Raw genomic sequence first — 44,880 nt, 5'->3', positions numbered from 1 at the left:
ATTCATAGGCGCATAATCTCTCCTTAGTTTATTTGGTAGGACATTTAAATTATAGAGATTTTTGCGCTTTTTTGGTATCAAAAAACAGGACTGATATAAAAATCAGTCCTGTTTAGTATAGAGCTATATAAATGGCTATAAGGTTGTATTGTCTATCTCTATGACAAACACCCTTTTTATTTTGAAAATAAGGAAATTGAAAGGAACATATAGTTTTTACTTTTAAGGGGAATAAAACGTGACAGAGCAAAGATTAAATGAAATACAATTAACACGCGTTAAAAAGGATGAATTCGAAGCTTTCAAAAAACAATCTTCATTGTCATTTTTGGATAGCCTTAAAGAAACTTTCCTTGAACAAGAACATCCAGAAAATTTTGCACCAGTTCCATCAGAACAAGATTATAATAAATCTTTTTATTCAGATAATCCCCATATTTATTATTTTTATTTAAATGGTGAAAATATTGGTGGTGCTATCTTTGAAATTGATAAAGAAAATAAAAGAAACCATGTCGATACATTATATATTAATGACAATGCTCATGGACAAGGGATTGGGGCTAAAGTTTGGAAAGCGATTGAAAATCATTTTCCAGAAACTAAAGTTTGGGAATTACATACACCTTATTTTGAAAAGCGTAATATCCATTTCTACATAAATAAATGCAATTTTCATATTACAGGATTTTATAAAGAAATGTTTGATGTGAATGGAGTTGAAAAAGAATTTGAGTTCTTTAAATTTGAAAAAGTTATGATCTGAATTGTTTAGATTTTGCAATTGTGTGTTATCAAATCTAAGGTTGATAGCAAATGAATCATTTTAGTAACAATGGTGACTGTATTTGTTTGAAGCTGAACGATAGCTCTCTATTCTGATAGGTATTTTTTATCTATAGACATTCTATAACTTTGTTGCTGTGTTACTTTAGTTATATGGTTGTTATTCTACTATATTATTATCCTTAGAATAATTTATTTATCTGAGTTGAATAGCTCTCAATATACCTGCTTTTAACATAAAACGATTTAAAATATTACTAGAATAGCGCGTTTATAAAGTAACTAAAGTGGGAAAAAATATGAAAGTGAATTTATTAATCTAGCTTATTAAAGGAGTCATGAATTATGGTTATTGGTATAATCATACTTTTGTTTGTTTCATTTTTCTTTTCGGGAAGTGAAACCGCATTAACTGCTGCAAACAGGATGAAAATACAAACAGATGCTCAAGAGGGAAATAAAAAAGCGGGAAAATTATCAAAATTATTAACAAAACCGAGTGAATTTATCACAGCAATACTGATTGGAAATAATATTGCGAATATTATTTTACCTACATTAGTTACAATATTAGCAGTAGATATGGGTTTAAATGTTGGTATTGCAACGGCAGTAACAACAGTAGTAATCATCGTTATTTCAGAAGTTATTCCTAAGTCAATTGCAGCTACATATCCAGATAGAATTTCACGTTTAGTGTATACACCTATATCGTTTTTCGTCTTAATATTTAAACCAATCACTAAAATTCTTAATGGTATCACAGATGCAATTAACCGATTTTTATCTAGAGGACAGGAAGAGCAACAACGTTATTCAAAAGAAGAGATTAGACAGATGGTTACTATTGCAGGTAGCGAAGGGGCTTTTAATGAAATGGAACGTAATCGTATTCAAGGGGTTATGGATTTCGAACAGTTAAAAATCACTGATATTGATACTACGCCTCGCATAAATGTTACTGCCTTTTCTTCAGATATTTCATATAAAGAAGCTTATGAGACTGTGGTTTCTAATCCATATACACGTTATCCTGTGTATGGTAAAGATATCGATCAAATTATAGGTATCTTTCACTCAAAATATTTATTAGCTTGGAGCCGTGAACCTGAGAATGATATTTTAAAATATACTTCCGAGCCTTTATTTGTAAATGAGCATAATCGTGCTGAATGGGTGTTGAGAAAAATGACAGTTTCACGTAAACATCTAGCTATTGTTCTAGATGAATATGGTGGTACGGAAGCTATTGTTTCTCATGAAGACCTTATTGAAGAAATGTTAGGCATGGAAATAGAAGATGAGATGGATGAAGAAGAAAATGAAAAATTAGAAGAACAAATGAAAGCGTTCAATAAAAATAATATATGATTATTAGCGCAATTTAATGGTGTTATTTTGTTAAAAAGGCAAAGGGGCAGATAAAATGGAATTATCGTCTAGAGTTACTAAATTATTAAATATTAAATATCCAATTATACAAGCTGGCATGGCAGGATTGACCACGCCTGAATTAGTCGCGACAGTGAGTAATAGTGGTGGATTAGGAACGATTGGCGCAGGATATTTTAGTGCAGAGCGACTGGAAAAAGAAATAACTTATGTTCAACAATTAACTGATTTACCATATTCAGTGAATTTGTTTGTGCCTAGTGATAAGTTATTTATTCCTGAAAAAGTAGAGCACATGAATGCTTGGTTAAAACCATATCGCAGAGCATTAAATATAGATGAACCTATTGTTAATATAAGTGAGAAACAGCAGTTTGAGGATACGATTGATATGGTAATTGAAAAGGGTGTGCCTGTAGTTTCGTTTACATTCGGCATCCCTAATCAATCAATACTTACTAGATTAAAAGAAAGAAATATTAAAGTCATAGGTACGGCTACCAGTGTGGAGGAAGCAATTGCTAATGAAAGTGCCGGCATGGATGCCATCATAGCCCAAGGTAGTGAAGCAGGAGGACATAGAGGTGCGTTTACAGAAACATCTAGCAATCTTACGCCACTCATAGGCACGATGTCACTCGTACCTCAAATTGTTGATCAAGTGAATATACCTGTCGTTGCAGCAGGTGGTATTATGGATGGCAGAGGTATGGTCGCTAGTATGATTTTAGGCGCTGAAGGCATACAAATGGGTACGGCATTTTTAACATCCGAGGAAAGTGGTGCAAGCCATCTTTATAAAAATGCAATACAACATAGTAAGGAAACGGATACTGTAGTTACAAATGTCTTTACCGGAAAACCTGCGAGAGGTATAGACAATGAATTTATTCATAAGATGAATGAGTACAATGAAGATATCCCAGACTATCCTATACAAAACCAATTGACTAGCGCAATTCGCAAAGAAGCGGCTCGAGAAGGTAATGCGCAGTGGACACATTTATGGAGTGGTCAAAGTCCTAGATTGGCACAATGTTCATCGGCATCAACATTGATGGAACGTCTTGTACAACAAGCAAATCAATTATTGAATCAGTAAGTATCTATAAATATAATGGGAAAATTACTTATTAACTAATACTTTAGTTTAAAATATTTTTTGAAAAATAGTAATTATAAGAAATGAGAAGTAGTATTGAAATCAACTTTAATTTTTTGATTTCAATACTACTTCTTATTTTTTGAAATTTATCGTCCTCTATAAATAGCATGTCTTTATTTATTTAAACACTTCGAATAAGAGATGGAGCATCAACGGTTATTTTTTAAGTTATAGTAAATTGAATTTAATCAAGTGAATCCACTAAAACATATATGGTATCATTAACTTGGTGATACTATGATAAATATAGGTTTAACGGGTTGGGGTGACCATGATTCGTTATATGAAGACTTGCAGCGTAAGACAGATAAATTAGTTACATATGCAAGTCATTTTCCAATCGTAGAATTGGATGCAACGTATTATGCAATTCAGCCTGAGAGGAATATTAGAAAATGGATTAAAGAAACACCTGAAAGGTTTAAATTTATAGTTAAAATACATCAAGCATTAACTTTACATGCAGATTATCATGACTTTGCAGAGACAAGGCAAATCTTAGTAGATCAATTTAAAACAATGTTGCAACCATTAAAAGATGAAAATAAACTCGCAATGGTATTGGTACAATTTCCTCCCTGGTTTGATTGTACTGTTCAAAATATAAAGTATATTCGTTATATTCGAGCACAATTAGAAGCCTTTCCTGTATGTGTAGAATTTAGACATCAGTCTTGGTTTAATAAGTCTTTTAAAGAAGAAACTTTGGCGTTTTTAACACAGCAAAATATTATTCACGCAGTTTGTGATGAACCTCAAGTTGGTCAAGGTTCTGTGCCGATGGTTAATCGCATTACGAATGAAACAGCATTTGTACGGTATCATGGGAGAAATGTACATGGGTGGACTAAAAAAGATATGACGGATGAAGCATGGAGAGAAGTAAGGTATTTGTATGATTATAGTGAACAAGAATTAAAAACATTAATTGATAAAGTGAAAGTACTAGAACATAAAGCTAAAAATATTTACGTCGTTTTTAATAATAATTCTGGTGGACATGCGGCCCAAAATGCTAAAACTTATCAACGGTTATTGGGCATAGACTATCAGGGGTTGGCACCACAACAATTAAAATTATTTTAGGAGCGATTGGATGTTAACAATAATAGTATTGATTTTAATTGGTAGTTTATCAGCAATTTTAGGTTCATTAGTTGGTATTGGTGGCGGGATAATAATCGTACCTACACTCGTTTATTTGGGTGTTGATCATGATTTGCTTGAAGGTATAACGCCTCAAATCGCTATAGGTACTTCATCAGTTATATTAATAGTAACTGGACTATCATCGACGTTGGGGTATTTGAAAACTAAACAAGTTGATGTGAAAAATGGTTCGACATTTTTATTTGGTTTGCTACCTGGGGCGCTCATTGGTTCTGTAATAAGTCGTTACTTAACATTAACATCTTTTAACCTGTATTTTGGTTTATTTTTAATTTTAGTAGCAAGTTTGCTTGTAATACGAAAGAAAATAAAACCATTAAAAATATTTGCTAAAGCAAAATATGAACGGAGCTATATTGATGGTTATGGTAAGCAATATTTTTATCATGTGCCACCTTTGATTTCGTTTATCGCAACATTATTTATTGGCATATTAACAGGGTTATTAGGCATAGGTGGTGGCGCTTTGATGACGCCATTAATGTTAATTGTATTTAGATTTCCACCACATGTGGCTGTCGGTACAAGCATGATGATGATATTCTTTTCTAGTGTTATGAGTTCAATAGGCCATATTGCACAAGGACATGTGGCCTGGTTATATGCAATTGTCCTAGTGTTTGCAAGTTATTTTGGTGCAAAGATTGGCGTGAAAATTAATCGCTCGGTAAAATCAGAGACCGTTGTAATATTATTGCGTACAGTAATGTTAATTATGGGTATATATTTAATAATTAAATCATTTTTATAAAACAAAGGAGGGGAACTACAGATGAAATTAACAATTTATCATACAAATGACATACATAGTCACTTACATGAATATGCACGAATTACAGAGTATTTGATTCAAGAGAGACCAAAGTTACAGCATCATTCACTTTATTTAGATATTGGCGACCATGTAGATCTTTCGGCACCCGTCACAGAAGCAACCATGGGTATCAAAAATGTCGAATTATTAAATGCGGCGCATTGTGATATCGCTACGATTGGAAATAATGAAGGTATGACAATCTCTCATGATGCATTAAACACTTTATATGACAATGCTACATTCGATGTCACTTGTGCGAATGTCTTTGACGAACAAGGGCGTTTACCACGTAATATGTCATCATCATTCATAAAAGTTATAGACGGGGTACGCATACTATTTATTGCGGCTACCGCTCCATTCACTCCTTTTTATCGAGCTTTAGATTGGATTGTTACAAATCCTTTAGCAGCAATTAAAGATGAAATAAAAGCTAATGAAGGTGCCTATGATTTACTTGTGATTATGAGCCATGTTGGTGTATTCTTTGACGAAAAATTATGTCAAGAAATCCCAGAAATTGATTTGATTTTAGGTAGTCATACACACCACTATTTTGAAAATGGTGAAATTAACAATGGTGTATTAATGGCTGCAGCAGGAAAATACGGGCATTTTTTAGGGGAAGTCACTCTAGAAATTGAAAATAATAGCATAATTAAAAAAGAAGCAACACTTCATCCAGTCGATGGATTGCCAGAAGTTGAGACTCATTTTGATGAAGAAGGAAAAATGTTGTTAAATGATTCAGTGATTGATCAACCAATTTCATTGCCTAGAAGAACAGATACCATTACTCAAACGGCTCATATTTTAGCAGAAAGTATTTTTGAATTTACAAATGCGGATTGTACAATTATTAACGCAGGACTTATCGTAAATGGCATAGATGCAGAGCGTTTAACCGAGTATGATATACATCAAATGTTACCTCATCCAATAAACGCAGTTCGCATTAGATTAAGTGGTCTAGAGTTAAAAAATATAATAATCAAAAGTCAAAAACAAGAATATCTTAATGAACACGCCCAAGGTTTAGGCTTTAGAGGTAATATTTTTGGCGGTTATATATTATATAATTTAGGATTTATTGAGTCTGAGTCACGTTACTTTATCAATGGTGAATTAATACATGATGATGAGACATACATTTTAGGAACGATAGATATGTATACGTTTGGACGTTATTTTCCTACTTTAAAAGATCAGCCCACAGATTACTTAATGCCGGAGTTTTTAAGAGATATCTTCAAAGAAAAATTATTGGAATATTAAAATATGACTTTATACGTTTTAATTTACCTGAATTTTCGTTATAATGATTAAAGATTTCAAATCAGGAGGATTGTGCGGTTATGGCTACTAAAAATGAAGAGATTTTACGTAAACCAGATTGGTTGAAAATAAAGCTAAATACTAACGAAAACTACACTGGTCTTAAGAAAATGATGCGCGAAAAGAATTTACATACAGTTTGCGAAGAGGCAAAGTGTCCAAATATACATGAATGTTGGGGAGAACGTCGTACAGCTACGTTTATGATTTTAGGTGCAGTATGTACACGTGCTTGCCGCTTCTGTGCAGTTAAAACAGGACTTCCAAATGAATTAGATTTAGATGAACCAGAGCGCGTGGCAGAATCTGTTGAATTAATGAATTTAAAGCACGTTGTTATTACTGCAGTGGCTCGTGATGACTTAAGAGATGCAGGATCAAATGTATACGCTGAAACTGTACGTAAAGTACGTGAGCGTAATCCTTTCACATCAATAGAAATCTTGCCTTCAGATATGGGCGGAGACTATGATGCATTAGAAACTTTAATGGCGTCAAAACCAGACATTTTAAACCATAACATCGAAACAGTCCGCCGTTTGACACCAAGAGTTCGTGCTAGAGCAACTTATGATCGTACGTTAGAGTTCTTAAGACGTTCTAAAGAATTACAACCTGATATCCCAACAAAATCAAGTCTTATGGTTGGATTAGGCGAAACACACGAGGAAATCTATGAAACAATGGACGACCTACGTGCTAATGATGTTGATATTTTAACAATTGGTCAATATTTGCAACCTTCACGTAAACATTTAAAAGTTGAAAAATATTATACACCATTAGAATTTGGTAAATTAAGAAAAGTTGCAATGGACAAAGGATTTAAACATTGCCAAGCAGGACCACTTGTGAGAAGCTCATACCATGCCGACGAGCAAGTAAACGAAGCGGCTAAAGAAAAACATCGTATTGGTGAAGAACAACTTGGTACAGAAATAGGTAAGCATTTAAATAAATAAGTTAATTAAAGACTTAGTTCATTTGTTTCAGTTGCGCTTATGCGTAATATTAATGAGCTAAGTCTTTCTTAGAAATCAAATATAATTATATACAAATCAAAAAACTATTAATTAACGAATTAACTAGTGATTAATAGTATTTGATGCGTTTAGATTAGGTGAATAACATGATAAAGTTAAATGGACAATATTTTGAAGTTTTAGAAGATTATAGAGAATGTTTTGATGAAGAAACATTTGTAAATCGCTATTCAGATATATTGGATAAATATGATTTTATTGTTGGAGATTTTGGTTATGACCAACTAAGATTAAAAGGGTTTTATAAAGATTCTAATAAGAAAGCAGAATTAAGTAAACGTTTTTCAACAATTCAAGATTATTTATTGGAATATTGTAATTTTGGTTGCCCGTACTTTATATTAAGACGTATTCCAGAAACAGAAATGAAAAATTATATAGAGACAAATGACATTAATGAAGCGGATTTAGAAGAAGATAAGTTACATGATGTTAAAATCAAGCCTAGTATTCAAGATACTGAAAAATAATAATTTTTGTTAAGTGGTATCGTAATTAATATTTACAATTTACTTGAGTATTGGATGAAATTGTAAAGTATATAAAGTGTGTGTTGAAAATAAATTTAGTATATAAACAGAATAGTCACTATTAAAAAAGCAACTCCATTCCAAAAATGAATGAAGTTGCTTTTTTGATTTACATTATACATGCGTATATTTACAGAGAATGGAATTAGAAGAGATAAATACGAGCGCTTTAACTTAAATAATTATTCTCGATATTAGCTAAGTATATAAAAGTAGTGTTTAATTATTGAATAACTTCATTAAGATATTCGGAAATTTCATTGCCTTCATCTTCACTAACACCTAATATATGAGCAATATAACCTTCTTCTTCTAAATCATCGGTACCAATTATACCGAATTGATTTGTTTGCATATTTAATACAATCGTTTTACCGAAATGACGATTTGTTTGGACTAACATTAAGTCGTAGCGACTATGTTCACCTACAAAACCAACAAATTGCACCTGAGCTGATTCATCATCATCATAAAGATACATATCAATCACTTTCAAACACTCCTTACTTCTTCTATTTTACAATTCTAGTTTTTTAGATATTTAATTTAGTTAAAAAGTCTTAATTTACAGTATAACCATAAATGAATTTGACTGCAAAGGTATGGTATGATGACATTGATAGGGGTGAAAAGATGTATTTCGTGAATAAAGATCAATTAAATACAAAATTAAATTACTTGCAACAACTTATTCAAGATTATCCGCAAAACAAAGATAATATTTATGCGTTCGAACGCATAGCTCAAATGTTTATTGAATCAGCAGTAGACATTGGCAACATGATTATTGATGGTTTTATCTTAAGAGACCCAGGAAATTATAAAGACGTAATAGATATTTTAGCTTTAGAAAAAGTAATTTCAAAAGATACTCAAAATCAAATTAATAAAACTGTTGATGTTAGAAAGCAATTTGTTCATTACTATGATGAACTTGATACCGCTGAATTAGTACCACTTTTTGATGAATCGGTGTCTTATTATCAAACATATGTAGATGAAGTTATACAATTTTTAAAGAGTGAAGATGTGCCTGTAACTGCATTTGGCAAAAAAGGAGAATAAGTAATATGAAAAATTATCAAGCTTACCTAATTGATTTAGATGGTACTTTATATAAAGGCGATGAACATATAGATGGTGCATCTCAATTTATATCATATTTAAATCAACACAAAATTCCGCATTTATACGTAACTAATAATTCGACTAAAGACCCGGAAGAAGTAGCTACAAAGCTAAATAAAATGGGCTTAGTTGCACGAGCTGATGAAGTTGTTACATCTGCGTTAGCTACTGCAGAATATATTGCTGAAGAATCCCCAGGAGCAAGTGTCTATATGTTAGGTGGTAGTGGGTTGAAACATGCGTTAACAGACAAAGGGTTAGTAGTTAAAGAAGATGAATTTGTAGATTATGTAGTTATTGGTTTAGATGAAGCCGTTACTTATGAAAAACTATCAACAGCTACTTTAGGAGTGCGTAATGGCGCGAAGTTTATTTCAACGAATCAAGATGTATCGATACCGAAAGAACGTGGCTTTTTACCTGGAAACGGCGCTATTACAAGCGTAGTGACAGTGTCAACTGGCGTTCAACCTATATTCATTGGTAAACCTGAACCAATTATTATGAGAAAAGCACTAGAAATTTTAGGTTTAGAGCGCTCAGAAGTTGCCATGGTTGGAGATTTATATGATACAGATATTATGTCAGGGATCAATGTGAACATTGATACAATTCATGTACAAACAGGTGTGACAACCAAAGAAGAACTTGAACTTAAACCAGTACCTCCGACATACACATTTAAAGATTTAAATGATGTTATCAAAGAACTTCAAAGTTAGGAGTGATTGAATGGAAAAAATTATCGTAAGTAGAAGTATCCCACAACCATTTAAAGATCAATTAGAAGCTATTGGACAAGTTGAAATGTGGGACGAGTCTTTAATACCAATGCCAAGAAATCAATTTTTGGAGGCTATTAAAGATGCAACAGCTTGTTTGATTACTTTAAGTGAAAAAATAGATAGTGAAGTTATCAAAGCTGCGCCAAAGTTGAAAGTGATTGCTAATATGGCAGTTGGTTTTGATAATATAGATGTGCCTCTTGTAAATAGTAAAGGGATAACTGTTACTAATACACCTGATGTATTAACTGAAACGACCGCAGAACTTGGATTTACGTTAATGTTAACAGTAGCTAGACGTATTGTAGAAGCTGAAAAGTATGTTCAAAATGGAGAATGGCAAAGTTGGGGACCATACCTATTTGCAGGGAAAGATTTGTCTAATGCCAATGTAGGTATATATGGCATGGGAGAGATTGGTAAGGCATTTGCAAGAAGGTTAAAAGGTTTTGACACTAAGATAATGTATCATAATAGATCCAGAAATAAAGATACTGAAAAAGCACTTGGTGCATTGTATGTTCCTTTTGACACATTACTTGAACATAGTGATTTTATTATTTGTACTGCACCACTTACAGAAGAAACTAGAAATAAATTTAATGCCCAAGCGTTTGAAAAAATGAAAAATGATGCCATTTTTATTAATATAGGGCGAGGTGCTGTCGTAGATGAAGAAGCACTAGTTTTTGCATTACAAGAAGGGCAAATTGCTGCTTGTGGACTAGATGTTTTACGTGAAGAACCTATCGATATGGCACATCCTCTATTGTCGATGGACAATGCAGTTATTGTGCCACATATTGGAAGTGCATCCGTTACAACTAGAAACCGTATGATTCAATTATGTGTTGATAATATAACATTGGTATTAAACAATCAGTATGCTAAAACACCGGTCAATTTAAAATAAACTTTGTATTTAGATAATGATATACGTGATAAAAATCATTATATACTAATATTAGACAAATAAGGTAAGAACATTATACTTACTTGTAATATTGAAATACACCTCTACTTTGGAAGGAGGTGTATTTTTTATATGAAATTTTAAACCATACTGTTCTTAAAAAATTGTATAAGTGTCAATTTTATTACAAGTCGAGCTCAATTAAACAAATATATAGTAAGTAAAAAATCCTGCCTTTAATGAATAATTTTCAAAAAAACTTATTGTTTTTACGCACTGTTCTGTTTATTTCCAATAATAATATAATCACTCTATTACGCACTTAAAATCCTACAGATGCTAATAACACCATGAAGTTATCACAATGACTGAGCAAGTAATTTTAACATTATTATTTAACAAATCATTACATTATTGTAATGATAATAAATTATGATATTGAATTGTGTTATGCAAAACAAACTAACAATTAACAAAATTTTAGTTTTATAAAACTCTATAAAATATACAATCTAACATTTTTGTTATATATAAAACTGTTAATTCGATTGTCACAACATCATAAAAAATGTATAATAAGTTGGTAAAATGTTAAAGTAGTGTAAATAGCATTACAACAAAAAAACTACTTATGTAATAAAAAGATAATAGTATAAAAAAACAATGGAAATGAAGAGGTGAAAAATGCGTAAAGAAATGGAGAACACGACAAAATATCAAAAAATTAAACCATGGTTATTAACTCTTTTATATTTTGCAATATTTATAGGGCTGTATTTAATTTACGGTTCTGGAGATACGCATAATAACTTTATTTATAATGAATTTTAGTCGAGGAGAATAGTATGAAGGATATTATATATTCATTAAATGAAAATGAAAAAATGTACCCTGAGCAAATAGCGGTTAAGCATAACACTGACGTATTGACGTATCGTGAATTAAATCAGTATGCAAATAGGCTTGCGTATTTAATTAATGATACTAAAAGTCCACTAATTGTATATGGCCATATGTCACCATTTATGATAGTAGGAATGATTGCCAGTATGAAGGCGGGATGTGGTTACGTACCACTCGATATTTCAATGCCTGAAGAGCGTATTAATACTATTATTGAAAAAATTAATCCTGATTATATCTTTAATACAGGTGAAAATTCACTGGATAGTAATGGTAGAGACATCATTAATACAAAATCACTTGAGATAGATAAACGAACGGTTGAATTTGAATCTAAAATTAAAGATCAAGATATTGCGTATACCATTTTTACATCAGGTTCTACAGGAGAGCCTAAAGGTGTGCAAATTAGATATGAAAGTCTTAACGAATTTACGAACTGGATGGTAGATTTGAATAAAATAGGTGAGAATCAACAATGGCTAAATCAAGCGCCATTTTCATTTGATTTATCTGTAATGGCAATTTATCCATGTTTAGCTACTGCAGGAACATTAAATTTAGTAGATAAGACAATGATTAATAAGCCTAAATTATTAAATGATATGTTAGAGCAATCCAAAATAAACGTTTGGGTGTCTACACCATCATTTATGGAAATGTGCTTAATGTTACCTAATTTAACTGAAGAACGTTATGAAAGCTTAAAAGAATTCTTCTTTTGTGGTGAAATTTTACCGCATAAAACTGCTAAGATGTTGTTACAACGTTTTCCATCTGCATATGTTTATAATACATACGGGCCTACAGAAGCGACAGTTGCAGTTACAAGTATCTTAATTACTGAAGCAGTTATTAATCAATATAATCCATTACCAGTAGGGAAAGTGAGACCGGGAACGCAATTATCATTAGCTGAAAATGAAGAATTAATCATTTCCGGACAATGCGTAAGTGAAGGTTATGTGAAAGATGAGCAACGTTCTAACGCAGTGTTTAAAGATATAAATGATCGCAGATCTTATTTTACTGGTGATAAAGCAACCGTTCAAGATGACTTATGGTTTATCACTGGACGTATAGATTTTCAAGTGAAACTAAATGGATACCGTATGGAGCTAGAAGAAATAGAATTTCATTTAAGACAGGTAGATATAGTTAAAGAAGCAATTGTTGTACCAGTATACAGAAATAATAAAGTAACGCAATTACAAGGTGTTGTAGTGTTAAATGACTTAAACAATGTTAAAGATGAACAAACATTGATACACGATATTAAACAAGAACTTAAACAAGCGATGCCAGAATATATGATCCCAAGAAAGATTATATTTAAAGAACAATTTCCTTTAACAATAAATGGGAAATTAGATCGTAAGCAGATTGCCGAGGATGTATTAGCATGATTCCATATGGCACATTTACGTTCTTTCTTATAGCATTTATAGTCTTAATTCCGGTAATTATATTAGGTTTAGCCGGAAAGAGAAGCCGTATTTATAATGGTATAAGTACAGCTATTATGATTGTGCTCATTTTTTCTTCAGATAAACATAATTTATTTGGCCAAGCATATTTAAGTGTTCAACTTATAAACTTTGTTTTATATCTATTATGGCAAGTAGTAATTATTATGTTTTATTGGAAATCACGTTCAAAAAACAACTCATTTATAAAGTTTTTCACAGTAATTGCTTTATCGATATTGCCACTTGTAGTGGTGAAAGTAATGCAAAGTTCGTGGTTTGGTGCTGCACAATTAAAGCTCCATGAAAATAAGGTAATTGAATTTATAGGCTTCTTAGGTATTTCTTATGTTACTTTCAAAAGTGTTCAATTATTAATGGAAATTCGTGATGGTTCAATAAAAGAAGTGAAAGCTACTAAAGTATTTCAATTCATTTCGTTTTTCCCGACAATTTCATCTGGTCCAATTGACCGCTACAAACGTTTTGTTAAGGATGAAAGCAAAATACAAAGTAGTGAAAATTATCAAATATCATTAAATAAAGCAATACATTTCATCATGCTAGGTTTTTTGTATAAATACATTATTGCTTATTTAATACAAGTTTATGCGATTAATCCATTAATGTTAGATTTTTCAAATTTCACTGCTAAATGGTTATATATGTATGCATATAGTTTGTATCTCTTCTTTGATTTCGCTGGTTATTCATTATTTGCGATGGCATTTAGCTATATATATGGCATACAGACGCCACAAAACTTTAAACAACCGTTTAAAGCAAAGAATATCAAAGATTTTTGGAATAGATGGCATATGTCTTTATCTTTCTGGTTCAGAGATTGTATCTATATGAGATCTTTATTTTTTATGTCGAAAAAACGCTTATTAAAAAATCAATTTACAATGTCTAATATTGCTTTCTCATTAAACTTCTTAATTATGGGTATTTGGCATGGCATTGAAGTTCATTATATTTTGTATGGTTTATATCACGCAGTTTTATTTATTGGTTATGGTTATTATGAAAAATGGCGAAAAAATCATCCGCCAAGATTGTCTAACAAATACACATCAATGTTAAGTATTATCGTTACATTCCATTTTGTAACGTTTGGTTTTCTTATCTTTTCTGGGAAACTGTTTTAATTATGAGGAGGAATTATTATGGAATTTAGAGAACAAGTATTAGATTTATTAACTGAAGTTGCTGAAAATAATGTCGTTAAGGAGAATCCAGATGTAGAACTTTTTGAAGAGGGGATTATTGATTCTTTTCAAACGGTAGGTCTTTTGCTAGAGATTCAAAATAAATTAGATATTGAAGTATCGATTATGGATTTTGATAGAGATGAATGGGCGACACCTAACAAGATTGTAGCGGTATTAGAAGAATTACGATGAAATTAAAACCGTTTATACCTATTATTTTAAGTCTTGTATTGTTTGGAATTTTCTTAGTGTTGCCAGCAAGTTGGTTCACTGGGTTAATTAATTCTAAGACAATAGCTACGCAAAGTGTTGCTCTAACAGATCAAGTATTAAAAGGAACTTTAGTGCAGGATAAAATGTATCAGTCTGATGCGTATTATCCGATATATGGATCTAGTGAATTAGAAAAAGACGACCCATTTAATCCAGCAATTTTATTGAATAACCGAAATCAAGTTAGTAAGAAACCCTTCTTAATAGGTACTGGTGGTTCAACAGATTTAGTAAACGCTGTGGAATTAGGTTCACAATATGGGAATTTAAAAGGTAAAAAAATGGCATTTATCGTTTCACCACAGTGGTTTACTAAAAATGGCTTAACGCAAGATAATTTTAAGGCGCGTATTTCAAAAGTACAACTCAATCAGTTGTTTAATCAAGAACAATTAAGTCCAGAACTTAAACAACGCTATGCCAAACGATTATTACAATTTAAAGATGTGGAGAACCGCTCATATTTAGAAAAAGTTGCACAAGGGAAAACACAAGAAGATAAAAGTTATCTTTCAAATTTTAAAGATGAGCAATTGAAGAAAATTGAAGCTATTAAAGCTGTGTACCCATTGAGAAAATCACCTGTGTCACATGTCGATCCTGTTACTTCAAAAAATGATTCCTGGGATGATGTTATGAAGGAAGCGGAAATCTATGGCGCGAAACATACAAAAACAAATGAATTTGGTATTCGAGATGAATATTGGGATTTAATAAAGAAGCATAAACGAAAAATTAATAGAAATCATGAATTTAGGGAAAATTCACCTGAATTCAAAGATTTAGAGTTACTTGTAGATACATTACGAGAAGCTGGCGCGGATGTTGACTATATTATTATACCTTCTAACGGTAAGTGGTATGATCACATTGGTATTGATAAAGATAGACGTCAGAATATATATAAAAAAATTGATAAAACAATAGTGGATCATGGTGGACAGACATATGATATGTCAGATAAAGATTATGAACCGTATGTAGTAAGTGATGCAGTACATATTGGCTGGAAAGGCTGGGTATACATCACTAAAAATATCAATGAGCATATGCATCAAAAATAAAATACAAAAATAAAATTCCTTTCATCAACTACACGTGTTAGTGAGGTGTTGAAAGGATTTTTTGCATAAAAAATAGGAACAGTACAATGAAAACAATTATATTGAAAGATCATTGTACTGTTCCTTATGAAAGTGTTCGAAAGGAACTAAATTTTCTGATGTTATATTATATAAAGCTTCTATCACTTAGAATACTTGTTCTACTTCGATTACTCCTGGTACTTCTTCGTGTAAAGCACGTTCGATACCTGCTTTTAATGTGATTGTTGAACTTGGGCATGTACCACAAGCACCATGTAATTGTAATTTAACAATTCCGTCTTCTACGTCAACAAGGGAACAGTCACCACCATCACGCAGTAAGAAGGGACGTAATTTTTCGATGACTTCCGCTACTTGATCAAACATTGTTACGTTTTCAGTTGGCATGGAAATGCCTCCTTTCAAGTATATTATTTCATTTTCTACTTATCTTTTTATTATAATAGAAATGTAACGAAAAATCTATAATTCAAGATAAAAGGGGAAAGATATATGGACAAAATAAGTGTTGTTGTTTATGGGGCTGATGTTGTTTGTGCAAGTTGTGTCAATGCACCGACATCTCGTAATACGTTTGACTGGTTGCAGCCATTATTGCATAGAAAGTATCCAGATAAACAATTTGAATTTACGTATATTGATATTGAAAAAGATACCGAAAATTTATCAGATCATGATCAACAATTTATTGAGCGTATTCAAGATGACGAACTCTTTTATCCACTCGTAACTATGAATGACGAGTATGTATCTGATGGATATGTACAATTAAAGGATATAACTCGCTTTTTAGATAATCATTAAATCAAGTTATTCAATCAAAAAGATATTTAAGTTATGACTATTAATCATATAATAATCACGGTTCTAAAATTTTGTTGTTAAAATAAACCCAGGCGACACCATTAACAAATGATGGTGCCGCCTGGGTTTATAAGTATGAAAACAGACTTTCAATAAACTTAACTTATTTAGTTTATATTTACTAAAGTCATTAATTAACCGTTATGATATTTATACATCCAAAGTACACCGGATTTTAAAATGGAAGCTAAGCGACCTGTAACGGTACGATCCATAATATAAGCAAATCCTTTTTTATCTCCTAGAGAACCGAGGAAACCTTGTATTTTGATTTCTGGCATTTTTTCAGGTAGTGGTTTACCTTGCCATTGTAATTTCATAACATCCGCAATTTGATCGCCTTGGGCTTCAGCTAGTTGAGCACTTGGCGCATGTGGCAAGTCTGCACAGTCACCTACGACATAAACGTTTTTGTAAGTTGGGACTTGGTGATATTGGTTTAAAATCACACGACCGCTTTTACTAATGTCTATAGGTAAATTTCTTACTAATTCTACTGGTTGAATTCCAGCAGTCCAGACAATTAAATCCACATCTTCAGGTACGTCATTATTATAAATACGACCTGGTTCCACGCGATTAATATCAGAATTAGGAACAACTGTTACATCATGTTCGTTGAACCATTTTTCAATATACTTACTAAGTTTTTCAGGGAAACGACATAAAATACGTTCGCCTCTATCATAAAGGAAGATTTGAAGGTCTTTACGACTTTCTCTTAATTCACTAGCTAATTCAATACCACTTAAACCGGCACCGACAATACCTACTTTGGCACCATTTGGTAGTTCGCTTAAATGGTGGAAAGTTTCACGTGATTTAGAAAGTGTTTGAATACTATGCGTGTATTCTTCTGCACCAGGAACATTATGATACTTATCTTCACAGCCTAAACCAATAACTAATTCATCATAGTCTACTTTTGTGTTACCAACAGAAACAATTTGATCTTCTAAATTAATATCATTGATTTCTCCATAGACATTATTGATTCTATCTGAATCAGGAAAATTCATACGAATATCTTTATCTGATTTTGTACCAGCTGCTAATTCATAAAATTCTGGTTTTAAACCATGATAAGGCATACGATCTATTAATGTAATCGTATAGTTTTCAGGCAATGCAGATGGTAAGATATGTGACATAATACGCATATTTCCATAACCGCCACCTAATAATACTAAGTTTTTCATTTGTGATACCCCTCTAGTAAAAATTGTATTGAGCATAAACATACAATTACTTACTTTTATAGTAGGTAATTGAACTTGTTATCTCGTCAATGTAAGTTATTAAATATAATGTGGTTAAATCATATTTCGTCCTGCATCGATATACCAATTTTCTATAATCAGCTTACTTATATTTATTATATGCTTTTTTATTTGTTACTACAAATAAAGAAGACAAATTGTAATTATTAAAAATATATGTTTTATTTTAATGGACATTATTGCCTACAACTCTATTGTATTCTGAAAGTGAAGTGCATATTATTTCTATTATTTATCAAGTGATAATTTATAAGCTAGTATGTAGAAATAACAATAACCTTTTTGTTATAATTGCTTAACTGATATTTTATGAGAGGGTGTATTATGAATCCAATAATCGAGTTCTGCATTTCGAATTTAGCGAAGGGTGGAGATTATGTATATAATCAGCTTGAAAATGACCCAGATGTAGACGTCTTAGAATACGGTTGTTTACAAAATTGTGGCATATGTTCTAGTGGGTTGTATGCATTAGTGAATGGTGATATCGTTGAAGGTGATTCGCCAGATGATTTATTACAAAAAATTTACGCACATATAGAAGAAACATGGATTTTTTAGGGAGGTAAAAATAATGGCTATTATTGAAATGACTGAAGCTGCTGCATACGAAGTTAAAGATATGTTACAGCAAAATGATATGGCAGATGGTTATTTAAAAGTTAAGGTAAACGGCGGTGGTTGTACTGGTTTAACTTATGGTATGTCTGCTGAAGCTGAACCTGCTGAAAATGATGAAATCTTTGAGTTTCATGGTTTAAAAGTTTTAATAGATAAATACGATAAACCAGTTTTAGATGGCACAACGATTGATTTTAAACAATCATTAATGGGCGGTGGCTTCCAAATAGACAACCCTAATGCAATTGCTTCATGCGGTTGTGGTAGTTCATTTAGAACTGCAAAAGTTGCTGGATCACCAGAAGATTGCTAAATTATAATATTTAAATGTAAAGGCTATAGTTCACTTAAAATAAGTGTAAACTATAGTCTTTTAATCGTTTATGTGAAATAATAAACAATATGGTCGTTGGTGCTTGAAAATCAGCAGTAAAAACTATAAAATTAGTATTGGATGAAAAATGTCTTTTTTGTGAATTACTATATTGTGAATGGGGTATAGAAAAAGACTATAGCAACAAAAAAATTAAGAAAGCTTAGGTGAATGAAATGGCTCAAGATCGTAAGAAAGTATTAGTTCTAGGCGCTGGTTATGCCGGTTTACAAACTATTACAAAATTACAAAAGCAAATTTCAGCAGATGAAGCTGAAATTACATTAATTAATAAAAATGATTACCACTACGAAGCAACGTGGTTACACGAGGCTTCAGCGGGTACTCTTAGCTATGAAGATTTACTATATCCAGTTGAAAGTGTTGTAGACAAAAACAAAGTTAACTTTGTTAAGGCAGAAGTTACTAAAATTGATCGCAACGCGAAAAAAGTTGAAACAGATGCTGGAATCTTTGACTTTGATATCTTAGTTGTAGGTTTAGGTTTTGAAAGTGAAACATTTGGTATCAAAGGTATGAAAGATCATGCTTTCCAAATTGAAAACATATTAACTGCTCGTCAATTATCTCGTCATATCGAAGATAAATTTGCTAACTATGCGTCTTCAAAACAAAAAAATGATAAAGATTTAGCAATCATTGTTGGTGGCGCTGGATTTACAGGTGTTGAATTCTTAGGTGAATTAACTGATAGAATTCCAGAATTATGTAATAAATATGGTGTTGAGCAAAGCAAAGTGAAAATCACTTGCGTTGAAGCTGCACCTAAAATGTTACCAATGTTCTCTGACGAATTAGTTAACTACGCGGTAAGTTACTTAGAAGATAAAGGGGTAGAATTCAAAATTGGTACACCAATTGTTGCAGCTAACGAAAAAGGTTTTGTGGTAAAAGTTAACGATAAAGAAGAACAATTAGAAGCTAATACAGTTGTATGGGCGGCTGGTGTTCGTGGTAGTAAATTGATGGAAGAATCATTCGAAGGCGTAAAACGTGGACGTATTGTAACTAAACAAGATTTAACTATCGAAGGTTATGACGATATCTTTGTTATTGGTGACTGTTCTGCATTTATCCCTTCTGGAGAAGAACGTCCATTACCAACAACAGCACAAATCGCTATGCAACAAGGTGAACACACTGCTAAAAACATTAAAAATGTTTTAGAAGGTCAACCAACTCAAGAATTTGATTACGTTGATCGTGGTACTGTATGTTCATTAGGTGCACATGATGGTGTTGGTGTTGTTTATGGTAAAGATATCCAAGGTAAAAAAGCAGCATTCATGAAGAAAGTTATTGATACACGTGCAGTATTTAAACTTGGCGGTATCGGTTTAGCATTCAAAAAAGGTAAATTTTAATATATAATTTAATTATGTAATTCATACACTTAACAGTGATGAAAAATTTTAAAGGAGCGGGATAGAAAAACATATTCTATAATGATTTCACTGTCCCGCCAATACTTAGATGATAAGGGGACAAGGAGTAAGATATTTTATTCCGGTCACTATTGTCTAAACATACCTGAGGCCGAGACATGGTTTATGTCCGGCCTTTTTTGTTAAACTTTTCGAGGGTATCATATTAAAATGTATTAAAAGCACTTAAAACTAATAAAGGAGAGATGTTCTATGTTAGTTAAGCATAAAAATAGCAATGAAATAGCAACAAACACGTTAATTATTGGTTTGCCTGAACATTTAAATCAACTAGGGGACATCATTATTAACGGAGACAATATCAATGAGCAATTAAAGCTATTAAAACAAAATCAAATTGTCAGTACAAATGTTGGTACAGTTTCTAGTACAATGCTTACAATTCGTGACGAATACACAAAACTAATCACTGTCGGTATAGGTAATGTTAAAATAGCGACATATAGTGATTATTTGAAAGCGTTTGGCAACCTGTTTCAATATTTACAACAATATCGTATTACACAAGCCTCATTCATATTAGAAACATTTAACACACAAGCTTTATCTAGGAAGATGGTTGCAGAGATATTAGGGCAACAAAGTAATCGTGCGATTTATCAATTTGATAATTATAAAACAGATAAACTTGCGCCTTATGAACTAACATTAGATATACATACAAACGATGATGACATACTGAAATCTATTGATGAAGGTCAAATCATTGGTAGTTCAATAAACTTAGCACGTGATTATAGCAATATTCCACCAAACATTTTGACGCCTGAGTATTATGCACACTCTATTTACGATCATTTTAAAGAGACAGAAGTAGATGTTGATATTAAAGATCATGAGACGTTACAAAATGAAGGATTTGGTCTAATCCATGCAGTAGGTAAAGGTTCTAAACATGGGGCAAGAGTCATTACATTAACATATAATGGTGGGGAAACAGATGAAGCGCCTATTGCCTTAGTAGGTAAAGGTATTACTTATGATTCAGGTGGTTATTCTATAAAAGGAAAAGTAGGCATGCAAACGATGAAATACGATATGTGTGGCTCTGCTAACGTCGTAGGAATGATAGAAGTTGCTCGCAAACTTAAATTGAAAATAAATATTGTCGGTGTTATTGCTGCAGCAGAAAATATGATAAATGAAGCTGCAATGAAACCTGATGATGTATATACCGCTTTAAGTGGTGAATCGGTTGAAGTATTAAATACAGATGCAGAAGGCCGCTTAGTACTAGGTGATGCAGTATTCTACGCAAATCAATTCCAACCACAAGTGATTTTAGATTTTGCAACATTAACAGGTGCAGCCATTGTAGCTTTAGGAGATGACAAGGCTGCTGTATTTAGTCAAAATGCAACAAAGCACTTACAAACAATACTTAAGTATGCACAGACTAAAGATGAATTTGTATTTGAATTACCTATGACAACGACTGAACGTAACTTAATTAAAAATAGTGATGTTGCAGACTTAGTTAATCATACTAATGGCCAAGGGAAAGCTTTATTTGCAGCAACTTTTATTAATCATTTTGCAGGAGAAACACCTCATATGCATTTTGACATAGCTGGCCCCGCAACTACCAATAAAAATACGTATAAAGGCCCAAAAGGTCCAACAGGATACTTAATTCCAACTATAGTAGAATGGTTACGTAATTTAAAATAATTATGAAAATGTTAACACAAATATTTTTTAGAGTGGAAGTAAGAAATCAATATTACAAAGTTGATTTCTTACTTCCGCTTTTTTGAGTTTTCAAGTCACAAATAGTGATAAAATGAAAGTGCTATAAATCGTGCGTTTATTAGTGTTTAGAGTTATAAAAATTAAATATCTACAATTTTAAAAAGAAAAATATGAGATGCATGGACAAATTATTTGTGGTGTTTGACAAGTGCTCATGTTATTGATATTATAGTTCTCATAATGCTTTAGTTCGATAACGTGGTAAAGGAGTTGTGCTTTGTGATAAATGCAGTAGTAATAGCAGTGGTACTGATGATTATTTTATGTTTATGTAGATTAAATGTAGTGATCAGTTTGTTTATCAGTGCCTTAGTAGGTGGATTAATTGCAGGTATGAGTGTTTCAGATATCGTGTCTGTTTTTGGTAAGAATATTGTAGATGGTGCAGAAGTAGCACTAAGTTATGCATTGCTTGGTGGTTTTGCAGCGCTTATTTCTTATAGTGGAATTACCGATTATTTAGTGAATAAAATTATAAATGGTATCCATGCTGAAAATAGCAAGATGTCACCTATTAAAGTGAAAGTAATAATCATATTAGCTTTATTAGTGATGAGTATTATGAGTCAGAACTTAATACCAGTCCATATTGCGTTTATTCCTATTGTAATACCACCGTTAATTAGTTTGTTTAATGAACTAAATATAGACAGAAGACAGATAGCAATTATTATAGGATTTGGTTTATGTTGGCCTTATGTCTTATTACCTTTTGGTTTTGGTCAAATATTTCACCAAATTATTCAGAATGGTTTTACCAAAGCAAATCACCCAATTGAAATGGACATGATTTGGAAAGCGATGATTATACCTTCATTAGGTTATGTATTTGGATTGATTGCTGGTATTTTTTATTATAGAAAGCCAAGAAAATACATACAGCATGAAGAAGCGAAAGATAATAGTCAAATAGAAATTAAACCATACGTGCTTGTAGTTACTATTATTTCAATTATAGCTACATTCTTAGTGCAATTACTAACGGATTCTATGATTTTTGGTGCGTTAGCAGGTGTGCTTGTATTCTTTATTTCAAGAGCTTATAAATGGACAGAATTAGATAAACAATTTGTTGAAGGTATAAAAATTATGTCTTTTATTGGTGTAGTTATTTTATCTGCTAACGGCTTTGCGGGAGTAATGAATGAAACAGGTGACATTAATAGACTTGTAGAGGGGTTAAGTGGAGTTATAGGTAATAATAAACTAGTAAGCATTATAGTGATGTACATTATTGGTTTAGTAGTTACATTAGGTATTGGTTCATCGTTTGCTACAATTCCAATCATCGCCACGTTATTTGTGCCATTAGGAGAATCGTTAGGATTAAGCACAATGGCATTAATTGCTTTAATAGGTACAGCCAGTGCATTAGGGGATTCAGGTTCGCCAGCAAGTGATTCTACTCTTGGTCCTACTGCAGGCTTGGATGTTGATGGACAACATGACCACATTAGAGATACTTGTATACCTAACTTCCTATTTTACAATATTCCATTAATTATTTTTGGAACAATTGCTGCTATGGTACTATAAAAGGTATATAAAGAAAATGAGGTGACACAATGGCTAATATGTTAGACGCGTTAGATATTAAAGTTGTGAAACAAGAACGTGGTTTAATGGTGATGTCAATGCCTGTGACTGATAAAGTAAAACAGCCATTTGGCTATCTGCATGGAGGTGCGAGTCTAGCACTTGGTGAAACGGCATGTTCGATGGGAGCTGCTTATTTAATTGATACTGAACAGTATGTACCACTTGGTTTAGAAATGAATGGTAACCATATAGGTTCAACTACAGAAGGAACTATATATGCAACTGCTACAATTATTCATGAAGGAAAAACAACACAGGTATGGTCTATTGATATTAAAGATGATAAAGATAGATTAATTTGTGTAATGCGAGGAACTATTGCTATAAAACCATTAAAACGTTAATCCATAACAATAAAGGCAAGAATCATCTGTTGAGACGATTCTTGCCTTTATTTTTGTCTTATTAGCAGTGACATCTTTAATTATAATGAAATGCTTTATCTAGAATAGAAAGATAAAAAATTCGTTATTGTGTTTATACTTTATTGTCCTATGCTTTGTTTGGTATTTAAGGACTCACAATTATAATAATACTGCTGTGATTTGTTGTACTGTTTGTATTCAAAAGCTTCACCAATTCTTAATGAGGCTTCACGTCCTCCCATAATATTGCGTGCAAATGGCCCAAGCTCCAAATCAGCCAATCCACCGCTTACATAAAGATTAGGGAGCCATTCTAAAGATGGAGTGATAGAAGGCAGTCCACAAGCGCTTACTGGCGCTTGGTTTTCTATTATTAATTGCTGGATTAAAGGTTGTTGCATAATCGATTCTTTAAAGCCTGTAGCTAATAATATACGGTCGTAATGTATACAACACGTGTCAGTGCAAATATGGTGATTAACTATATCTGTTATTTCGTTGATATGTACTTTAAGACGACCGTCTTTAATATACTTTTTAAGTCTTAATTCTAGTTCTTTTGGCATAGATCCTTTATGTCTCTCATTTTTAATAGTGTTTAAACGATCAATAGAGGATTGCATAGCACTAAATTTTTTCATATTTTTAGGCCCTAACCATCAAGGATCTGCATCAAAGTCATGGACATCTATAGTTTTATTCATCCATAAATGAATCTGGTTATTACTGTTTTCCTTTAAAAGCCTTAAAGTGAGATGGGCTGCAGAAATACCGCTACCAACGACATGCGATGTACTTGTATAACTATTTTGTTCATTTTCAAAAATGTGAGAAATGTCAGGTTGATTTTGAAATAGTTTAGGAACATATATTTCATGATTACAACCAAATGCAACTACTACATGGTCTGAACTAATCCAGCTTTGATTGTTCAATTGCATGTGCCATTGTTGTTTACTTTTCTTAATGTCATTGACATATCCTTGAATATGACATGAATTTAAATGATATAAGTGAATTAAATCATGTGTATGGTTCATAAACATATTTCGGTTAGGTCGTTTGTATTGTCCATATGCAGCGTTAGTATAATGCATTTTTTTAGCATATTGATTTAAATGAAAAGGGTTAGGGTGCACATGGTGTACACATGGTGAACGTAAATAGGGCATATCAATACGTTGTGAAAAATTATCAAATTGAGCACATAAATTAGGGTTTGGGTCAATAATTGATAATTGTGATGCCTTTAAACCTAAAGATCTTAATTTAATAGCGATAGTTACTGCATGTAATCCACCACCAATAATAGTCCATGTTGTCATAAAAACACTCCTGTTTATATTAAATCGTAATTATTACGATTTAATATATCATGTAATGTTCTTTATAACAACTGATTTTGCAAATAAATTATGAGTGGGAAAGAAACATGAAATACTTAATAAGCAAAAAATGTGGGAGAGACATGGTTCATGTCTCTCCCACAAGTGTTTTATACACATTATTAGGAAAATAGGAAATATGTTTAATCAAATCCCAATTTACTACTTTTATAATTTTGTATCTTTTAAATCTTCTTTAATTTCATCATGCTTCGTTCTTTCAGAAGCAGGTGTTTGTAAATTATAAGCTGATTTGATAATTAGATGGCTTGCTAACGGTCCAGTTATTAAAATAAACAAAATACCCACAAGTAATTGCATATTTACATAACCTTCACGACCAATAAAGTATAAAAAGACGCCACTAATTAATAGCATTGAACCTAGTGTTGCTGCTTTTCCTGCTGCGTGCGCTCTGGCGTATACATCGTCTAAACGTAATAGGCCAATCGCGGCTAGGGCACTAATAAGTGAGCCCAATATGACTAAGATAAGTGCAATACTAATGACGATCGTCGTTATCATTTTCAATCACCTTACCTTTATCCATATATTTTGCAAACACTGCTGTACCAAGAAAAGCTAAAATACCTATTAATAAAATGGCTACAATCATATATTTTGTACCTAAGAAAATACTAAATAAAGCAACAATAGCCATAAGTTGAATGCCCATGGCGTCAAGTGCAACGACCCTATCAGCGAGAGAAGGGCCGATAATTACACGAACAAGCATACCTAACATTGATAAAGCAACAATAACCAACGCAATAATCAATATAATGTTATAGTCCATTAATTTTCGCCTACCTCTCTGACCACTTTTTCAAGGGATGTTTTTATACTTTCTATTTCTTCTTCTTTAGTAGTGAAATCGATACTGTGTATATATATTTTAGTACGGTCGTCACTAATACCTAGCACAATTGTACCTGGTGTTAGTGTGATTAAATTAGATAATAATGCGATTTGCCAGTCATTTTTTAAATCTGTATGGTACGTAAAGAATGCTGGTTCGTTATCAATTTTTGGCTTAATAACAATACGAATAACATCTATATTTGCTTTTACTAATTCAATTAAAAATACTAAGAACAGTTTTATAATTTTATAGACAGTGATGATATAGAATCTACCTGGTAATACACCACGCATTAAGTAAACTAATAAAAGTGCGAATAAGTAACCTAAAATAAAGTTATTAAATGTATAACTGCCAGTGACAAATAACCAAAATACAGAAAGCATCAAATTCACTAATATTTGAACTGCCATATTACTTACCTCCCAATACTGCGTCCCTATAGACACTAGGATTGTAGAATGTCTCAGCAGCATCTTTAATAATTGGTTGTAACCAATCTGCAGAAAGTCCGAAAGCAACTGAGATAACGACTGAAATGATTGCTATTGTTAGTATCCCTTTATACTGCAGCTTAGGATTTACTTGGTAACCTTCAGATTTTCCGAAAAAGCCTAATAAGAAAATACGAATAACAGAATAAAGTACTACTAAACTTGAAAGTAAGACAACGATACCACTTAGGTAAAATCCTTTTTCAAATGTAGCTTGTACAATATAAAACTTACCATAAAAACCACTAAGTGGCGGGATGCCTGCTAAACTTAATGCAGCAATAAAGAACGTCCATCCTAAAACTGGGTAATCTTTAATCAGTCCACCATATTTACGCAAATCATGTGTTTTAGTAATTTTATACATAACACCAATTAGGAAAAATAGGGCAGCTTTTACTAACATATCATGTAGCGTGTAATAAATCGCACCCATCATACCTGCTTGATTCATCATCGCTATACCAACTAGGATAACGCCTACAGCAATTACGATGTTATAAAGTATGATTTTTTTAGTATCGAAATAGCTGACTGCACCGACACACCCGAAAATAATCGTAAGTAACGCCAAGAATAATATTGTATAAAACGAGAAATCAGATGAATCATTAAAGAATAGGCTAGCTGTTCTTGCAATGGCATACACGCCTACTTTTGTTAATAAAGCACCAAAGAATGCAATAATTGCAATCGGTGGGGCATAGTATGCACCTGGCAACCAAATGTACATTGGGAATGCACCAGCTTTAGTTGCGAAAACAAAGATAAACATAATAAATATGATTGTTATTATGCCACTATCTTCAGCAGGTAATTGACTGATCTTTTCGCTAATATCAGCTAAATTCAAAGTGCCAACTACAGAGTAGAGCATAGCTACGGCTATAACAAAGAACGCTGATGAAGTTACGTTGATAAGTACATATTTAATGGTTTCGCTTAATTGTATTTTAGTCCCACCTATAACTAACAAAATATAAGAAGATAATAGGAAGACTTCAAAGAATACAAATAAGTTGAAAATATCTCCAGTAATAAATGACCCGATTATACCTGTAACCATAAACATTACTGCGAAATAATAGTAGTATGTTTCGCGCTCGATGCCTACGGATTGATAGGAATAAAGGATGATTAACATCGTTATAATTAAGCTGGTGATGACGAGTAAAGCGCTAAATATATCGAGAACAAAGACAATACTATAAGGCGCGTCCCATGAACCTAATTCTAATGTGATTGGACCATCTTTAAGTACATTTTGGAAATTAATAATTGCAAAGATTAATGTGATAGCTGTACCAGATAAGGCAACGTAGCGCTTTATCCTAGGGCGCTTACCAATGAATATGAGTGCGATAATAGTAATCATTGGTATGACGAGTAATGAAATAATGAGATTACTCTCTATCATTGTCTAGCACTCCTTTCATACTTTCTACGTTGTCTGTGCCTAATTCTTTATAACTTCTAAAAGCTAACACTAAGAAAAATGCTGTTACAGAAAACGAAATTACTATAGCTGTAAGTATTAGTGCCTGTGGAATTGGATCTACATATGAAGTGATTCCTTTTTCATAAATAGGCACTTCACCTTTTTTAAGACCACCCATAGTAATTAAAAATAAATTGGCTGTATGAGTTTGTAAAGTAGTCCCAATAATAATGCGTATCAAACTTTTAGAAAGAATGAGATAGACGCTCATTGCAGTGAGAATACCACAAACAAAAATCATAACTATTTCCATTACTCATTCTCTCCAATCGCTAATATTATAGTCATTATTGTACCTACAACAGCGCATAATACGCCTAAATCAAAAAATGTAGCAGTATGCATTTCCATTGGTTTTAAAATTACTAATGGAATTTCAAATGGTGTATGCGTGAAAAAGTTTTTATGATAAAACCAACTCGCAATCGGCGTAGCTAGACAAAAGAAAAAGCCAATACCGATTAATTTTTTAAAGTCCCAAGGGAAAATTTTGCGCATCGTTTTTATATCAAAAGCTACTGTAATAATCACGAGTGCACTAGAAAGTAATAAACCTCCTACGAAACCACCACCTGGCGTATAATGTCCAGCTAAGAATAAATATAAACCAAACATCACGATGAGAAAGAAGATAACAACAGCTGAATATTGAAAGATTAAATTATTTTTCTGTCTGTTCAACGTTTTTACCTCCTTCATCATTTTTATTGTTATTTGTACGTAATTTAATCATTGTATAAACACCTAAACCAGCAATACCAAGTACCGCAGATTCAAATAACGTATCGGTACCACGGAAGTCAACAAGAATAACGTTAACCATGTTGGTACCATGAGCTAAGTCATAAACATTGGATTTGTAAAATTCAGCGATAGAGCCGAAATGTCTATTACCATAAGCAATTAAACCAAGCACCGTAACGACAATACCTGCACCGACTGCAATAACAATATTTACTAATTTAAAAGAACGTGATTCTTTATGTCTGTTTAAATTAGGTAAATGATAGAAACATAATAAGAATAATGCTGTTGAGATAGATTCAACTACAAATTGTGTAAGGGCTAAATCTGGTGCACTAAAGAAAATGAAGAATATGGCAACAGAATAACCTACAGCACTTGCCATGATAATACTAAATAATCTAGATTTAGCAAATATAATCATAGAAGCAGCAGTGATAATTAATACTACAATGATTAATTCAAATGGACGTACTTCACTTACATCTTTAAAGTCGATATTAAACGGAGTAACTAAAAGTGTTACTAACGTAATTACTATTAATGAAGCAAATATAATGATTAAGTTATTCCGCGTAAAACCAGTTACATAAGCGTCAGTAAATTTACCTGAATAACCTGGCGTAACTTCGCCAAATTTGTCATACCAGTAATTTAATGTGAGCTTGGTAGGTTGTAAATGCAATAAACGAATCCAATATCCAAAAGTTAAAATGAGCAAAATACCTACAACATAAATACCTATTGTAGAGAAAAATGCTGGTGTAAAGCCATGGAACATATGAAATTCTGCTGTTGTACCTGTAGTTTGGCTAATTGCACTTACTGCTGGTTCAATAATTGAGCCAGTTAATATTGATGGGAAGAAACCAAATACAATAACTAAAATAGCTAAAATCGCTGGTGAAATAAGCATAAGTATAGACACTTCATGAGCTTTTTTAGGTAATTCATGAGCTTTGTGACTACCTAAAAAGATTTGACCAATAAATCTGACAGAATAAACAAATGTAAATACACTACCGATAATTGCGATTATCGGTATTAATATGCCAAGCGTATTTAAACTAAACATATTAACGTTTGTAATTTCAATCATGCTTTCTAAAAATGACTCTTTAGATAAAAAACCATTAAATGGCGGTATACCAGCCATACTTAATGAAGTAATGATTGTAATCGTAAACGAGATAGGCATGATAGTTAATAAACCGCCTAATTTATTTACATCACGTGTACCTGTAGAGTGGTCGATTGCACCAGTCACCATAAATAATGCACCTTTAAAAGTTGCATGGTTAATTAAATGGAAAACAGCAGCAGTAAATGCAGCAATATAAAGTTGGCTTTCAGAACCTTCAAAATGGTAGCTAACTGCTCCGATACCTAGCATAGACATAATCATACCTAATTGTGAAACTGTAGAAAATGCTAAGATACCTTTTAAATCTTGCTGTTTTGTAGCATTAAACGATGCCCATAATAACGTAATTAGACCGATCAAAGTTACCGACCAAATCCATCCTTGTGAAACAGCAAAAATTGGCGTTACTCGTGCAACTAAATAAAGACCAGCTTTAACCATTGTTGCTGAGTGTAAGTAAGCACTTACTGGTGTTGGTGCTTCCATAGCATCTGGTAACCATATGTAAAATGGAAATTGCGCCGATTTGGTAATAGCCCCAATTAAAACTAAAATCATTGAAAGAATAAAGAATGGGCTAGTTTGAATTTCAGAAACATTTTGAATCAATTCTTGAATACTTGTTGTCCCGCCAGCTATGGAAAGCAAGATAATGCCACCTAAAAGAGACAATCCTCCAAACACTGTAACGAGCATGGATTTTTGAGCTCCATATATAGATGCTTGCTTATCACGCCAAAATGAGATGAGCAGGAAACTAGAAAATGAAGTTAATTCCCAAAATAAATATAAGATAATTAAATTATCTGATAATACGACACCTAACATAGCACCCATAAAGAGCAATAGATAACAGTAAAAATTTCCCAGTTGCTCTTGTCGACTTAAATAACTTATAGAATAAAGTACAATTAAACTACCTATACCAGTTATTAATAAACTGAATAATAAGCCTAAACCATCAACGTATAAATTGAAATTCATACCGAAGTGAGGCATCCAATTAGCTTTTTGCATTATGTTATTTCCTGACATGGTTGCCGAAATATATGATAGGAAATATATAAATAAGACGACGGGGATAGGTAACACAAACCATCCTAAATGTACGCGTTTATAAAAACGATATACAATTGGAATAATGAGTGCGAATATTAACGGCAAAAGCACCGATATATGTAACAAACTCATTATTTTATCCTCCTTTAAAAATGTATTATAAAACCATTATACATGAAGTGGACTATTCTGAAAAACGTCAGGAAGCCTTGAAACACTTGTGTTAGATGTTTTATTAAATAAGAAGAAACACGGTATTTTTATTCAAAATTTTGTTTATATTGAATGGAATAATCATGTTTTAAACGTTGTAAACTGTTGAGTGACATAGTTGCGTGCAATGTATCTTGAGCTTTTAATTTAGTTTCTAATTTAGATATTGCATTCTGTAAAGATTCTATGTAAGACATAGGTTCTACATTGAATTCTCTAAGATGTGATTTTGTCGTATAGCGCTTCTCGTAATGACTAAGTGCTTTACGTTCATGAAAAAATACATTTTCAGTTTCTGTAGGATTGTGTAAATCACCTTGTTTAGGGTGATTAATCACTTGTTCAACTTGAACAAGTACTTTATTTTCATCCTCTTCTTTAATTGTTACGCCATAACTGCCAGTTTTATGTGAAAAACGGTATAACATAATTCAATACATCCCTTCTTTTGTGTTAGAATACATATATCATCTTAACATGAAATGGAGAATAAAAATGACGAACTATCCTCAGTTAAACAAAGAAATAAATGACAATGAAATTAAAATGGTAATGCATACAAACAAGGGCGAAATGACGTTTAAATTGTTACCAGAAGTTGCACCAAAAACAGTAGAAAACTTTGTTACGCATGCTAAAAATGGCTATTACAACGGCGTTACTTTCCACCGTGTAATTAACGACTTTATGGTACAAGGTGGAGATCCAACTGCTACAGGCATGGGTGGCGAAAGTATTTACGGTGGACCTTTTGAAGATGAATTTTCAAAAGAAGCGTTTAATATCTACGGTGCACTTTCAATGGCAAATGCAGGACCAAATACAAATGGTTCTCAATTCTTCATTGTTCAAATGAATGAAGTGCCGGAATCAATGCTTAGTCAATTAGCAGACGGAGGTTGGCCAGAACCAATTGTAAAAGCTTATGGTGAAACTGGTGGAACACCTTGGTTAGATCAAAAGCATACTGTATTTGGTCAGTTAATTGAAGGTAAAGATACATTAGAAGATATCGCTAATACAAAAGTAGGTCCACAAGACAAACCATTATATGACATTACAATTGATTCAATCGAAATCGTTGAATAATTAATGGTTTACATGAATTAGTAGATAAATGACCATTTTTAATTTAAACAAGCTGATTTAATACTTAATTGACACTGTAGGAGAAGAGATTAGAAATCAATTTTGATGTTGGTTTCTACTCTTCTCCTTTTTTATAAGTGTCTTAAAATGGCGGGGGGAGGAATCGGCAAGTAAAAATGATGAGAGATTTTAATCGAAACAAACTTTTAATAATAAATAGTAAAAAAATTAAAATGTTTAATTTACAAAATAAATTAATGAGAAAATACCCAGTATTAGTAAAACAAGGAATAACGATTTAATCGAAATTTTTATAAAATACAAATAAAAATGCAATATCTCAACATCTAAGTACCTTCTTAAATAATTGTTTTAACAATATAAAATTGTAAAATGTGAAATTTTTCTATGTTTATGTTAGTGCCTTCCTATAATGTATGCTATTATAATAGTGTTAAGTAAAACGAATTAAGGGGTTATCACGTTGAATAATCACTATAAAGTAGGTCAACATATTAAAGTTCGTGTGACTGGTATTCAACCGTATGGCGCTTTTGTAGAAACCCCTGACAATGCTGAAGGATTAATCCATATTTCTGAGATTATGGATGATTACGTCCATAATTTGAAAAAGTTTTTATCAGAAGGACAAATTGTAAGAGCGAAAGTAATTTCAATTGATGATGAAGGGAAATTAAATCTTTCATTAAAAGATAATGACTATTTTAAAAATTATGAGCGTAAGAAAGAAAAGCAATCAGTATTAGATGAAATTAAAGAAACCGAAAGATATGGGTTTCAAACAATTAAAGAACGCTTACCGGTTTGGATTAAACAGTCCAAAAATGCGATCAAAGATGAATGAAGTCATCTTTACTTAAGGCTGAGACATAAATTAATGTCTCAGCTTTAATTGTTTTATAGCGTGGTTTGAAATGATTATGTTTGGACTGGCTGCAGTTAATTGGACAACTTCTATAATCTGAATTATTGTTAGACTAAGAAGTTAGGTGCTCTTTTATATATAAATTTAGAACAATTAGTAAGGAATTTAAACAACAAATGATTGGTTTGTATCAAGTTGGAAATCTAGGGCAGGTATTTTTTAAAATGTGGTGGAACAGAAGGGTGTTAAATAGTTGATTAATCAATCTTTAAGCAATTAATAAAAATGTTTATAAGTAGCCTTGTATTGTTCTAACTATGTCATGCATAGGAGTTAACGGTGGTGTTTTGATACTGTTAGATTATTAATAAACGTAAATTGAGTGCCAAAGTCGGTTTTACTAGTGTTCGAACTTCTAAATATATTCTGTACAACTGTTGAAGATTATGAAGTTAAGATAAGGAATATTCAATTTTGTAATAAAGGTAGGCGAGATAATGAAAAATCTAAAAGAATCATTGAATGGTTTAGGGTGGTTAGATCTAATTTTCCTAATCCCTCTTTTTTTCTTATACACATATCTACCCGCTTATAATCTTATAAGCGTTTTACTAAATGTAATAATTATTATCTTAGTATCTATAGGATTGTCCTTTATATCTTTATCAATAAGAAACTTTATAAAAAATAAAGATTGAAAGCAATGATTCTATACAAATGTATCTAAAATAAAAACTTCCTCACTGATTATCAATTGCATTTTTTTATAGAGATAGCTTCATTTAATGAATACTTATAGCAAAATTTCAATTCTGCTATGATAATTTTAAGTGCAATTAGTCAAATGTTTATGTGTATTTTAATAGGAGTGTCATTAGCAATTATGATTTTTTTCTTATATACTTAATGTTGAATTGTACTTTATAAATCGGTGAAATTTAATAAGGAAATGAAAATAATTTAACTTTTTATAATAAGAATATTTATAAAGAACAATAAATAAAATGTGACATTAAGCCATGTTAAAAATCTTTTTACTATTCGCAATAGCAGGGGCGGTATCAACGTGAATATTTGTTTTCGTTATATATATTATAAAATTATAATAGTTGGAAATATAAAATGCATTAATTTAAGACATAGGCAGTTTAGAGTTAATTAAAATCGTGACTATAAAAATCACAAAAATATATGCGTGAGCATATTTATTTATCTATCAGATTATTATAGTTAGAATAAGAAAAGCACTACAAACTATAAGTGTTTTAAAGGGGTTCTAATGTTTTAACGCATAGGAGGAAAAGTAAAATGAATAAAAAATTTCAACCATTATTTGAAAAAATAACATTGCCTAATAAAGTTGTTTTAGAAAATAGATTTGTTTTAGCACCACTTACGCATGTTACATCAAATGATGACGGATCTACTTCAAATGATGAAGTTGTTTATATGGAACAACGTTCGAAAGATGTTGGTTTAGCTATTTCAGCAGCTAGTAATGTTACAGATTTAGGGAAGGCATTTCCTGGACAACCATCTGTGGCCCATGATTCAAATATTGAAGGATTAAAACGTTTAGCTCAAGCTATGAAAAAAAACGGTGCAAAAGCTGTTGTTCAGATTCATCATGGTGGTGCACAATCATTACCTAATTTAACACCAGATGGAGACGTAGCTGCACCAACGCCAATTTCACTAAAAAGTTTTGGTGAACAAGAAGAACATCATGCACGTGAAATTACTGAAGATGAAATTAAACAAACAATTAAAGCTTTTGGTGAAGCGACTCGTAGAGTTATAGAAGCTGGGTTTGATGGTGTTGAAATCCATGGTGCGAATCATTATTTAATTCATCAATTTGTATCGCCTTATTATAACCGTCGTGAAGATGAATGGGGCCAAGACCGTTTGAAATTCGCATTAAGCGTTGTTGATGAAGTAACAGAAACAGTCAAACAACATGGTAATAAAGATTTTATTGTTGGTTATAGATTTTCACCTGAAGAAGCAGAAACACCTGGCATAAGTATGGAAATTACCGAATCATTAGTAAAACAATTAATCGATAAACCTTTAGATTATTTACATGTTTCTCTAATGGATATACATTCAGAAACACGTGAGGGTAAATATAAAGGACAAGAACGTATTAAATTATTATTAGAATGGATAGATGGTCGCATGCCTTTAGTAGGTATCGGTTCTATCTTTACTGCGGATCAAGCAATTGAAGCGATTGAGTCTACAAATGTTGAACTTGTTGCTTTGGGTAGAGAAATATTATTAGATCATAATTTTATAAGTAAAATTAAAGATGGCAAGGAAGATGAAATCATTTCTCATTTTGATCCTAATAGAAAAGATAGACATCATTTACCGCCTAAGCTTTGGGAACAATTCAACCAAGGTTTTTATCCACTACCAAGAACAGATAATAAATAGAATGCTTAGCATATCAATCGAGGCCGAAACATTAACTAGATGTTTCGGCCTCGATTGTTATATATTTATGCAGGTTATATATAATTGAAAAAATGAATAATACCGTGATTAAATATGCAATTTCGTGCAACAATAACAAAAAATAATTTAATTTAAAAATTAAGGAAATCTTCTTGTATTAGTATAAGGAAGTATGTCATTATATATGTAAGGGCTTACAATATTGTTTTGATGTTTATTAATTATATTATTAGCGCTAATTTAACTGATTTAGAGGCATTCGTTACATAAAGTCCAAGCAGTTTCAGAAAATAGTTTCAGTTAATCGTTAAATACGTTATGCTATGAATGAGTATTACTTAAGAGTCTTTTTACTCTTAAATTTTTACAAAGGGGAGATATCATGTCAAGATCAGAAGAAATCATTGAAGTAACAAATCATTATGGAGCACAAAACTATGTACCGCTTCCAATCGTTATTTCGGAAGCTGAAGGCGTTTGGGTTAGAGATCCAGAAGGTAACAAATACATGGATATGTTGTCGGCATATTCAGCTGTAAACCAAGGTCATAGACATCCAAAGATTATTCAAGCATTGAAAGATCAAGCAGACAAAGTTACTTTAGTTTCACGTGCATTTCATAGTGAAAATCTAGGTGAATGGTATGAAAAAATTTGTAAGCTTTCAGGAAAAGCTAAGGCTTTACCAATGAACACGGGTGCTGAAGCAGTTGAAACAGCTTTAAAAGCAGCGCGCCGCTGGGCTTACGATGTGAAAAAAATAGATTCAGATAAAGCAGAGATTATTGCTTTCAATGGTAACTTCCACGGTCGTACAATGGCACCTGTATCTTTATCATCAGAAGCAGAATATCAACGAGGATATGGTCCATTATTAGACGGTTTCCGCAAAGTAGACTTTGGTGATATTGAAGCTGTAAAAAACGCTATTAATGAAAATACAGCAGCAATTTTAATTGAACCAATACAAGGTGAAGCTGGTATTAATGTTCCACCTGAAGGTTATTTAAAAGAAATAAGAGCGCTATGTGATGAACATAACGTATTGTTTATTGCTGACGAAATACAAGCTGGCTTAGGGCGTTCAGGTAAACTGTTTGCTACAGACTGGGATGACGTTAAACCAGATGTATACATTTTAGGTAAAGCATTAGGCGGCGGCGTGTTACCAATATCTGTAGTATTAGCTGACGAAGAAGTGCTTGGCGTGTTCTCACCAGGCTCTCATGGTTCTACGTTTGGTGGTAACCCACTAGCTTGTGCGGTTTCAAATGCAGCGCTAGATGTAATCGTTGACGAAGATTTACCAGGTCGTTCATTAGAATTAGGTAATTATTTCAAAGAAGAATTAAAAAAAATAAAGCATCCATCAATTAAAGAAGTACGCGGCCGTGGCTTGTTTATTGGGGTTGAATTAAATGAAGAAGCGAGACCTTATTGTGAAGCATTAAAAGAAAAAGGCTTATTATGTAAAGAAACGCATGATACGGTCATTAGATTTGCACCGCCACTCATTATTTCTAAAGAAGAATTAGACTTTGCATTAGACAAAATTAGAAGCGTTTTTGAATAAATTCACAGTTCTGTAACATATGTTTTGAAAACCCTTTAAAAAGGAAAATCTTATGTTACAATTATCATGAAAGCGAAATCATTAGTAACGAAAAAGAGGCGAAATGAATCATGACTGAGAATAATAATTTAGTTACTTCTACGCAACAAATTATTAAAGAAGCATTGCACAAACTGGGATTTGATGATGGGATGTATGATTTAGTAAAGGAACCTTTAAGATTCCTTCAAGTTAGAATTCCTGTGCGCATGGACGATGGTACTGTTCAAACTTTTACTGGTTATCGTGCGCAGCATAATGATGCTGTTGGACCTACTAAAGGTGGCGTACGTTTCCATCCAGATGTGGACGAAGAAGAAGTTAAAGCATTATCAATGTGGATGACATTGAAATGTGGCATTGTTGATTTACCATATGGTGGTGGTAAAGGTGGTATCATTTGTGATCCACGTCAAATGAGTATTCATGAAGTAGAACGTTTATCTCGTGGATATGTGCGTTCAATTTCTCAATTCGTTGGACCAACGAAAGATATTCCAGCACCAGACGTATTTACAAACTCTCAAATTATGGCATGGATGATGGATGAGTATAGTTCATTAGACAAATTCAATTCACCAGGATTTATCACTGGTAAACCAATCGTGCTAGGTGGTTCACAAGGACGTGACCGTGCGACTGCTTTAGGTGTTGTTATTGCTATTGAACAAGCAGCACAAAGAAAAGGCTTAGATCTTAAAGGTTCTCGTATTGTTATACAAGGTTTTGGTAACGCTGGAAGTTTCTTAGCGAAATTCTTGTATGATATGGGCGCAACAATTGTTGGTATCTCAGATGCTTATGGTGCTTTACATGACCCAGAAGGCTTAGACATTGATTATCTATTAGATAGAAGAGATAGTTTTGGAACAGTGACTAACCTATTTGATGAAACAATTTCTAATAAGGAATTGTTTGAAATTGACTGTGATATTCTTGTACCAGCAGCAATTGCAAATCAAATCACAGAAGATAATGCACATGACATTAAAGCTGATATTGTGGTTGAAGCGGCAAATGGACCAACAACGCCAGCAGGTACACGTATTTTAACAGAACGTGGTAAATTACTAGTTCCAGATGTATTAGCTAGTGCTGGTGGTGTAACTGTTTCGTATTTCGAATGGGTTCAAAATAACCAAGGTTATTATTGGACTGAAGAAGAAGTAAATACGAAACTACGTGAAAAACTTACAACAGCTTTTGATACAATTTACGAATTATCTCAAAATAGAAAGATTGATATGCGTTTAGCAGCCTATATAGTTGGAATCAAACGTACTGCAGAGGCAGCTCGTTACCGTGGGTGGGCGTAAATAAATATTCACATATAGTAGTAAATTAAGAAGTCCGAGACATAAATAGATGTCTCGGACTTCTTTGAGTTTTTATGGATTAATTATCTAATGTAAAGTATTAGCTATTGTTCGTTTACGACTTGCTTATATAAATCAGGATAATTAGTAAATAATCCATCTACTCCATATTCATTTAGTCTTTCCATGTCGGCAACTTCGTTTACAGTGAATGGGTGAACAAGAAATCCTGTATTTTTAAGGTTGTTGACATTTTCCTTAGTTAAATCGGTGTATTCAGGGCCGACGCCAATAGCATATTGTTTAATATAATTAAAATCTTGTTGCGTCATATTTGGTAATTCGCCTTTGTCTAATAATCTTATTAGTGGCACATTTGAATTTAAATTTTTCATTTTAAGTAAACTTTCTTGTGAAAATGATTGCACCATTACATGGCCTTTTTTGAGAGACTGTTCATTTAGTAATTGATGTTTATTAAGTGTATCTAATAATTTTTCTTCCATACCAGGATATACGTCTGGAGATTTTGTTTCTATATAATAATTGGCATCAGTACCGTAACGCTCTAATATCTCGTCTAAAGTAGGTATTTGTGCACCTTCATAATTTGAATTAGCATATTGTGGATTTTGTTCGTTAAATGTACTTCCGGCATCAAGTTGTTTTAATTCTTCAAGTGTATACTGATCGACGCGACCAGTACCATTTGTTGTTCTATCTACAGTTTCATCATGCATAGCTACTAGGTGACCGTCTTTAGTCATTTGTAGGTCAATCTCAATATATGATGCGCCTATAGCGTTATGGCTTTTGTCATATGAGTAAAATGTATGTTCTGGAGCGTAGCCACTAGCACCTCTATGTGCAATTGTTGTGAATTTCTCGCCAGTTAAATTATGTATCCAATTTTGTTGCTCTTGTTTACTATTATCGTCAGCTGTTTGAACTGAAGTCTTTTCGCTTTGACTGTTTGTACCTTGAGAATTGCTAGCTGCTTCTGTAACTGTTGAGCTTCCTATACCAGATAATGATAATATTGCTATACTTGAAATCAAAAATTTATTTGAATGTTTCACAAGCGGTCACTCCTTTAATATTAACTTTCTTTTACAGTACATAAAAAAACTTAAATTGAAAATAGTATTTACAAAATTCTAATTTAAACTATAAAAAATTAATTTAAACATTACATATAATCAACGAAGTGAATCACAATATTTTAATTGCTGGGCGATAAAAAAGCACAGATACACCTATTAAATAGGGTATCTGTGCAAAAATTCTAATTTAAGTTTTGTTTTATAATTTCTAATTGTTTTTTAACAGCTTCTTGTCCAGTAGAACCGTGACTTATTCTACGGCTGATACAATTTTCAGGTTTTAAATAATTGTAGATATCAGGTTCAATACTTTCGTGTGCGCTTTGATACTGTTCTAAAGGTACATCTAATAAGTATACGTTATGCTGAATAGCCCAAAGTACAATTTTACCAACTATTTCATGAGCATTTCTAAAGGGAACATTTTTATTAACTAAATAATCAGCAAGTTCTGTTGCATTGGAAAAGTCATTATACACAGTTTCTTGTAAATGATCTACATTTACAGTCATTGTATCTATCATTCCTTCAAAAATACGTAAAGAACCTTTCAATGTATGAACTGCATCAAATAGACCTTCTTTATCTTCTTGCATATCTTTATTGTAAGCTAAAGGTAATCCTTTAAGTGTCATTAACATACTCATTAAATTACCAGTTGTACGTCCAACTTTACCTCTGATCAATTCAGCCATATCAGGATTTTTTTTCTGAGGCATAATTGATGAGCCAGTTGAAAATGCATCTGATAATGTAATAAAGTTGGCTTCTGCAGATGACCAAAAAATAATTTCTTCAGCAAAACGAGACAGGTGAACCATTGTTAATGAAATATTATGCAGTGTTTCAACAATATAATCTCTATCACTAACAGCATCCATACTATTTTCATAAATAGCGGAGAAGTCTAATAATGACTGTGTTTCGTGACGATCTATCGGATAAGTCGTACCACTTAACGCAGCAGCGCCAAGTGGAGAGATATCAATACGTTTCAAACTATCTTGAAAACGTGATTTGTCTCTTTCTAGCATCCAATAGTATGTCAAGATATGATGCGCAAATGAAATTGGTTGAGCTCTTTGCAGATGTGTGTAACCAGGCATAATCGTATCTATATGAGACTCAGCAATTTTTACAATCGTCTGTTGGAAGGAAATAATTAAATCTATTAATTGAGAGACTTCTGCTTTTGTATATAAATGCATATCTGTTGCTACTTGGTCGTTTCTACTACGTCCTGTATGCAATCTCCCGCCTGCATCACCAATACGTTTTATTAATTCATGTTCGATATTTAAATGAATATCTTCTAATGAAACATCAAGTGCTAACTTACCTTGTTCATAATCAGCTAAAATTGCATTTAAACCTTCAATAATTTGATCGCAGTCTGTATCAGAAATAATACCTTGTTTGGCCAACATGGTTGCATGAGCAATACTACCTTGGACATCATATTGAATTAATGTTTTATCAAAGTGTATCGAAGCATTAAATTCATCAACCCACGCTTCTGGTTGCTCACTAAATCTACCACCCCAAGCTTTACTGCTCATCTTTATATCCACCATGTAACATTGAGTTTACTTTAGTAGGTAAGCCAAAGATATCAATAAAGCCAACTGCTGATTCTTGATTAAATGCATCTTCTTTTGTATAAGTAGCTAATTTTTCATTATAAAGCGTATGTGGTGACTTTCTTCCGTTAACAATAGCGTTACCTTTATAAAGTTTAAGACGTACATCACCAGTTACATAGTCCTGAGTACTATCAACAAATACTTTTAGACTGTCAGTTAAAGGTGAGAACCATAAACCATTATAAATTTGTTCTGAAAATTGTTTTTCAATCACTGGTTTAAAGTGTGCAACATCTTTAGTAAGTGTAATTGTTTCAAGTGCTTTATGTGCATTGACAATTACTTCTGCTGCAGGTGTTTCATAAACTTCTCTAGATTTAATGCCAACAAGTCTGTTTTCAACATGGTCAATTCTGCCAATACCATGTTTACCAGCAAGTTTGTTAAGTTCTAAAATAAGTTCACTAAGTTTATAAGATGTACCATCTAAAGCAGTTGGTATACCTTTTTCAAATGAAAGTACAATTTCATCAGCTACATCTGGCGCATCTTCTAATTCGTTTGTTAAATCAAAAGCGTCCTTTGGTGGTGCAGCGTAAGGGTCTTCAAGTATGCCACATTCATTACTTCTTCCCCATAAATTCTGGTCGATAGAATAAGGAGAATCATGTTGGATTGGAACTGGAATATTATGTTTGATTGCATAATCAATCTCTTCTTCACGGCTCCAAGCCCATTCTCTTACTGGGGCAAAAACTTTTAAGTCCGGGTCTAAGGCTTTAATTGCAACCTCGAAACGCACTTGGTCATTACCTTTACCAGTACAACCGTGTGCAATACCGACTGCATTTGTTTTGCTCGCAATCTCAACTAATTTTTTTGAAATTAAAGGTCTTGATAATGCAGAAACTAATGGATATGTACCTTCATACATTAGGTTCCCTTTAATTGCATATGAAACGAAGTCTTCACTAAATTCTTCCGTAGCATCAATGATATGACATTCTATTGCGCCCATATCTAAAGCTTTTTGATATACTAAGTCTAAATCTTTGCCTTCGCCGACATCTAAACAACAAGCTACGATGTCATAACCTTTATCTAATAACCATTTTACTGCGACACTTGTATCTAAACCACCAGAATATGCTAATACTATTTTCTCTTTCATAGTTCCACCTCAATTGAATTTTTATAATTTATTAATATGAATTTGATATTGATTAGTATAGCATAAAGGAAATGGAAATAAAACCATTTTTATACATAAATATACAGAAATGTAAAAATGACGCCTTCTATTATATTGTTAAATGTTGTTTTAAAGGAGTTTAATAGAGTTGGATATTATTTATTTATGTATAAAAAAATGAATAGACTATTGAAGATAATGAGTGAATGAATATTTTAATAGCCAGATTTTAAACTTTATATAGGCTAGTTGTTTGAATACTCAAAATAAACTTAGTAAAATAATGTTGAAATTAAAAACACTGGAGGCAATTCAAAATGACTCATATTCAATTAGATTATGGTAAAACTTTAGAATTTTTCGGCGAACATGAATTACAGCAACAAAAAGATATAGTTAAATCAATCCACAAAACAATTCATGAAGGAACTGGTGCTGGTAGTGACTTCCTTGGGTGGATTGATCTTCCTGTAGATTATGATAAAGAAGAATTCTCGCGTATTTTAGAAGCTTCAAAACGTGTCAAAGAACATTCAGAGGTGTTTGTAGTAATTGGTATTGGTGGTTCATACTTAGGTGCACGCGCAGCTATCGAAATGCTAACATCATCATTTAGAAATAGTGACGAATTCCCAGAAATCGTCTTTGTAGGTAATCATTTATCTTCTTCTTATACACAAGAATTAATCGATTATTTAAATGGTAAAGATTTCTCAGTAAATGTTATTTCTAAATCAGGTACTACGACTGAACCAGCAGTTTCATTCAGATTATTTAAACAACTACTAGAAAATAAATATGGTAAAGAAGAAGCGAAAAATCGTATCTTTGCAACAACAGATAAAGAAAAAGGTGCGTTAAAGCAACTTGCAACTAATGAAGGTTATGAAACATTCGTTGTGCCGGATGATATTGGTGGACGTTATTCAGTATTAACTGCAGTTGGTTTATTACCGATTGCTGTTGCAGGTATTGATATTAAAACAATGATGGAAGGTGCAGCAAAAGCACGTAAAGAATTGTCTTCAGAAGATCTAGAAGAAAATATTGCATATCAATATGCAACAATTCGTAACGTTTTATATGCAAAAGGTTATGACACAGAAATGTTGATTAACTATGAACCATCAATGCAATATTTTAATGAATGGTGGAAACAATTATTTGGTGAGTCAGAAGGTAAGGACTATAAGGGTATTTATCCTTCTAGTGCTAACTACACAACAGATTTACATTCACTTGGACAATATGTTCAAGAAGGCCGTCGTTTCTTATTTGAAACAGTTGTGAAAGTTAATAACCCTAAACATGATATTACTATCGAAGAAGACACTGATAATTTAGACGGTTTAAATTATTTAGCTGGTAAATCTATAGACGAAGTAAATACGAAAGCATTTGAAGGTACATTGTTAGCACATACTGATGGTGGTGTACCTAATATTGTTGTAAATATCCCTCGTTTAGACGAAGAAACATTCGGCTATATCGTTTACTTCTTTGAATTAGCATGTGCTATGAGCGGTTATCAATTAGGCGTTAATCCATTTAACCAGCCAGGAGTTGAAGCATATAAACAAAATATGTTTGCTTTATTAGGTAAACCAGGTTTTGAAGATAAAAAAGAAGAATTAGAAAAACGTTTATAATTCATCAACACACTGTTATAGAGCATATAATTAACTGATGTTAATTTTATATTTGAGGAGGCTGGGACAAATTAATTGTTTCAGCCTTAATCATTGTATTGGTAGTAATTTAAAGGGCTCTTTGTCAAAGAGGACTGATACCATTTTTGAGATTAGGCAACCTTAGGTTGCTTAATCTCTTTTTTGATTGGAGAAGCATAAAGTCGTGAAGTTAGTAAGATACGATTACGCAAATTATCATA

44 protein-coding genes and 1 pseudogene are annotated in these 44,880 nt (G+C 32.3%); 30 read left to right on the top strand and 15 right to left on the bottom strand.

Annotated elements, in window-relative coordinates; translation table 11 throughout:
* Positions 1–238: 238 nt before the first annotated feature.
* The 8 genes from ACF91D_RS26230 to ACF91D_RS26195 all read left to right on the top strand — a co-directional run bounded on the left by ACF91D_RS26230 (position 239) and on the right by ACF91D_RS26195 (position 8,178).
* The gene (locus tag ACF91D_RS26230; protein WP_327621025.1) at positions 239–766 is read left to right on the top strand and encodes a GNAT family N-acetyltransferase; all 528 of its coding nucleotides are present in this window, start codon (positions 239–241) and stop codon (positions 764–766) included.
* 365 nt (positions 767–1,131) lie between these two features.
* Positions 1,132–2,157: a hemolysin family protein gene (locus ACF91D_RS26225; RefSeq protein WP_039067857.1), complete on the top strand. Its 1,026-nt coding sequence runs from the start codon at positions 1,132–1,134 to the stop codon at positions 2,155–2,157.
* A gap of 55 nt (positions 2,158–2,212) precedes the next feature.
* The gene (locus ACF91D_RS26220) at positions 2,213–3,280 is read left to right on the top strand and encodes an NAD(P)H-dependent flavin oxidoreductase (RefSeq protein ID WP_327621024.1); all 1,068 of its coding nucleotides are present in this window, start codon (positions 2,213–2,215) and stop codon (positions 3,278–3,280) included.
* A gap of 300 nt (positions 3,281–3,580) precedes the next feature.
* On the top strand, positions 3,581–4,429 hold the full coding sequence (locus ACF91D_RS26215; protein WP_069792476.1) for a DUF72 domain-containing protein: 849 nt from the start codon (positions 3,581–3,583) through the stop codon (positions 4,427–4,429).
* A gap of 10 nt (positions 4,430–4,439) precedes the next feature.
* Complete coding sequence (locus tag ACF91D_RS26210) at positions 4,440–5,264, top strand: sulfite exporter TauE/SafE family protein (RefSeq protein WP_069792475.1); 825 nt, start codon at positions 4,440–4,442, stop codon at positions 5,262–5,264.
* Positions 5,265–5,285: 21 nt separating this feature from the next.
* A complete protein-coding gene (locus ACF91D_RS26205) occupies positions 5,286–6,605 on the top strand; it encodes a bifunctional metallophosphatase/5'-nucleotidase (RefSeq protein WP_039067852.1) in 1,320 nt (439 codons plus the stop codon).
* A gap of 80 nt (positions 6,606–6,685) precedes the next feature.
* Complete coding sequence (gene lipA / locus ACF91D_RS26200) at positions 6,686–7,627, top strand: lipoyl synthase (RefSeq protein WP_017722371.1); 942 nt, start codon at positions 6,686–6,688, stop codon at positions 7,625–7,627.
* A 167-nt stretch (positions 7,628–7,794) separates the two neighbouring features.
* On the top strand, positions 7,795–8,178 hold the full coding sequence (locus ACF91D_RS26195) for a YutD family protein (RefSeq protein WP_069792474.1): 384 nt from the start codon (positions 7,795–7,797) through the stop codon (positions 8,176–8,178).
* A gap of 283 nt (positions 8,179–8,461) precedes the next feature.
* Here ACF91D_RS26195 and ACF91D_RS26190 read toward each other — a convergent pair whose 3' ends face one another.
* Positions 8,462–8,728, bottom strand: coding sequence for a DUF3055 domain-containing protein (locus ACF91D_RS26190; RefSeq protein ID WP_039067849.1), 267 nt, complete (start codon positions 8,726–8,728; stop codon positions 8,462–8,464).
* 143 nt (positions 8,729–8,871) lie between these two features.
* Between ACF91D_RS26190 and ACF91D_RS26185 the strand changes: the two genes are divergently transcribed.
* The 8 genes from ACF91D_RS26185 to dltD all read left to right on the top strand — a co-directional run bounded on the left by ACF91D_RS26185 (position 8,872) and on the right by dltD (position 15,984).
* Positions 8,872–9,303 carry a DUF86 domain-containing protein gene (locus tag ACF91D_RS26185; RefSeq protein ID WP_069792473.1) on the top strand — a complete coding sequence of 144 codons (432 nt, stop codon included), beginning with the start codon at positions 8,872–8,874 and terminating at the stop codon, positions 9,301–9,303.
* A gap of 5 nt (positions 9,304–9,308) precedes the next feature.
* A complete protein-coding gene (locus ACF91D_RS26180; protein WP_069792472.1) occupies positions 9,309–10,088 on the top strand; it encodes a TIGR01457 family HAD-type hydrolase in 780 nt (259 codons plus the stop codon).
* A 10-nt stretch (positions 10,089–10,098) separates the two neighbouring features.
* The gene (locus ACF91D_RS26175) at positions 10,099–11,064 is read left to right on the top strand and encodes a 2-hydroxyacid dehydrogenase (RefSeq protein ID WP_069792471.1); all 966 of its coding nucleotides are present in this window, start codon (positions 10,099–10,101) and stop codon (positions 11,062–11,064) included.
* Between the two features lie 684 nt (positions 11,065–11,748).
* The gene (locus ACF91D_RS26170; protein ID WP_039067842.1) at positions 11,749–11,895 is read left to right on the top strand and encodes a teichoic acid D-Ala incorporation-associated protein DltX; all 147 of its coding nucleotides are present in this window, start codon (positions 11,749–11,751) and stop codon (positions 11,893–11,895) included.
* Between the two features lie 14 nt (positions 11,896–11,909).
* Positions 11,910–13,373, top strand: a complete 1,464-nt coding sequence (dltA, locus tag ACF91D_RS26165; RefSeq protein WP_069792470.1) for a D-alanine--poly(phosphoribitol) ligase subunit DltA — start codon at positions 11,910–11,912, stop codon at positions 13,371–13,373.
* The gene (gene dltB, locus ACF91D_RS26160) at positions 13,370–14,584 is read left to right on the top strand and encodes a D-alanyl-lipoteichoic acid biosynthesis protein DltB (RefSeq protein ID WP_069792469.1); all 1,215 of its coding nucleotides are present in this window, start codon (positions 13,370–13,372) and stop codon (positions 14,582–14,584) included. The genes dltA and dltB overlap by 4 nt, the downstream gene beginning before the upstream one ends.
* A gap of 18 nt (positions 14,585–14,602) precedes the next feature.
* Positions 14,603–14,839 (top strand): D-alanine--poly(phosphoribitol) ligase subunit 2, encoded by a 237-nt coding sequence (gene dltC / locus ACF91D_RS26155; RefSeq protein ID WP_039067839.1) that lies wholly within the window; start codon positions 14,603–14,605, stop codon positions 14,837–14,839.
* The gene (gene dltD / locus ACF91D_RS26150) at positions 14,836–15,984 is read left to right on the top strand and encodes a D-alanyl-lipoteichoic acid biosynthesis protein DltD (protein ID WP_069792468.1); all 1,149 of its coding nucleotides are present in this window, start codon (positions 14,836–14,838) and stop codon (positions 15,982–15,984) included. Before dltC ends, dltD begins: the two co-directional genes overlap by 4 nt.
* A 186-nt stretch (positions 15,985–16,170) precedes the next feature.
* On the opposite strand, the gene ACF91D_RS26145 is transcribed toward dltD, so the two are convergent.
* A complete protein-coding gene (locus ACF91D_RS26145; RefSeq protein ID WP_002483816.1) occupies positions 16,171–16,413 on the bottom strand; it encodes a NifU family protein in 243 nt (80 codons plus the stop codon).
* A gap of 105 nt (positions 16,414–16,518) precedes the next feature.
* Between ACF91D_RS26145 and ACF91D_RS26140 the strand changes: the two genes are divergently transcribed.
* Complete coding sequence (locus ACF91D_RS26140; RefSeq protein WP_039067837.1) at positions 16,519–16,830, top strand: YuzD family protein; 312 nt, start codon at positions 16,519–16,521, stop codon at positions 16,828–16,830.
* 194 nt (positions 16,831–17,024) lie between these two features.
* Here ACF91D_RS26140 and ACF91D_RS26135 read toward each other — a convergent pair whose 3' ends face one another.
* A complete protein-coding gene (locus tag ACF91D_RS26135; RefSeq protein WP_039067836.1) occupies positions 17,025–18,089 on the bottom strand; it encodes an NAD(P)/FAD-dependent oxidoreductase in 1,065 nt (354 codons plus the stop codon).
* Between the two features lie 405 nt (positions 18,090–18,494).
* Between ACF91D_RS26135 and ACF91D_RS26130 the strand changes: the two genes are divergently transcribed.
* The 6 genes from ACF91D_RS26130 (at position 18,495) to ACF91D_RS26105 (ending at position 24,325) form a co-directional block, all read left to right on the top strand.
* Positions 18,495–18,731 carry a YuzB family protein gene (locus ACF91D_RS26130; protein ID WP_029377562.1) on the top strand — a complete coding sequence of 79 codons (237 nt, stop codon included), beginning with the start codon at positions 18,495–18,497 and terminating at the stop codon, positions 18,729–18,731.
* Between the two features lie 13 nt (positions 18,732–18,744).
* A complete protein-coding gene (locus ACF91D_RS26125) occupies positions 18,745–19,104 on the top strand; it encodes a HesB/IscA family protein (RefSeq protein WP_039067835.1) in 360 nt (119 codons plus the stop codon).
* Between the two features lie 236 nt (positions 19,105–19,340).
* Complete coding sequence (locus ACF91D_RS26120) at positions 19,341–20,549, top strand: NAD(P)/FAD-dependent oxidoreductase (RefSeq protein WP_039067834.1); 1,209 nt, start codon at positions 19,341–19,343, stop codon at positions 20,547–20,549.
* Between the two features lie 273 nt (positions 20,550–20,822).
* Positions 20,823–22,301: a M17 family metallopeptidase gene (locus ACF91D_RS26115; protein WP_327621023.1), complete on the top strand. Its 1,479-nt coding sequence runs from the start codon at positions 20,823–20,825 to the stop codon at positions 22,299–22,301.
* A 300-nt stretch (positions 22,302–22,601) separates the two neighbouring features.
* Positions 22,602–23,918 (top strand): Na+/H+ antiporter family protein, encoded by a 1,317-nt coding sequence (locus ACF91D_RS26110; protein WP_327621022.1) that lies wholly within the window; start codon positions 22,602–22,604, stop codon positions 23,916–23,918.
* 29 nt (positions 23,919–23,947) lie between these two features.
* The gene (locus ACF91D_RS26105; protein ID WP_039067831.1) at positions 23,948–24,325 is read left to right on the top strand and encodes a hotdog fold thioesterase; all 378 of its coding nucleotides are present in this window, start codon (positions 23,948–23,950) and stop codon (positions 24,323–24,325) included.
* Positions 24,326–24,465: 140 nt separating this feature from the next.
* On the opposite strand, the pseudogene ACF91D_RS26100 reads toward ACF91D_RS26105, so the two are convergent.
* The 9 genes and pseudogenes from ACF91D_RS26100 to kapB all read right to left on the bottom strand — a co-directional run bounded on the left by ACF91D_RS26100 (position 24,466) and on the right by kapB (position 32,176).
* Positions 24,466–25,671 (bottom strand): annotated as a pseudogene (locus ACF91D_RS26100) (FAD/NAD(P)-binding protein).
* A gap of 228 nt (positions 25,672–25,899) precedes the next feature.
* Positions 25,900–26,256: a Na+/H+ antiporter subunit G1 gene (locus tag ACF91D_RS26095; protein WP_039067827.1), complete on the bottom strand. Its 357-nt coding sequence runs from the start codon at positions 26,254–26,256 to the stop codon at positions 25,900–25,902.
* Entirely contained in the window at positions 26,234–26,527 is a 294-nt protein-coding gene (locus tag ACF91D_RS26090) for a Na(+)/H(+) antiporter subunit F1 (protein ID WP_039067825.1), read from the bottom strand. The genes ACF91D_RS26095 and ACF91D_RS26090 overlap by 23 nt, the downstream gene beginning before the upstream one ends.
* The gene (locus ACF91D_RS26085; RefSeq protein WP_039067824.1) at positions 26,527–27,006 is read right to left on the bottom strand and encodes a Na+/H+ antiporter subunit E; all 480 of its coding nucleotides are present in this window, start codon (positions 27,004–27,006) and stop codon (positions 26,527–26,529) included. The genes ACF91D_RS26090 and ACF91D_RS26085 overlap by 1 nt, the downstream gene beginning before the upstream one ends.
* 1 nt (position 27,007) lies before the next feature.
* On the bottom strand, positions 27,008–28,504 hold the full coding sequence (gene mnhD1 / locus ACF91D_RS26080; RefSeq protein ID WP_069792464.1) for a Na+/H+ antiporter Mnh1 subunit D: 1,497 nt from the start codon (positions 28,502–28,504) through the stop codon (positions 27,008–27,010).
* Positions 28,491–28,838, bottom strand: a complete 348-nt coding sequence (mnhC1, locus tag ACF91D_RS26075; RefSeq protein ID WP_017722347.1) for a Na+/H+ antiporter Mnh1 subunit C — start codon at positions 28,836–28,838, stop codon at positions 28,491–28,493. The genes mnhD1 and mnhC1 overlap by 14 nt, the downstream gene beginning before the upstream one ends.
* Complete coding sequence (locus ACF91D_RS26070; RefSeq protein ID WP_039067819.1) at positions 28,838–29,266, bottom strand: Na(+)/H(+) antiporter subunit B; 429 nt, start codon at positions 29,264–29,266, stop codon at positions 28,838–28,840. The genes mnhC1 and ACF91D_RS26070 overlap by 1 nt, the downstream gene beginning before the upstream one ends.
* Complete coding sequence (locus ACF91D_RS26065; protein ID WP_069792463.1) at positions 29,247–31,664, bottom strand: Na+/H+ antiporter subunit A; 2,418 nt, start codon at positions 31,662–31,664, stop codon at positions 29,247–29,249. The genes ACF91D_RS26070 and ACF91D_RS26065 overlap by 20 nt, the downstream gene beginning before the upstream one ends.
* A gap of 128 nt (positions 31,665–31,792) precedes the next feature.
* Positions 31,793–32,176 (bottom strand): sporulation phosphorelay system protein KapB, encoded by a 384-nt coding sequence (kapB, locus tag ACF91D_RS26060; protein WP_232785955.1) that lies wholly within the window; start codon positions 32,174–32,176, stop codon positions 31,793–31,795.
* 64 nt (positions 32,177–32,240) lie between these two features.
* Here kapB and ACF91D_RS26055 point away from each other — a divergent pair, with 64 nt between their 5' ends.
* The 6 genes from ACF91D_RS26055 to ACF91D_RS26030 all read left to right on the top strand — a co-directional run bounded on the left by ACF91D_RS26055 (position 32,241) and on the right by ACF91D_RS26030 (position 39,111).
* Positions 32,241–32,834 (top strand): peptidylprolyl isomerase, encoded by a 594-nt coding sequence (locus tag ACF91D_RS26055; RefSeq protein WP_069792462.1) that lies wholly within the window; start codon positions 32,241–32,243, stop codon positions 32,832–32,834.
* A gap of 484 nt (positions 32,835–33,318) precedes the next feature.
* A complete protein-coding gene (ygs, locus tag ACF91D_RS26050; RefSeq protein WP_017722342.1) occupies positions 33,319–33,699 on the top strand; it encodes a S1 domain-containing post-transcriptional regulator Ygs in 381 nt (126 codons plus the stop codon).
* A gap of 518 nt (positions 33,700–34,217) precedes the next feature.
* Positions 34,218–34,418: a DUF6007 family protein gene (locus tag ACF91D_RS26045; protein WP_081324991.1), complete on the top strand. Its 201-nt coding sequence runs from the start codon at positions 34,218–34,220 to the stop codon at positions 34,416–34,418.
* 610 nt (positions 34,419–35,028) lie between these two features.
* Positions 35,029–36,162: an NADH-dependent flavin oxidoreductase gene (locus tag ACF91D_RS26040; RefSeq protein WP_039067811.1), complete on the top strand. Its 1,134-nt coding sequence runs from the start codon at positions 35,029–35,031 to the stop codon at positions 36,160–36,162.
* A 403-nt stretch (positions 36,163–36,565) separates the two neighbouring features.
* The gene (locus ACF91D_RS26035) at positions 36,566–37,756 is read left to right on the top strand and encodes an ornithine--oxo-acid transaminase (protein WP_069792460.1); all 1,191 of its coding nucleotides are present in this window, start codon (positions 36,566–36,568) and stop codon (positions 37,754–37,756) included.
* 110 nt (positions 37,757–37,866) lie between these two features.
* Entirely contained in the window at positions 37,867–39,111 is a 1,245-nt protein-coding gene (locus ACF91D_RS26030; protein ID WP_039067810.1) for a Glu/Leu/Phe/Val family dehydrogenase, read from the top strand.
* A 104-nt stretch (positions 39,112–39,215) separates the two neighbouring features.
* On the opposite strand, the gene ACF91D_RS26025 is transcribed toward ACF91D_RS26030, so the two are convergent.
* The 3 genes from ACF91D_RS26025 to ACF91D_RS26015 all read right to left on the bottom strand — a co-directional run bounded on the left by ACF91D_RS26025 (position 39,216) and on the right by ACF91D_RS26015 (position 42,968).
* Complete coding sequence (locus tag ACF91D_RS26025; protein ID WP_327621020.1) at positions 39,216–40,190, bottom strand: glycerophosphodiester phosphodiesterase; 975 nt, start codon at positions 40,188–40,190, stop codon at positions 39,216–39,218.
* Between the two features lie 206 nt (positions 40,191–40,396).
* Positions 40,397–41,773 (bottom strand): argininosuccinate lyase, encoded by a 1,377-nt coding sequence (argH, locus tag ACF91D_RS26020; RefSeq protein WP_039067808.1) that lies wholly within the window; start codon positions 41,771–41,773, stop codon positions 40,397–40,399.
* Positions 41,763–42,968, bottom strand: a complete 1,206-nt coding sequence (locus ACF91D_RS26015) for an argininosuccinate synthase (RefSeq protein WP_039067807.1) — start codon at positions 42,966–42,968, stop codon at positions 41,763–41,765. The genes argH and ACF91D_RS26015 overlap by 11 nt, the downstream gene beginning before the upstream one ends.
* A gap of 338 nt (positions 42,969–43,306) precedes the next feature.
* On the opposite strand from ACF91D_RS26015, the gene ACF91D_RS26010 reads away from it, so the two are divergent.
* Positions 43,307–44,638, top strand: a complete 1,332-nt coding sequence (locus ACF91D_RS26010) for a glucose-6-phosphate isomerase (protein WP_327621019.1) — start codon at positions 43,307–43,309, stop codon at positions 44,636–44,638.
* Positions 44,639–44,880 lie beyond the last annotated feature (242 nt).

This window comes from Staphylococcus sp. 231237_7MaSpsaltlick (genome assembly GCF_043107035.1).
This window is presented reverse-complemented; position numbering and strand designations above follow the sequence as displayed.

What these genes read in the sequence shown, in the direction of transcription:
- ACF91D_RS26225 (WP_039067857.1), top strand. Translation starts at nt 1,132, where the DNA reads ATGGTTATTGGTATAATCATACTTTTGTTTGTTTCATTTTTCTTTTCG.
- ACF91D_RS26220 (WP_327621024.1), top strand. Translation starts at nt 2,213, where the DNA reads ATGGAATTATCGTCTAGAGTTACTAAATTATTAAATATTAAATATCCA.
- ACF91D_RS26215 (WP_069792476.1), top strand. Translation starts at nt 3,581, where the DNA reads ATGATAAATATAGGTTTAACGGGTTGGGGTGACCATGATTCGTTATAT.
- ACF91D_RS26210 (WP_069792475.1), top strand. Translation starts at nt 4,440, where the DNA reads ATGTTAACAATAATAGTATTGATTTTAATTGGTAGTTTATCAGCAATT.
- ACF91D_RS26205 (WP_039067852.1), top strand. Translation starts at nt 5,286, where the DNA reads ATGAAATTAACAATTTATCATACAAATGACATACATAGTCACTTACAT.
- lipA (WP_017722371.1), top strand. Translation starts at nt 6,686, where the DNA reads ATGGCTACTAAAAATGAAGAGATTTTACGTAAACCAGATTGGTTGAAA.
- ACF91D_RS26195 (WP_069792474.1), top strand. Translation starts at nt 7,795, where the DNA reads ATGATAAAGTTAAATGGACAATATTTTGAAGTTTTAGAAGATTATAGA.
- ACF91D_RS26185 (WP_069792473.1), top strand. Translation starts at nt 8,872, where the DNA reads ATGTATTTCGTGAATAAAGATCAATTAAATACAAAATTAAATTACTTG.
- ACF91D_RS26180 (WP_069792472.1), top strand. Translation starts at nt 9,309, where the DNA reads ATGAAAAATTATCAAGCTTACCTAATTGATTTAGATGGTACTTTATAT.
- ACF91D_RS26175 (WP_069792471.1), top strand. Translation starts at nt 10,099, where the DNA reads ATGGAAAAAATTATCGTAAGTAGAAGTATCCCACAACCATTTAAAGAT.
- ACF91D_RS26170 (WP_039067842.1), top strand. Translation starts at nt 11,749, where the DNA reads ATGCGTAAAGAAATGGAGAACACGACAAAATATCAAAAAATTAAACCA.
- dltA (WP_069792470.1), top strand. Translation starts at nt 11,910, where the DNA reads ATGAAGGATATTATATATTCATTAAATGAAAATGAAAAAATGTACCCT.
- dltB (WP_069792469.1), top strand. Translation starts at nt 13,370, where the DNA reads ATGATTCCATATGGCACATTTACGTTCTTTCTTATAGCATTTATAGTC.
- dltC (WP_039067839.1), top strand. Translation starts at nt 14,603, where the DNA reads ATGGAATTTAGAGAACAAGTATTAGATTTATTAACTGAAGTTGCTGAA.
- dltD (WP_069792468.1), top strand. Translation starts at nt 14,836, where the DNA reads ATGAAATTAAAACCGTTTATACCTATTATTTTAAGTCTTGTATTGTTT.
- ACF91D_RS26145 (WP_002483816.1), bottom strand. Translation starts at nt 16,413, where the DNA reads ATGCCAACTGAAAACGTAACAATGTTTGATCAAGTAGCGGAAGTCATC.
- ACF91D_RS26140 (WP_039067837.1), top strand. Translation starts at nt 16,519, where the DNA reads ATGGACAAAATAAGTGTTGTTGTTTATGGGGCTGATGTTGTTTGTGCA.
- ACF91D_RS26135 (WP_039067836.1), bottom strand. Translation starts at nt 18,089, where the DNA reads ATGAAAAACTTAGTATTATTAGGTGGCGGTTATGGAAATATGCGTATT.
- ACF91D_RS26130 (WP_029377562.1), top strand. Translation starts at nt 18,495, where the DNA reads ATGAATCCAATAATCGAGTTCTGCATTTCGAATTTAGCGAAGGGTGGA.
- ACF91D_RS26125 (WP_039067835.1), top strand. Translation starts at nt 18,745, where the DNA reads ATGGCTATTATTGAAATGACTGAAGCTGCTGCATACGAAGTTAAAGAT.
- ACF91D_RS26120 (WP_039067834.1), top strand. Translation starts at nt 19,341, where the DNA reads ATGGCTCAAGATCGTAAGAAAGTATTAGTTCTAGGCGCTGGTTATGCC.
- ACF91D_RS26115 (WP_327621023.1), top strand. Translation starts at nt 20,823, where the DNA reads ATGTTAGTTAAGCATAAAAATAGCAATGAAATAGCAACAAACACGTTA.
- ACF91D_RS26105 (WP_039067831.1), top strand. Translation starts at nt 23,948, where the DNA reads ATGGCTAATATGTTAGACGCGTTAGATATTAAAGTTGTGAAACAAGAA.
- ACF91D_RS26095 (WP_039067827.1), bottom strand. Translation starts at nt 26,256, where the DNA reads ATGATAACGACGATCGTCATTAGTATTGCACTTATCTTAGTCATATTG.
- ACF91D_RS26090 (WP_039067825.1), bottom strand. Translation starts at nt 26,527, where the DNA reads ATGGACTATAACATTATATTGATTATTGCGTTGGTTATTGTTGCTTTA.
- ACF91D_RS26085 (WP_039067824.1), bottom strand. Translation starts at nt 27,006, where the DNA reads ATGGCAGTTCAAATATTAGTGAATTTGATGCTTTCTGTATTTTGGTTA.
- mnhD1 (WP_069792464.1), bottom strand. Translation starts at nt 28,504, where the DNA reads ATGATAGAGAGTAATCTCATTATTTCATTACTCGTCATACCAATGATT.
- mnhC1 (WP_017722347.1), bottom strand. Translation starts at nt 28,838, where the DNA reads ATGGAAATAGTTATGATTTTTGTTTGTGGTATTCTCACTGCAATGAGC.
- ACF91D_RS26065 (WP_069792463.1), bottom strand. Translation starts at nt 31,664, where the DNA reads ATGAGTTTGTTACATATATCGGTGCTTTTGCCGTTAATATTCGCACTC.
- ACF91D_RS26055 (WP_069792462.1), top strand. Translation starts at nt 32,241, where the DNA reads ATGACGAACTATCCTCAGTTAAACAAAGAAATAAATGACAATGAAATT.
- ACF91D_RS26045 (WP_081324991.1), top strand. Translation starts at nt 34,218, where the DNA reads ATGAAAAATCTAAAAGAATCATTGAATGGTTTAGGGTGGTTAGATCTA.
- ACF91D_RS26040 (WP_039067811.1), top strand. Translation starts at nt 35,029, where the DNA reads ATGAATAAAAAATTTCAACCATTATTTGAAAAAATAACATTGCCTAAT.
- ACF91D_RS26035 (WP_069792460.1), top strand. Translation starts at nt 36,566, where the DNA reads ATGTCAAGATCAGAAGAAATCATTGAAGTAACAAATCATTATGGAGCA.
- ACF91D_RS26030 (WP_039067810.1), top strand. Translation starts at nt 37,867, where the DNA reads ATGACTGAGAATAATAATTTAGTTACTTCTACGCAACAAATTATTAAA.
- argH (WP_039067808.1), bottom strand. Translation starts at nt 41,773, where the DNA reads ATGAGCAGTAAAGCTTGGGGTGGTAGATTTAGTGAGCAACCAGAAGCG.
- ACF91D_RS26015 (WP_039067807.1), bottom strand. Translation starts at nt 42,968, where the DNA reads ATGAAAGAGAAAATAGTATTAGCATATTCTGGTGGTTTAGATACAAGT.
- ACF91D_RS26010 (WP_327621019.1), top strand. Translation starts at nt 43,307, where the DNA reads ATGACTCATATTCAATTAGATTATGGTAAAACTTTAGAATTTTTCGGC.